The 57,671-nt window shown below is 32.6% G+C and carries 50 protein-coding genes (1 of these 50 running past the window's edge); 35 read left to right on the top strand and 15 right to left on the bottom strand.

Annotated elements, in window-relative coordinates; all coding sequences use genetic code 11:
• The 8 genes from BFJ87_RS10005 to BFJ87_RS16885 all read left to right on the top strand — a co-directional run.
• Positions 1-671 carry the 3' portion of a T9SS type B sorting domain-containing protein gene (locus BFJ87_RS10005; RefSeq protein ID WP_077403627.1) on the top strand. It extends 487 nt beyond the left edge of the window, so the window shows 671 of its 1,158 coding nt (coding positions 488-1,158); its start codon lies beyond the left edge, outside the window; it ends in the stop codon at positions 669-671.
• 367 nt (positions 672-1,038) lie between these two features.
• Positions 1,039-8,001 (top strand): hypothetical protein, encoded by a 6,963-nt coding sequence (locus BFJ87_RS10000; protein ID WP_077403624.1) that lies wholly within the window; start codon positions 1,039-1,041, stop codon positions 7,999-8,001.
• Positions 8,002-8,205: 204 nt separating this feature from the next.
• The gene (locus BFJ87_RS09995; protein WP_139344230.1) at positions 8,206-9,126 is read left to right on the top strand and encodes a hypothetical protein; all 921 of its coding nucleotides are present in this window, start codon (positions 8,206-8,208) and stop codon (positions 9,124-9,126) included.
• Positions 9,127-9,128: 2 nt separating this feature from the next.
• On the top strand, positions 9,129-10,277 hold the full coding sequence (locus tag BFJ87_RS09990) for a T9SS type B sorting domain-containing protein (RefSeq protein WP_077403618.1): 1,149 nt from the start codon (positions 9,129-9,131) through the stop codon (positions 10,275-10,277).
• 36 nt (positions 10,278-10,313) lie between these two features.
• Positions 10,314-10,769, top strand: coding sequence for a GNAT family N-acetyltransferase (locus BFJ87_RS09985; protein WP_077403615.1), 456 nt, complete (start codon positions 10,314-10,316; stop codon positions 10,767-10,769).
• A 5-nt stretch (positions 10,770-10,774) separates the two neighbouring features.
• Positions 10,775-11,521: a M15 family metallopeptidase gene (locus BFJ87_RS09980; protein WP_077403612.1), complete on the top strand. Its 747-nt coding sequence runs from the start codon at positions 10,775-10,777 to the stop codon at positions 11,519-11,521.
• Positions 11,522-11,567: 46 nt separating this feature from the next.
• On the top strand, positions 11,568-12,335 hold the full coding sequence (locus BFJ87_RS09975) for a M48 family metalloprotease (RefSeq protein ID WP_077403609.1): 768 nt from the start codon (positions 11,568-11,570) through the stop codon (positions 12,333-12,335).
• Between the two features lie 120 nt (positions 12,336-12,455).
• Positions 12,456-12,623 (top strand): DUF6747 family protein, encoded by a 168-nt coding sequence (locus tag BFJ87_RS16885; RefSeq protein ID WP_171974500.1) that lies wholly within the window; start codon positions 12,456-12,458, stop codon positions 12,621-12,623.
• Positions 12,624-12,724: 101 nt separating this feature from the next.
• Here the strand turns inward: BFJ87_RS16885 and BFJ87_RS09970 are convergent, their stop codons facing one another.
• Positions 12,725-13,153, bottom strand: a complete 429-nt coding sequence (locus BFJ87_RS09970; protein ID WP_077403606.1) for an ankyrin repeat domain-containing protein — start codon at positions 13,151-13,153, stop codon at positions 12,725-12,727.
• 238 nt (positions 13,154-13,391) lie between these two features.
• Between BFJ87_RS09970 and gpmI the strand changes: the two genes are divergently transcribed.
• The 4 genes from gpmI (at position 13,392) to BFJ87_RS09950 (ending at position 17,428) form a co-directional block, all read left to right on the top strand.
• The gene (gene gpmI, locus BFJ87_RS09965) at positions 13,392-14,909 is read left to right on the top strand and encodes a 2,3-bisphosphoglycerate-independent phosphoglycerate mutase (protein WP_077403603.1); all 1,518 of its coding nucleotides are present in this window, start codon (positions 13,392-13,394) and stop codon (positions 14,907-14,909) included.
• Between the two features lie 53 nt (positions 14,910-14,962).
• Entirely contained in the window at positions 14,963-15,769 is an 807-nt protein-coding gene (gene map / locus BFJ87_RS09960) for a type I methionyl aminopeptidase (RefSeq protein WP_077403600.1), read from the top strand.
• Positions 15,770-15,792: 23 nt separating this feature from the next.
• Positions 15,793-16,584, top strand: a complete 792-nt coding sequence (locus BFJ87_RS09955) for a DUF3667 domain-containing protein (protein ID WP_077403597.1) — start codon at positions 15,793-15,795, stop codon at positions 16,582-16,584.
• 79 nt (positions 16,585-16,663) lie between these two features.
• A complete protein-coding gene (locus tag BFJ87_RS09950; protein ID WP_077403594.1) occupies positions 16,664-17,428 on the top strand; it encodes a class I SAM-dependent methyltransferase in 765 nt (254 codons plus the stop codon).
• A gap of 2 nt (positions 17,429-17,430) precedes the next feature.
• Here the strand turns inward: BFJ87_RS09950 and BFJ87_RS09945 are convergent, their stop codons facing one another.
• The 10 genes from BFJ87_RS09945 to BFJ87_RS09900 all read right to left on the bottom strand — a co-directional run bounded on the left by BFJ87_RS09945 (position 17,431) and on the right by BFJ87_RS09900 (position 26,147).
• Positions 17,431-18,465, bottom strand: a complete 1,035-nt coding sequence (locus BFJ87_RS09945; RefSeq protein ID WP_077403591.1) for an FAD:protein FMN transferase — start codon at positions 18,463-18,465, stop codon at positions 17,431-17,433.
• Complete coding sequence (locus BFJ87_RS09940) at positions 18,443-18,802, bottom strand: Na(+)-translocating NADH-quinone reductase subunit F (protein WP_077403588.1); 360 nt, start codon at positions 18,800-18,802, stop codon at positions 18,443-18,445. The genes BFJ87_RS09945 and BFJ87_RS09940 overlap by 23 nt, the downstream gene beginning before the upstream one ends.
• An 87-nt stretch (positions 18,803-18,889) precedes the next feature.
• Complete coding sequence (locus tag BFJ87_RS09935; protein WP_077403585.1) at positions 18,890-19,288, bottom strand: ankyrin repeat domain-containing protein; 399 nt, start codon at positions 19,286-19,288, stop codon at positions 18,890-18,892.
• 190 nt (positions 19,289-19,478) lie between these two features.
• Positions 19,479-19,862, bottom strand: coding sequence for an ankyrin repeat domain-containing protein (locus tag BFJ87_RS09930; RefSeq protein WP_077403582.1), 384 nt, complete (start codon positions 19,860-19,862; stop codon positions 19,479-19,481).
• Between the two features lie 221 nt (positions 19,863-20,083).
• Positions 20,084-21,391 (bottom strand): NADH:ubiquinone reductase (Na(+)-transporting) subunit F, encoded by a 1,308-nt coding sequence (gene nqrF, locus BFJ87_RS09925; protein WP_077403579.1) that lies wholly within the window; start codon positions 21,389-21,391, stop codon positions 20,084-20,086.
• 2 nt (positions 21,392-21,393) lie between these two features.
• A complete protein-coding gene (gene nqrE, locus BFJ87_RS09920; protein WP_077403576.1) occupies positions 21,394-22,128 on the bottom strand; it encodes an NADH:ubiquinone reductase (Na(+)-transporting) subunit E in 735 nt (244 codons plus the stop codon).
• Positions 22,129-22,155: 27 nt separating this feature from the next.
• Entirely contained in the window at positions 22,156-22,818 is a 663-nt protein-coding gene (locus tag BFJ87_RS09915) for an NADH:ubiquinone reductase (Na(+)-transporting) subunit D (RefSeq protein ID WP_077403573.1), read from the bottom strand.
• Between the two features lie 3 nt (positions 22,819-22,821).
• Entirely contained in the window at positions 22,822-23,571 is a 750-nt protein-coding gene (locus BFJ87_RS09910) for a Na(+)-translocating NADH-quinone reductase subunit C (RefSeq protein WP_077403569.1), read from the bottom strand.
• Positions 23,572-23,591: 20 nt separating this feature from the next.
• Positions 23,592-24,794, bottom strand: coding sequence for an NADH:ubiquinone reductase (Na(+)-transporting) subunit B (locus BFJ87_RS09905; protein ID WP_077403566.1), 1,203 nt, complete (start codon positions 24,792-24,794; stop codon positions 23,592-23,594).
• A gap of 3 nt (positions 24,795-24,797) precedes the next feature.
• On the bottom strand, positions 24,798-26,147 hold the full coding sequence (locus BFJ87_RS09900; RefSeq protein WP_077403564.1) for a Na(+)-translocating NADH-quinone reductase subunit A: 1,350 nt from the start codon (positions 26,145-26,147) through the stop codon (positions 24,798-24,800).
• Between the two features lie 183 nt (positions 26,148-26,330).
• Here BFJ87_RS09900 and BFJ87_RS09895 point away from each other — a divergent pair, with 183 nt between their 5' ends.
• From BFJ87_RS09895 to pruA, 3 genes are all read left to right on the top strand, one after another.
• Positions 26,331-27,575 (top strand): type IX secretion system plug protein, encoded by a 1,245-nt coding sequence (locus tag BFJ87_RS09895; protein ID WP_077403561.1) that lies wholly within the window; start codon positions 26,331-26,333, stop codon positions 27,573-27,575.
• Between the two features lie 253 nt (positions 27,576-27,828).
• Positions 27,829-28,215 (top strand): Co2+/Mg2+ efflux protein ApaG, encoded by a 387-nt coding sequence (apaG, locus tag BFJ87_RS09890; protein WP_077403558.1) that lies wholly within the window; start codon positions 27,829-27,831, stop codon positions 28,213-28,215.
• A gap of 92 nt (positions 28,216-28,307) precedes the next feature.
• The gene (gene pruA / locus BFJ87_RS09885) at positions 28,308-29,936 is read left to right on the top strand and encodes an L-glutamate gamma-semialdehyde dehydrogenase (protein WP_077403555.1); all 1,629 of its coding nucleotides are present in this window, start codon (positions 28,308-28,310) and stop codon (positions 29,934-29,936) included.
• A gap of 319 nt (positions 29,937-30,255) precedes the next feature.
• On the opposite strand, the gene rsmG is transcribed toward pruA, so the two are convergent.
• The gene (gene rsmG, locus BFJ87_RS09880; protein WP_077403764.1) at positions 30,256-30,891 is read right to left on the bottom strand and encodes a 16S rRNA (guanine(527)-N(7))-methyltransferase RsmG; all 636 of its coding nucleotides are present in this window, start codon (positions 30,889-30,891) and stop codon (positions 30,256-30,258) included.
• Between the two features lie 233 nt (positions 30,892-31,124).
• Here rsmG and BFJ87_RS09875 point away from each other — a divergent pair, with 233 nt between their 5' ends.
• The 6 genes from BFJ87_RS09875 to BFJ87_RS09850 all read left to right on the top strand — a co-directional run bounded on the left by BFJ87_RS09875 (position 31,125) and on the right by BFJ87_RS09850 (position 36,951).
• Entirely contained in the window at positions 31,125-32,225 is a 1,101-nt protein-coding gene (locus tag BFJ87_RS09875; RefSeq protein WP_077403552.1) for a fatty acid desaturase family protein, read from the top strand.
• 15 nt (positions 32,226-32,240) lie between these two features.
• The gene (locus BFJ87_RS09870) at positions 32,241-33,425 is read left to right on the top strand and encodes a pyridoxal phosphate-dependent aminotransferase (protein WP_077403549.1); all 1,185 of its coding nucleotides are present in this window, start codon (positions 32,241-32,243) and stop codon (positions 33,423-33,425) included.
• A gap of 32 nt (positions 33,426-33,457) precedes the next feature.
• The gene (locus tag BFJ87_RS09865) at positions 33,458-34,396 is read left to right on the top strand and encodes an RluA family pseudouridine synthase (protein WP_338064794.1); all 939 of its coding nucleotides are present in this window, start codon (positions 33,458-33,460) and stop codon (positions 34,394-34,396) included.
• Between the two features lie 34 nt (positions 34,397-34,430).
• Positions 34,431-35,504, top strand: coding sequence for a DUF3667 domain-containing protein (locus BFJ87_RS09860; RefSeq protein ID WP_077403543.1), 1,074 nt, complete (start codon positions 34,431-34,433; stop codon positions 35,502-35,504).
• 101 nt (positions 35,505-35,605) lie between these two features.
• Positions 35,606-36,454: a ChaN family lipoprotein gene (locus BFJ87_RS09855; RefSeq protein ID WP_077403762.1), complete on the top strand. Its 849-nt coding sequence runs from the start codon at positions 35,606-35,608 to the stop codon at positions 36,452-36,454.
• Positions 36,455-36,465: 11 nt separating this feature from the next.
• Complete coding sequence (locus tag BFJ87_RS09850) at positions 36,466-36,951, top strand: nuclear transport factor 2 family protein (RefSeq protein ID WP_077403540.1); 486 nt, start codon at positions 36,466-36,468, stop codon at positions 36,949-36,951.
• On the opposite strand, the gene BFJ87_RS09845 is transcribed toward BFJ87_RS09850, so the two are convergent.
• Positions 36,917-38,407, bottom strand: a complete 1,491-nt coding sequence (locus BFJ87_RS09845; protein ID WP_077403537.1) for a TrkH family potassium uptake protein — start codon at positions 38,405-38,407, stop codon at positions 36,917-36,919. The two genes, BFJ87_RS09850 and BFJ87_RS09845, sit on opposite strands and share 35 nt — an antisense overlap.
• A gap of 1 nt (position 38,408) precedes the next feature.
• The gene (gene trkA / locus BFJ87_RS09840) at positions 38,409-39,758 is read right to left on the bottom strand and encodes a Trk system potassium transporter TrkA (protein WP_075694409.1); all 1,350 of its coding nucleotides are present in this window, start codon (positions 39,756-39,758) and stop codon (positions 38,409-38,411) included.
• A 287-nt stretch (positions 39,759-40,045) separates the two neighbouring features.
• Here trkA and ubiE point away from each other — a divergent pair, with 287 nt between their 5' ends.
• Together ubiE and porT are read left to right on the top strand one after the other, a co-directional pair.
• The gene (ubiE, locus tag BFJ87_RS09835) at positions 40,046-40,774 is read left to right on the top strand and encodes a bifunctional demethylmenaquinone methyltransferase/2-methoxy-6-polyprenyl-1,4-benzoquinol methylase UbiE (RefSeq protein ID WP_077403759.1); all 729 of its coding nucleotides are present in this window, start codon (positions 40,046-40,048) and stop codon (positions 40,772-40,774) included.
• A 14-nt stretch (positions 40,775-40,788) separates the two neighbouring features.
• Complete coding sequence (gene porT / locus BFJ87_RS09830; protein ID WP_077403534.1) at positions 40,789-41,484, top strand: type IX secretion/gliding motility protein PorT/SprT; 696 nt, start codon at positions 40,789-40,791, stop codon at positions 41,482-41,484.
• A 3-nt stretch (positions 41,485-41,487) separates the two neighbouring features.
• Here porT and BFJ87_RS09825 read toward each other — a convergent pair whose 3' ends face one another.
• The gene (locus BFJ87_RS09825) at positions 41,488-42,213 is read right to left on the bottom strand and encodes a TrmH family RNA methyltransferase (RefSeq protein ID WP_077403531.1); all 726 of its coding nucleotides are present in this window, start codon (positions 42,211-42,213) and stop codon (positions 41,488-41,490) included.
• A 24-nt stretch (positions 42,214-42,237) separates the two neighbouring features.
• Between BFJ87_RS09825 and tamL the strand changes: the two genes are divergently transcribed.
• From tamL to BFJ87_RS09765, 12 genes are all read left to right on the top strand, one after another.
• Positions 42,238-44,814: a translocation and assembly module lipoprotein TamL gene (gene tamL, locus BFJ87_RS09820; RefSeq protein ID WP_077403528.1), complete on the top strand. Its 2,577-nt coding sequence runs from the start codon at positions 42,238-42,240 to the stop codon at positions 44,812-44,814.
• Positions 44,815-44,872: 58 nt separating this feature from the next.
• A complete protein-coding gene (gene fbaA, locus BFJ87_RS09815; protein WP_077403525.1) occupies positions 44,873-45,940 on the top strand; it encodes a class II fructose-bisphosphate aldolase in 1,068 nt (355 codons plus the stop codon).
• 34 nt (positions 45,941-45,974) lie between these two features.
• Entirely contained in the window at positions 45,975-46,853 is an 879-nt protein-coding gene (accD, locus tag BFJ87_RS09810) for an acetyl-CoA carboxylase, carboxyltransferase subunit beta (protein ID WP_077403522.1), read from the top strand.
• A 201-nt stretch (positions 46,854-47,054) separates the two neighbouring features.
• A complete protein-coding gene (gene rpsO / locus BFJ87_RS09805; RefSeq protein WP_013620235.1) occupies positions 47,055-47,324 on the top strand; it encodes a 30S ribosomal protein S15 in 270 nt (89 codons plus the stop codon).
• A 219-nt stretch (positions 47,325-47,543) separates the two neighbouring features.
• The gene (locus BFJ87_RS09800) at positions 47,544-49,787 is read left to right on the top strand and encodes a polyribonucleotide nucleotidyltransferase (protein ID WP_077403519.1); all 2,244 of its coding nucleotides are present in this window, start codon (positions 47,544-47,546) and stop codon (positions 49,785-49,787) included.
• Between the two features lie 147 nt (positions 49,788-49,934).
• Positions 49,935-50,642, top strand: coding sequence for a VWA domain-containing protein (locus tag BFJ87_RS09795; protein WP_171974498.1), 708 nt, complete (start codon positions 49,935-49,937; stop codon positions 50,640-50,642).
• A 325-nt stretch (positions 50,643-50,967) separates the two neighbouring features.
• Positions 50,968-51,774: a pyrroline-5-carboxylate reductase gene (gene proC, locus BFJ87_RS09790; RefSeq protein ID WP_077403513.1), complete on the top strand. Its 807-nt coding sequence runs from the start codon at positions 50,968-50,970 to the stop codon at positions 51,772-51,774.
• An 11-nt stretch (positions 51,775-51,785) separates the two neighbouring features.
• On the top strand, positions 51,786-52,556 hold the full coding sequence (gene proB / locus BFJ87_RS09785; RefSeq protein WP_077403510.1) for a glutamate 5-kinase: 771 nt from the start codon (positions 51,786-51,788) through the stop codon (positions 52,554-52,556).
• A gap of 11 nt (positions 52,557-52,567) precedes the next feature.
• Positions 52,568-53,767, top strand: coding sequence for a glutamate-5-semialdehyde dehydrogenase (locus BFJ87_RS09780; RefSeq protein ID WP_077403507.1), 1,200 nt, complete (start codon positions 52,568-52,570; stop codon positions 53,765-53,767).
• Positions 53,768-53,999: 232 nt separating this feature from the next.
• Positions 54,000-55,433 (top strand): glycosyltransferase family 2 protein, encoded by a 1,434-nt coding sequence (locus BFJ87_RS09775; protein WP_077403504.1) that lies wholly within the window; start codon positions 54,000-54,002, stop codon positions 55,431-55,433.
• A gap of 234 nt (positions 55,434-55,667) precedes the next feature.
• Complete coding sequence (locus BFJ87_RS09770; protein ID WP_013620242.1) at positions 55,668-56,531, top strand: sigma-70 family RNA polymerase sigma factor; 864 nt, start codon at positions 55,668-55,670, stop codon at positions 56,529-56,531.
• 273 nt (positions 56,532-56,804) lie between these two features.
• Complete coding sequence (locus BFJ87_RS09765) at positions 56,805-57,518, top strand: hypothetical protein (RefSeq protein WP_077403501.1); 714 nt, start codon at positions 56,805-56,807, stop codon at positions 57,516-57,518.
• Positions 57,519-57,671: the final 153 nt, after the last annotated feature.

Here is a 57,671-nt window from a genome sequence, read left to right as displayed (position 1 = left end):
AAAATGTATCAGCCAAATGTGCTTATTTTTTTGAGGATCCCAACCTGCCATCAACATTTAGCACAAGTTTTAATACCAATAGTAAAGAAAAAGAAGTTAGAGCTGTGAGCACTACAGAGTTTTGGGATATAGATAGTAGCCTACCATCTACCGTTAGTATCTCGTGGAACAACCGTAGCAATATTGCAAACCTAGTAGATGAGTATTACCAAGTAGGTATTGCGGGTTGGCACAGAATACAAAGAAGATGGGTTAGTTTAGGTAGTGTAGACCCTATTGGAGATCTAAACCAGGGTGCAGTAACTTCAGAAACCTTTGTTCCAAACGACTACGAAGTTATTACATTAGCTAAAATGGCAATTGCAACAGAGCTATTAGACCTAGATAATTATTATGTTAGCCCAAATGGTGATGGCATAAATGACAATCTTATAATACCTGAGCTAGAAGAATCCCCTAACAATCGTCTTCGTATTTTTGATAGAAACGGACTTAAAGTTTTTGAAAAAGACAATTATACAAATGAGTTTAACGGCTACTCTAACACTAGCAATAACGTATACCAAAGAAATGAAGGCTTACCAAGTGGTATCTATTTTTATTTGGTTTTTCTAGACGATCTTCAACTAGAATACCAAGGCTTTTTATATCTCACAGACACAGGCAATTAAAAAAAAATAAGTTAATAAATCATTATCATTTATAAGTAAAAACAGACCAAGCGGGTCTGTTTTTTTGTTTATAAACACAGCTTACCTTAAGATAATCAACAGGTTATAAAAAACACCAATCATAAGTAATACAAAATAGTAAGAAAATAAGTCAAATTAAATACATAAAAACAACTCATTTTATTGTATTTTTATGATAACAACTAGCCAAACTCTACTAAAAACCAGGTCTGTATATAGTAGTTGATATAGTAAAGTTATATCAACAAATAACTATCACGCATACAATAAAGGTTGTTTTACAACAAACTTTATTAACCAAACTGTTATTTTTTTAATTTACAATTGTTAACCATTACACATATTTATGAAAATCAACAAATTATTATTAATCAGTTTTTTTGCTTTTGCTCATTACTCTTATGGGCAGGTAAAAATAGGTAATGATATAAATACGATACATCCTTCCTCTATTTTAGAGTTAGAAAGTACGGACAAAGTATTAATATTAACCAGAGTTACCAATGCACAAATGCTAGCCATTACTCCCCTAACTGGCGCTATGGTGTATAATACAGATGAAAATTGTATGTTTCAGTACAACGGTATACTATGGCAATCTTTGTGCAACACAAATTCTTTTAATGAAACAAAGACAGTTATTTTTGATAATAACGACGGTACGTTTTCCTACACAAACGAAAATAACGTTACGGTAACCATCACAAAATCACAATTAACAGCTAACGGAGACGGAACTTTTAGCTACACTAATGGCAATGGAACTCCAGTAAATTTTACGGGAACTGACAACCAAGCTATAAGTACAAATGGAACAGCTGGAAACCTAACTTTAGAAAATGGTGGCTCTGTAGTTTTAAATGTTGATGATGCGGATGCGGATGCTACCAACGAAGTAAACACAGGATTTACTTTAAACGGTACAGCTTTAGAAATTACAGATGCAGATGGTACGTTATCGCAAGACTTAGACGGTACATTTGTTACAGAAACTGAATTAACAGCTAACAATACAGCAACTACAAACGCTATTAATACAGTACAAACGGATGTTGATAATAATGAAGCGGCTGCAAATACAGCTATCGCTTTAAAAGAAGATGCTGCTAATAAATCTACCAACGTAGCTCTAGGAACTTCAGATGATGCTTTTCCTACTCAAAATGCTGTTAAAACTTATGTAGACGCACAAGTTGCTGCTTCTAATTCTGCTGATGGCGATACGGATGCTACAAACGAGGTAAACACAGGATTTACTTTAAACGGTACTGATTTAGAAATTACAGATGCAGATGGTACTTTGTCTCAAGATTTAGACGGCACATTTGTTACAGAAACTGAATTAACAGCTAACAATACAGCAACTACAAACGCTATTAATGCGGTACAAACGGATGTCAATAATAACGAGGCTGATGCTGATGCTGCTATAACTGCTGCAAACACAGCAATCACAAATTTACAGAATGATAAAGAAGACACTGCTAATAAATCGGACGATGTAAATTTAGCGGATGCAACAAATACAAAATTTCCAACCGAACTAGCAGTTAAAACTTATGTAGACGCACAAATTACAGCTTCTAATTCTGCTGATGGCGATACGGATGCTACCAACGAGGTAAACACAGGATTTACTTTAAACGGTACTGCTTTAGAAATTACAGATGCTGATGGTACTTTGTCTCAAGACTTAGACGGAACTTTTGTTACAGAAACTGAATTAACCACTAACAATACAGCAACTACAAACGCTATTAATGCGGTACAAACCGATGTGGATAATAATGAAACCGCTGCAAATACAGCTATCGCTTTAAAAGAAGACGCTGCTAATAAGTCTACCAACGTAGCTTTAGGAACTTCAGATGATGCTTTCCCTACTCAAAATGCTGTTAAAACTTATGTGGATGCACAAATTACAGCTTCTAATTCTGCTGATGGTGATACTGATGCTACCAACGAGGTAAACACAGGATTTACTTTAAACGGCACAGCTTTAGAAATTACAGATGCAGACGGTACTTTGTCTCAAGACTTAGACGGAACTTTTGTTACAGAAACTGAATTAACAGCTAACAATACCGCAACTACAAACGCTATTAATGCGGTACAAACGGATGTCAATAATAACGAGGCTGATGCTGATGCTGCTATAACTGCTGCAAACACAGCAATCACAAATTTACAGAATGATAAAGAAGATGCTGCTAATAAATCTACCAACGTAGCTTTAGGAACTTCAGATGATGCTTTTCCTACTCAAAATGCTGTTAAAACTTATGTAGATGCACAAGTTGCTGCTTCTAATTCTGCTGATGGCGATACGGATGCTACAAACGAGGTAAACACAGGATTTACTTTAAACGGAACAGCTTTAGAAATTACAGATGCAGATGGTACTTTGTCTCAAGATTTAGACGGCACATTTGTTACAGAAACTGAATTAACAGCTAACAATACTGCAACTACAAACGCTATTAATGCGGTACAAACGGATGTGGATAATAATGAAGCGGCTGCAAACACAGCAATCACAAATTTACAAAATGATAAAGAAGACGCTGCTAATAAATCGGACGATGTAAATTTAGCGGATGCAACAAATACAAAATTTCCAACCGAACTAGCAGTTAAAACTTATGTAGATGCACAAATTACAGCTTCTAATTCTGCTGATGGCGATACGGATGCTACCAACGAGGTAAACACAGGATTTACTTTAAACGGTACTGCTTTGGAAATTACAGATGCAGATGGTACTTTGTCTCAAGACTTAGACGGAACTTTTGTTACAGAAACTGAATTAACCACTAACAATACAGCAACTACAAACGCTATTAATGCGGTACAAACGGATGTTGATAATAACGAAGCCGCTGCAAACACAGCAATCACAAATTTACAGAATGATAAAGAAGACGCTGCTAATAAATCGGACGATGTAAATTTAGCAGATGCCACAAATACAAAATTCCCAACCGAACTAGCAGTTAAAACTTATGTAGATGCACAAATTACAGCTTCTAATTCTGCTGATGGCGATACGGATGCTACCAACGAGGTAAACACAGGATTTACTTTAAACGGTACTGCTTTAGAAATTACAGATGCAGATGGTACTTTGTCTCAAGACTTAGACGGCACATTTGTTACAGAAACTGAATTAACAGCTAACAATACTGCAACTACAAACGCTATTAATGCGGTACAAACGGATGTTGATAATAACGAAGCCGCTGCAAATACAGCTATCGCTTTAAAAGAAGATGCTGCTAACAAATCTACCAACGTAGCTCTAGGAACTTCTGACGATGCTTTTCCTACTCAAAATGCTGTTAAAACTTATGTAGATGCACAAGTTGCTGCTTCTAACCAAGTTATTGTAAGTACAGATGCCAACAATAATATTACAGCTGGGGTTGATGGTGGTGCTTTTTATGACGATGCTGCTTTGCAAACTAATATTGCCAATAATGCTACTGCAATCACTACAGAAACCACAAGAGCTACAAATGCAGAAAATGCTATTCAGGCTGATGTTGATGCCAACGAATCTGCGGCAACTAACGCAATTGCTGCGGTACAAGCAGATGTTGACGCTAATGAAACTGCAACTAATGACGCTATCGACCTTAAAGAAGATACTGCCAATAAATCTGATGCAACTGATTTAGGCAACACATCTCCTTCTTCTACTTTATTCCCTACTCAAAATGCAGTTAAAACATATGTAGATGCACAAGCTGATGGCAATATAACCTCAACAGATATTGATGTTACAGGTGGTACTAATGCTGCATTTGAAAATGTAAGCCTTAGTATTGCAGATAATGCCATAATAGCAAGTAAAATTGCTAATGATAATGTTACTTTAGATAAGTTAGCTAACGGAACTAGCAATGGTCAAATAATGAGATGGAACGGAACTAATTGGATATTAGATAACGAAACGGTATCCAAATTAGAGAGTCCAGCTGGCTCTGAAAACAGCTTAGTTTTTACAGATGAAATTAATGGAGTAACAACAATACCTAATATTGTAAGAAGTGTAAATGGTGTAAATCCTACTGCAAATGGAAATGTAGCTGTTGTACTATCTAGTGTTTCAACTGGACTTGAATCTGATAGACCTGCAACTGGAGTAGACTCTGACATTTACATTGTATCTGGTGAAGTAGCCCCTAATACAGATAGAAATGGTGTTGCTTTTATATATGATGATCCAACCGGATGGCAAGAGGTAGCCACAGACTTATCTACTAATGATGCTCGTTATGTTAATATTATTGGTGATGCTATGACAGGTCCTTTAACAATGGGCGGTAATGCTGTAACCTCAATAGCAAACCCTGTAAACCCACAAGATGCTACCTCTAAAAGTTATGTAGATGCTCAAATAATTGCTTCTACTCAAGTTATTGTAAGTACAGATGCCAACAATGATATTACCACTGGGGCTGATGGTGGTGCTTTTTATGATGATGCTACTTTACAAACTAATATTTCTAATAACGCTACCGCAATAACTACAGAAACCACAAGAGCTACAAATGCAGAAAATGCTATTCAGGCTGATGTTGATGCTAATGAAATTGCTGCCACCAATGCTATAAACCTTAAAGAAGATGCAGCTAACAAGTCTACCAACGTGGCTTTAGGAACTTCTGACGATGCTTTCCCTACTCAAAATGCTGTTAAAACTTATGTAGATGCACAAGTTGCTGCTTCTAACCAAGTTATTATAAGTACAGATGCCAACAATAATATTACAGCTGGGGCTGATGGCGGCGCTTTTTATGACGATGCTACTTTACAAACTAATATTTCTAATAACGCTACCGCAATAACTACAGAAACCACAAGAGCTACAAATGCAGAAAATGCTATTCAGGCTGATATTGACGCTAACGAAACAGCGGCAACTAATGCTATTGCTGCCGTGCAAACTGATGTGGATAATAATGAAGCGGCTGCAAATACAGCTATCGCTTTAAAAGAAGATGCTGCTAACAAGTCTACCAACGTAGCTTTAGGAACTTCAGATGATGCCTTTCCTACTCAAAATGCTGTTAAAACTTACGTAGATGCACAAATTACAGCTTCTAATTCTGCTGATGGTGATACTGATGCTACCAACGAGGTAAACACAGGATTTACTTTAAATGGTACTGCTTTAGAAATTACAGATGCAGATGGAACATTATCTCAAGATTTAGACGGCACATTTGTTACAGAAACCGAATTAACCACTAACAATACAGCAACTACAAACGCTATTAATGCTGTACAAACGGATGTAGACAATAATGAAGCGGCTGCAAATACAGCTATCGCTTTAAAAGAAGATGCTGCTAACAAGTCTACCAACGTAGCTTTAGGAACTTCAGATGATGCCTTTCCTACTCAAAATGCTGTTAAAACTTATGTAGACGCACAAGTTGCTGCTTCTAATTCTGCTGATGGCGATACGGATGCTACCAACGAGGTAAACACAGGATTTACTTTAAACGGTACTGCTTTAGAAATTACAGATGCAGACGGTACATTATCGCAAGACTTAGACGGAACTTTTGTTACAGAAACTGAATTAACAGCTAACAATACAGCAACTACAAACGCTATTAATGCGGTACAAACGGATGTAGACAATAATGAAGCGGCTGCAAATACAGCTATCGCTTTAAAAGAAGATGCTGCTAACAAATCTACCAACGTAGCTTTAGGAACTTCTGATGATGCTTTTCCTACTCAAAATGCAGTTAAAACTTATGTAGACGCACAAGTTGCTGCTTCTAATTCTGCTGATGGTGATACGGATGCTACCAACGAGGTAAACACAGGATTTACTTTAAACGGTACTGCTTTAGAAATTACAGATGCAGATGGAACATTATCTCAAGATTTAGACGGTACGTTTGTTACAGAAACTGAATTAACAGCTAACAATACAGCAACTACAAACGCTATTAATGCAGTACAAACTGATGTTGATGCCAACGAAACTGCTGCAAATACAGCTATCGCTTTAAAAGAAGATGCTGCTAATAAATCTACCAACGTAGCTTTAGGAACTTCTGATGTTGCTTTCCCTACTCAAAATGCTGTTAAAACTTATGTAGATGCACAAGTTGCTGCTTCTAATTCTGCTGATGGTGATACTGATGCTACCAACGAGGTAAACACAGGATTTACTTTAAACGGCACAGCTTTAGAAATTACAGATGCAGATGGAACATTATCTCAAGACTTAGACGGTACGTTTGTTACAGAAACTGAATTAACAGCTAACAATACTGCAACTACAAACGCTATTAATGCAGTACAAACTGATGTTGATGCCAACGAAACTGCTGCAAATACAGCTATCGCTTTAAAAGAAGATGCTGCCAACAAGTCTACCAACGTAGCTTTAGGAACTTCTGATGATGCTTTTCCTACTCAAAATGCTGTTAAAACTTATGTAGACACACAAGTTGCTGCTTCTAATTCTGCTGATGGTGATACTGATGCTACCAACGAGGTAAACACAGGATTTACTTTAAATGGTACTGCTTTAGAAATTACAGATGCAGATGGAACATTATCTCAAGACTTAGACGGAACTTTTGTTACAGAAACCGAATTAACCACTAACAATACAGCAACTACAAACGCTATTAATGCTGTACAAACGGATGTCAATAATAACGAGGCTGATGCTGATGCTGCTATTGCTTTAAAAGAAGATTTAACAAACAAATCTGATGCTACAGATTTAGGAGACACATCGCCATCTTCAACTTTATATCCTACCCAAAATGCAGTTAAAACTTATGTAGACACTCAAATTAGTGGTATAATAGGCGGAAGTGTCACAAATTTAAGTCAAGATGATACTTCTGGTGTTATTAGTTATGTAAACGAATCTGCAATAACACAAACTGCAGAAGTTATTTCTGCTGACACCAATAATGATATTACTCCAGGAACTGATGGTGGTGCATTTTACAATAGTATGGTAAAAGCAATAGGAAAAGTAAATGCTCTTGGTGTAATATTAAAAGGTACAACAGGTGTTACTGTTGTTAAACAAGTTGGAGCTGGACATTACAGAGTTAATTTACCAGCAGGAACTGTTTCTGATGCTAACTACATTATCCAATTAAGTCAGCCTGGAAGAGCTGGTGCTGGCAACGATGACCCAGGAATTTCTTATAGCAACCAAACAACTGCTGGATTTGATGTTATTGTTGGAGATAATGATAACGGAGGATCAGACAGAGCAAGGTTTGACTCCGAATTTATGTTTGTAATTCTAGACTTATAAAAATAACTAAAAGGTAAAATATAAAGACAATCAAAATAAAGTTTAACCCTTAAAATTCAAATCTATAATCAAAAAACCGAGTTACTTTTAGTTCCCCAAGTAATTCATCAAATTAAACAAACTTCTACTTCTTAATACTAGTTACAAATCAACAACCAATAGCAGACTAGTATGCTTTAAGAAATAGACAAAACCAATAATTTAATGATGATGAAAAAAATAATATTCAAACTAATGTTGCTATCACCAATAGTAATGTGTTACGGCCAAATAGACCCTAATTTATTATTAGGACTTACTAGTGCAACTTCTGCAGAAATAAGCGGAATAACAGGCTCTTTAGAAGGTTCAATTTTGTATAATACAGATGAAAAACGCATCTATTTATACAACGCCACTGTATGGCAAAAAATTCCAGATATCACAGATTTACTACCCGCAACCTATACCCCCGGTTCAATTTTATATACCAATTCATTTGGAGAACCTGAAGAGGATAACAATCAAATTTATTGGAACAATACAAATAACAGGCTAGGAATTGGAACTAACACCCCTACAAACAAATTACAAGTTAGTGGCGCAATACGAAGCGCTGGCTTATTAAACAGTGATGGAAACCAAGGTGAACCATCATATAGATTTAATGGAGATACAGATACAGGTATGTATAGAACAGCTACTAACGAACTTAATTTTACTGTAGGTAATAAGGAAGCTATTCGTATAGACAAATACAATTCTACCAACTCCCAAGTTTTAATTAGCGACCGTTTGGGTATTGGTTTTAACTTACCAGAAGATTTAGCATATTCAGGCGATAATGTCCATTCAACCCTAGAAGTTAAAGGTTCTGTTTCTACGGCTATAGATGTTACCACTGGAGATTTAACTTTAAACGAAACTCACCATACTATAATTTTAGGCGGGGCACATAACATAACATTACCGGATGCTTCTACGTGCAAAGGAAGAATTTATGTAATTAAAAACCCAAACACTCTAACATTAACAGCAACAATTAGTACTTACAAAGATTTAGTAGGTGCTAATATAAACGTTATATTAAGTTTAAAAACAATTTGGCTACAGAGTGATGGCACAGATTGGCAACAAATACAATAATAATGAAACAAATACTTTTCTATATCTGTTTAAGTTTTTCCTGCTTACTATCATCACAAAACATAGTACATAATACAGGAAACATAAAAATTTTTAATGATGGGCAAATTGGTTTTCATATTGATTTGGCAAACGATGGAAATTTTGACCAAAACGAAGGTTTAGCTGGTTTTTATAGTGACAATACCAGAACCATTTCTGGAGCTTTTAAACCTGTCTTTAAAGATATGGAAATTGTTGTAACAAACGATTTATTTTTAAATGTAGCTGTAGGCATTACAAACAATAGTAACTTTATTTTAGGAGACATTGTTACCCCTAGAAATACAACCGATATTAATTTAGATTTTATAAATTACGCATTTTATAATGGCGATGCTAACCTTACAAAGGTTGATGGATATGCTGCAATTACAGAAAAGCATAATTTTAGTTTCCCAATTGGATATCAAAATAAAATTAGACCTCTTTATATAGATTCTGAAACAAGCAACAACACCGCAAAAAGTGCTTACTTTTACGAAGATCCCAACGCTCCTTCTACATTTACAAAAAGCTTTAATACCAACAATTTTGCTGATATTTTAACCGCTGTCAGCACCTATGAATTTTGGCACCTAGAAGCAGATACCAACTCTAAAATTACATTAACTTGGGATATTGATAGTAATATAAACAGTTTTACTGATACTATTGAAGATTTACGTATTGTAGGATGGAACAAAACATTAAATATTTGGGAAAATCTAGGCAATACAGAAATAAGCGGAAACTTTAGTTCTGGTTCTATAACATCAGACACTTTTGTGCCAAATAATTATGATATAGTTACCTTTGGGAGTAGTTTAAGTGCTATTTCTACTAATTTTGAAAACTATTTTGTATCTCCAAATAATGATGGTGTAAATGATTTTCTACACTTTAAAGAGGTTTCTTTATCTCCAAAAAATAACAATCTAAAAATTTATAGTAGATGGGGAAGAATTGTTTATGATAGAGATAGTTATGATAATACTTTTGGAGGTACCTCTAATGTGCGTGGGGTTGTAAAAGCTGGCAGTGCTTTACCAGACGGTGTATACTTTTATATATTAAATTTACAAGATGTTAATATTATACACCAAGGATACATCTATTTAGGAAATCAATAATACGTACTTTTGCCATACACCTTTTTTTTAGATTGTATGATGAACCATAACCAACTTGTTTTTAAATTAATTTCTGCAAAAGAAACATATACTGTAAGACACCCTGTTTTAAGGAATGGAAAGCCTTTATCATCCTGTGAATTTAATGGAGATAATAGAGATACAACTTTTCATATAGGAGTTTACACAAACAACACTTTAGTTGGCGTAGCAAGTCTACTAAAAGCAAACAACACAACTATTTTAGATGTTTTTGCTTACCAACTTAGAGGTATGGCCATTGCTAACAAGTACCAAGGCAAAGGACTTGGCAAAAAAATTATTCACTACGCAGAAACAATTTTAAAAGAAAAAGGCGTTTTATTATTATGGATGAATGCCAGAGAAAGCGCTATTCCTTTTTACCAAAAATGCGGTTATAAAAAAAGTGGCAACATTTTTGACATACAAAATGTAGGACCTCATATGGTTATGTTTAAAAAATTAAATTAAAAGTTATGCAAAGAAGATCATTTATTCTTAAAACCGGAATTTTAGGTGCTGCCGCATTAACGGCTCCACATCTTATTTTTGCCAAAGAGCAAGAAGAAGAAGTTACCTATTCTATTGAAGAGTTAATGGGTAAAGCAGATATTGATTTGTATGGCAAAGGAATTAACCTTAGAAAGGAAGCTCATGATGCATTTAAAAAAATGAAAGTTGCTGCTTACAGTGCTGGTATAGATTTAAAAATAGTATCTAGCTACAGAGATTACTACAGGCAAGAGGGTATTTGGGAACGTAAGTATTTAAAATATACAGACGATCAAAAAATGAAACCACTTAATGCAATTGACAAAATTATTGAATACTCTACAATACCTGGCACAAGCAGACACCATTGGGGCACTGACATTGATATTATAGATGGATATCAAAAAACAAGTGGAGACGTTTTAGTTCCTAAAAAGTTTGAAGAAGGTGGACCTTTTGAAGATTTAAAAAAGTGGATGGACCAAAATGCTAATGATTTTGGCTTTTATTTGGTGTATACAAATGATAAAAAAAGAAGAGGTTTTAAGTACGAGCCTTGGCACTACAGCTATGCACCAATTTCTAAACCCATGCTAGAACAGTTTAGAGGTAAAAACATTATGAGACTGGTAAAAGACCAAGGTCTTTTAGGTGGTGAACACTTTACAGCTGGCTTTCTAAAATCATACATTGTAAACAATATTTTAGATATTAATCCAGAGCTTTTATAACTCTTTTTGTATCTTGGTTTTTAAAACTAACCAAGATTAAACTATAATGAGAAGAGGAAATTGGAAAATTAGAATACTTATAGGACTTGCTATTGTTGCTTTTGCTTACATTCAACGTTGCAGTAACAAGGAAGAAAATCCATACACAGGTAGGGTACAAAATATTAATATGGATGCAAATCAAGAAATTGCTATTGGTTTGCAAAGTGCTCCGCAAATGGCACAACAGCACGGTGGTTTGTATCCAGATCAAAAACTACAAAGTTTTGTAGATGCTGTGGGTAATAAGTTAGTACAAAATAGTATTGCAAAAGATACACCCTACAGGTATGAATTTCATTTACTGGCAGATGAAAATACAATAAATGCATTTGCCCTCCCAGGCGGACAAATATTTATTACCTATGCCCTATTCTCTAAGCTTAACGAAGCACAATTAGCTGGAGTATTAGGCCATGAAATAGGACACGTAATTGGCAGGCACTCTGCAGAGCGTATAGCAGATAGCAATTTTTGGCAAACATTATCTACAGGGGCATCTGTTGGTGCAGATATGGGAGGCTTAGTTAATGGAATTGGTCAAAAAACACTACTTACAAATGGTCGTGGTGATGAATTAGAGAGTGATGAACTTGGCGTATTATTTATGATACAGTCTGGTTACAACCCTGAAGAAATGATAACTGTAATGAAAATTTTAAAAGCAGCTGCAGGGCCAAACAGACAGCCAGAATTTCAAAGCACACACCCAGATCCAGAAAATAGAATAGAGAAAATAAAGGAGGCAATAAAAAAATATAAAAACAAAAAATAACTATTCGATGAAATGCATTTTAATCTCGTTATTTTTATTTAATTTTGTAGCACCCCAAGCCTAACTCATTGTTTTTAACCATTATAGCTTTGAGAATATTAATTCTAAAAAAGAGACTATATGGGAAGGCTACTAGAATACAAAAGACTTTATTTAAGTGCATTTGACAATTGCAGACCAATACTTGCTGTTGTTTTATTAAAAGCATATTCATTTTTTTGCTTTGCATTAATATCTATTACTGTTTATGCTTTTTTATACAGAGCATTTACAGGGTTTAGATTTTAGGAAAAATACTTTTTACGAGAACATTTATAAAGTATCAGCATTAAAAAATCCCTTTAATTTTAATTAAAGGGATTTTTTGGTTGATGATTGTTGGATGAACTCTACTTTCTTTTTCTTTTATTTTTTCTTGCCAACTTTTTTTCTTTAGCTACTTGCCCTAAAAAAGCTATAGTTTCTTTTGCGTTAGATAATTCTGCGTGCTTCATTATTGTACGCCCTTTATCACACTTAATTCTTAAATCTGCACCATTGGCTACAAGTATTTCTAAAATTTCTACTTTATTGTAACGCGCAGCAAATATAGCAGGTGTCATTCCGTTAGACTTTTCATTTACATCTACTCCAAACTCTATTAACTTACGCACTGTTTCTACATCGCCCTTTAAAATAGCTAAACAAAAAGGACTTACTACCTCAATTTTAACCTCCTCTACCCTGTAGTTTGGTTGTATACTATTAATAACATTTGCTTTTACTACTGTTGTTGCTGCAACTAAAACTGCTGCAAAAACTAAAATTGTTGTTTTCATGATGATTGTTGTTTTCTGATTTATTTGATGAATTATATACACAAATAAAGACGACCTTTAATAGCTTATGTTTCAGTAAAAAATGATTATAACATAATTTTAACAAGCGTTTACAGATACGATATCGTTTTAGTTAAACCAATACGTTAACACTTTCTAAAAAATAAAAAAAAGACAAGCCAGTTAGCTGTAAAACTTAATAATTGGTGCTATTTTTGAGTAGCAAAAAAATAAGAAGATGAACAAAAAAGTTATTTTAATGATTTTAGATGGATGGGGTAAATCTCCAGACCCTAAAATCTCGGCCATAGAAAACGCAAATACTCCTTTTATAGATAGTTTGTATAGCAAATATGCAAATGCTAATTTATTAACCGATGGAATGAATGTTGGTTTACCAGAAGGACAAATGGGTAACAGTGAAGTTGGACACATGAACCTTGGTGCTGGCCGCATTGTTTATCAAGATTTAGCTAAAATTAATTTAGCTGTTAAAGAAAATACTCTTAAGGATGAAGAAGTAGTTAAAAATGCCTTTAAATACGCCAAAGAAAATAATAAAGCTGTACATTTTTTAGGACTTTTAAGTAATGGTGGTGTGCACTCACACACATCACATTTAAAAGGACTAATTAGCGCGGCACAAAGTTATGGTATAGAAAAATCTTTTATACATGCTTTTACAGACGGAAGAGATGTTGATCCTAAAAGTGGTAAAAGCTACGTAAATGATATTATTACCTTTTGCAAAGATAAAAACACCAAATTAGCAAGTGTTATTGGTCGTTACTACGCTATGGACAGAGATAAACGTTGGGAGCGTGTTAAATTGGCATATGACTTATTAGTTAATAATGCCGGTACAAAAACCAACAATATAGAGCAAGCTATACAAGATAGCTATGATAACGATGTTACAGATGAGTTTGTTAAGCCAATTGTTGTAACAGATGAAAATGGTACTCCTGCAGCTAAAATACAAGAAGATGACGTTGTTATTTTCTTTAATTTTAGAACAGACCGCGGTAGAGAACTTACAGAAATGTTAAGCCAAGATATGTTTCATGAATACAATACACATCCTTTAAAATTGTATTATGTTACAATGACAAATTATAACGAAGCCTATAAAAATGTGCACGTTATTTACGATAAAGCAAATATTGATGAAACTTTAGGTGAAGTTTTATCTAAAGCAGGAAAAAAGCAAATTCGTATTGCAGAAACAGAAAAATATCCTCACGTTACTTTTTTCTTCAACGGAGGTAGAGAGGTTCCTTTTGATGGAGAACAACGCATTTTATGTCCGTCTCCAAAAGTTGCAACGTATGATTTACAACCAGAAATGAGTGCTTTTGATATTAGAGATGCCATAATACCCGAGTTAGAAAAAGGAGAAGCAGATTTTGTTTGCTTAAACTTTGCTAATCCAGATATGGTAGGCCATACAGGAGATATGCAAGCTGCAATAAAAGCCTGCGAAACTGTAGATAGTTGCGCGGAATCAGTTATTACAACTGGTTTAAAAAATGATTACACCACTATTGTGATTGCAGATCACGGTAATTGCGAGACTATGATAAACCCAGATGGCAGCCCCAACACTGCACATACAACCAATCCTGTACCACTAATTTTGGTAGACAAAGAATTAAAACAAATTAATGACGGTGTTTTAGGAGATATAGCACCTACAATTTTAAAATTAATTGGTGTAGAGCAACCAAAATTAATGACTCAAAAATCTTTAGTTTAAGATTTGTAGTCTTATAATACGGATTTTATAAGATTGTTTTACCTTTGCACACTATGGTAAAAATTAAAACACCTGAAGAAATAGAAATAATGCGCGAAAGTGCATTAATGGTTTCTAAAACACTAGGCATAATTGCTAAAGAAATTAAGCCTGGTGTTACCACATTGCAATTAGATAAAATTGCAGAAGAGTTTATAAGAGATAATGGAGGTATACCCGGTTTTTTAGGATTATATGATTTTCCTAATACGCTATGTATGAGCCCTAATGAACAAGTAGTACACGGCATCCCAAACAATAAGCCATTAGAAAATGGTGAAATTATATCTGTAGATTGCGGCGTTTTAAAAAACGGTTATTACGGAGATCACGCATACACTTTTGAAGTTGGAGAAGTAGATCCGGAAACTAAAAAGTTGCTTGATATTACCAAGCAATCATTATATGTAGGCATAAAAGAATTTAAAGCAGGTAATAGAGTTGGTGATGTTGGTTTTGCAATACAACAATTTTGTGAAGCAGAGGGGTATGGAGTAGTTCGTGAACTGGTTGGCCATGGCTTAGGTAAAAAAATGCACGAAGGACCAGAAATGCCAAACTACGGTAAGCGTGGTAGAGGTAAAAAGTTTGTAGAAGGTATGGTTGTTGCAATAGAGCCAATGATTAACCAAGGCACAAGAAAAATTGTACAACATAAAGATGGTTGGACAATTACAACATTAGACAACAAACCAAGCGCACATTTTGAGCACGATGTGGCAATTGTAAATGGTAAACCACAATTATTATCTACTTTTGACTATATTTATGAAGCCCTAGGAATAGAGAGTAATGAAGAGGATGAGTTTAGGGTAAAATAACAACCTAACCATATCTTTAATTTATGAATTGCAAAACTTGCAATACAGGCATTGCAGACACACATAAATATTGCTCTAATTGTGGAGCAAAAATAGTTTTAGACAGAATATCATTAAAAGGCGCATGGCAAGAGTTCATTGGGCCTTTTTTTAGTTGGGACAATAACTTCTGGAAAACCTTTTTTAACTTATTTACAAAACCTAAAGAGGTTTTAGAGGCTTATATTGATGGTGCTCGCAAAAAATATTTTCAGCCATTTTCATATTTGGTCGTTTACGCAACTATTGCCTTAATTATTAATAAAATTTTCCCTAGTACAGAAGTAGCAGATTTTACTAACGGTATTAAATACGGTATAGGAGATGCTAACCCCAAAGCTCCAAAAGAGGCATTAGAAAGCCTAAATATAATATATCAATTTTACTCTAATTATTATAATCTAATTATAATATCTAGCATTCCTGCGTATAGCTTACTAACATATTTAACTTTTAAAAAAAGAGACCACAACTATTCAGAGCATTTAGTTTTTAATGCATATTTACAAGCCAATTTAGGCTATATACTTATTGCTTCACAACTTATCTTTTATAACCTTATAGGGCTTTCAAAAGGAATAGTTTCAAGTGCATTTCTTGTTATATCTACTATTTATGCAATATATGTTTTTATAAAATTGTATAAACTTACATTTAAACAAACACTATATGCCTTTTTTAGATATATGGGCTTTATTATACTAGCCTTTATTATTTTTATAATTTTAAGTATTGGTATTGGTATTTTGTATGCAATGACAATAAAAACTAGCTAAAACATACTTTTAAAGTATATTTACGTTTTAATAATTGCTACCCAAAAATGCAGCAAACATTTAGTACCTGAATACATTTATGAAAAAGCTTTTTAAAACCATTTTAAACACAATACCCAGGCCTTTATTAATAAAATTAAGTTATGTATTGCGTCCTGTACTAACTTTTTTTATGCGTGGTAAAACCTATGTAGACCCAATAGATGGTAAAGGCTTTAAAAAGTTTTTACCGTACGGATATGAAAAGCAACGAGACAATGTATTATCTCCTTCTACACTATCATTAGAGCGCCACAGATTGCTTTGGCTTTATTTACAGAGTGAAACAGACTTTTTTACAGCAGATCTTAAGGTGCTACATTTTGCGCCTGAACAAGCGTTTTATAAGCGTTTTAGAAAAATGAAGAATTTAGAATACACTACCACAGATTTAGAATCTCCTTTAGCAGATGTAAAAGCAGATATTTGCAACTTACCATTTAAAGACAATACTTATGATGTTATACTATGCAACCATGTTTTAGAACATATACCAGATGACACCAAAGCTATGCAAGAAATGTACAGAGTTTTAAAACCTGGCGGATGGGGTGTTTTTCAAATACCACAAGATTTGAGCAGAGAAAATACTTTTGAAGATAATAGTATAACCGACCGAAAAGAGCGCGCCCGTATTTTTGGACAGTATGACCACGTACGTATTTACGGCAAAGATTACTTTACCAAATTAAGAAAAATTGGTTTTATGGTTGAAGAGGTAGATTATACAAAAAAAATATCTCCTCAAGATGTAGCAAAATATTGCTTAGCAAAAGGAGAAATACTACCTGTTGTAAAAAAATAACACTACTCTACTATTAAATCCTTAAATCCCTTAGTTATATATTCTTTAACATTGCCTGCATTATCTAAATAAATAATATAAGCCTGTAAAGTAGTATCTTTTTCAATTATTTTTTTAGAATCTTCTAAATCCATTGCCATAAAAGATGTTGCATAACCATCTGCTTTAGCACAATTTCCAGTAATAATGGTAGCTCCTAAAACTTTTGCATTTTTAGTATACCCGGTTTTAGGGTCTAACGTATGTACATATTTTTCTTTAGTAATTGGATCCACTCTAAAATGCCTATAATTACCAGATGATGCCATAGCAACATTTTTAAGTTTTACTGCTGCCTTGTAATTATTTCTATCTTCTACCTCAGGATCATTTATGCCCACAACCCACTTTTTTTGTTTCTTTAAATTTTCACCTTTAGCAAAAATTTCACCTCCAACTTCAATTAAAAAATTTGTAATACCTTTTTTCTCTAGCATTACTGCTAGCCTATCTATAGAATACCCTTTTGCAATAGCATTAAAATCAAACAAAATATTAGAACTAGCTTTTTTAATAGTGCCCTTATTAGTTAATTGTACCTTATTAAAACCAACATATTCTAGTAAGCTATCAACTTTAGAACTATCTAATTTTATTTGCTCACCAGGGCCAAAACCCCAAGCATTTACCAAGGTCCCAACAGTAGGATCAAAATATCCATTTGTTTTGTTATTAATGTCCTTTGATAAATTAAAAACCTCTTTAAACATATGATCTACCTGTAATGTTGAGTCTCCTTCATTAATTTTAGAAATATCAGACGACGGCATATATGTAGACATAGATTTGTTTATCACTTTAAAAACAGAGTCTATTTCTTTTTGGTAGTTAACCTTTTTGTTTGAAAAGTAAATAATACTGTATGATGTACCCAAGGCAGAACCATTATTACGGTTTTCTACAATTTTAGGTTGAGCATCATTTTTACAAGAACTAAATGTCAAAACAACTGTAATTATCGTAATAAGTTGTAATTTATACTTTAATAAGTCCATCATAATCTACTATATATTCTTCATTTAAATAAACTGGCAAGTTAGGATCAGAAGCATTTGTTAACCTTACACCTGCATAATAAGCCGTGGCATCCATTTTTTCTGCATGCTCTTTCATTTTTCCCATAAAAGCAATGTCATACGCATTAGGATTATTAGGATAAGCAATAGCTCTAACAACAATAAAATGTAATACTTTATCTTTTAAACATACAAACTGTGGGTTGCGTTTGGGTTTGCTATTAACCCCCATAAACTCATAGCCATTTGCTTCTAAATGCTTGCCAACAATATTCATTGCCAAGTTATGAAGTTCTTGTTCTGTTAAAGGTTTTCCCATAGTGCAAAATTAAAATAAAAAAAAGAGACTGCCCCACTAAAGAAGCAATCTCTTTCTAACTAAATTAAATAAGAAACCTTTTAAAGCTTATAAGCTTTTTAAATATTTTACTGCAGCGTGTGCATTAGCAGCTTTAGCATATTTTAATGCTGTAGCACCTATTTTAGATTTTGCTTTAACGTCTGCACCGTTAGAAACCAATAGTTTCATTAATTCCACGTTGTTATACCTTGCTGCATACATTAATGGTGTCATTCCCATTACTCCAGATTTCTGATTAATATCTGAACCAAATTCTAAGAATTTTTTAGTTGTGTCAAAATTCCCCTTTACAACAGCTATGCTTAAAGGTGTTAAATCCTTAATAGTTGTTTTTACAATTTTTAAATCTTTTTTAAGTATTGGTCTATCTGGACCATTACTTGCAGATAAACTTGTTGCTACTAAACTAAATACGATTCCGAATGCGATAACTGATTTTTTCATGATAATTGCTTTTTGATGTGATGATTGTTTTTTTGTTTTCGTTTAATGTTTGTTGTTTTTGTACTACACTTATATAGACGACGAATAATTAATTTTGTTTCAGAAATTTTTCATTATAACTTTTATTTAACACTGATTAGGAGTTAGTTAAAAGCTTGTTAACGTTCTAAAAACAAGTTGTTAGCATTACCTAAATAGATTGTAAAAACGCAACGGCTTCTGGTGCATTAGATAATTTTGCATACCCTAACGCCGTGTATCCTATTTTAGATTTTAATGTTACATCTGCACCATTACTAATTAACAATTTTAACAATTTTACATTGTTATACCTTGCCGCGTACATTAATGGCGTCATACCAGAAATAACAGATTTTTGATTACTATCTGCACCGTATTCTAAAAAACTTGCAGTTGTTTTATAATCTCCTTTTGCAACAGCAATACTTAAAGGAGACACATTTTTAATGGTAGTAACATTCATTTTTTTAAGCGGTAATGGCTTTTTTTCTGATGCTACAGAAGTTGCTACAACACTTAATAAAAGACTACATACGATGATTGATTTTTTCATGATTGATGATTTAAATGATTATTATTTTTTGATTACACTGTAAAAGTATAACAGCTTTGTAGTATAATAAATAGTTTTATGATGAGCGGTAATAACCAAGAAGCGAACGGTTACAGGCAAGAAAATTTTGAAAACAAAACACAAAAGAGCACCAACTTTTTTATACAAAAAAAGCCGATACTTTATGTATCGGCTTTTAATATATAGTTTTTATAATTGGACTATCCTCCAAAGTCATCAAATCTGATGTGCTCATCTGGAATACCAAAATCTTCACCCATTTTCTGAACAGCTTTGTTCATTAAAGGAGGTCCACAGAAATACAATTCAATATCTTCTGGTGATTCATGGTGATTTAAATAGTTATCTATAACACAATTGTGAATAAAGCCTACAAAACCATCCCCTGGTGCATCTATATTTTCTTTTACTTTCCAGTTATCTTCAGGTAAAGGCTCAGAAAGTGCTAAGTAAAACTTAAAGTTAGGGAATTCTTTTTCTAACTCGTAGAAATGATCCAAGTAGAATAACTCTCTCTTAGAACGGCCACCATACCAGTAAGTAACTTTTCTTCCTGTTTTTAATGTTTTAAATAAGTGGTATAAGTGAGAACGCATTGGCGCCATACCAGCTCCACCACCCACGTAAAGCATTTCAGATTCAGATTCATTTATAAAGAACTCACCGTAAGGTCCAGAAATAACAACTTTATCTCCTGGTTTTTGCGCAAATATGTATGATGATGCTACACCTGGGTTAACATCCATCCATCCGTTTTTAGCTCTATCCCAAGGCGGAGTAGCAATACGTACGTTTAACATAATTTCACGACCTTCTGCAGGGAAAGAAGCCATAGAGTAAGCTCTCTCTACAGTTTCTTCGTTTTTCATTACTAAAGGCCACAAATTAAATTTGTCCCATTCTGCCTGAAACTTATCTGGAGTTTCATGTTCTTCAGGGTGAGCTGTGATATCTATATCAGAATACTTAATTTCACATTCAGGAATTTCTATCTGAATATAACCTCCAGCTTTGTAGCCCATATCCTCTGGAATTTCAACTACAAATTCTTTTATAAATGATGCAACATTGTAGTTACGTACAACTGTAGCATCCCATTTTTTAATACCAAATACTTCTTCAGGAATGGTAATTTCCATATCCTGCTTAACTTTAACCTGGCAAGCTAAACGCGCCCCGTGGTTTAATTCCTTTTTAGAGAAGTGAGGTGTTTCTGTAGGTAAAGCATCTCCACCTCCAGATAATACGTGACACTCGCACTGTATACAAGTACCACCACCACCACATGCAGATGGTAAAAATATTTTTTGATTACCTAATGTTGTAAGCAAAGAACTTCCTGAACCTACTTCAACTTTCTTTTCTCCGTTAATGGTTATAGTAACAGGACCAGAAGGAGATAATTTTTCTTTTGTAAAAAGTAAAAGAGCAACTAATAATAACAATAACGCCATAAAAGCAATTACTGTAATTACAATTGTACCTATTGTGCTTGTAGCTAAAATCATTCTTATTTATTTAAAGCGTTATTGTAAGAAACTGAATTTTCATCAATTTCATTTTTAACTTCCTTGTCTTGTACTTTCTGTGCAGTTTCTGTTGCTTCTTTTTTAGGAGCATCATCACCACCAGTTAACATACCACCAAAGCTCATAAAACCAATAGCCATAAGACCTGTAATTATAAACGTAATACCTAAACCTCTTAAAGGAGCAGGAACGTTAGAGTATCTAATTTTTTCGCGAATGGCAGCTATTGCTAAAATTGCTAAAAACCAACCAATACCAGAACTTATTCCGTAATTAAAAGCTAAACCTAAGGTTTGTATATCTCTAGATTGCATAAATAATGAACCACCTAAAATGGCACAGTTTACAGCAATTAAAGGTAAAAATATACCCAAAGAGTTATATAATGATGGCGAAAACTTTTCTACTACTATCTCTACCAATTGTACCATTGTTGCAATAGTTGCAATAAATAATATAAATGATAAAAAGCTTAAGTTATAATCTGCATACTCTGGCCCTAACCAAGCTAAAGCTCCATCTCTTAATAAGTACTGATCTAACAACCAGTTCATAGGTACAGTTACTGCAAGTACAAATATTACTGCAGCACCAAGACCAACGGCTGTGGATACTTTTTTAGATACTGCCAAATAGGAACACATTCCTAAAAAGGTAGCAAATACCATATTATCTATAAATATGGATTTAAAAAATAATTCTACATGTTCTAACATAACATTGTATTTTTTATATAACTAATTCTAGTTTTCTTCTATTAATGCCTTATTTCTTGAACGTTGTACCCAGATAATGATACCAACTACTATTAGTGCCATTGGAGACAGTAACATAAATCCGTTGTTTTCATACCCAAGCGCATATAAACCTGTAGGACCTGTTTCTGGACTACCAATAGGATCTCCTAATACTTTAAATCCTAATAAAGTACCAGAACCCAAAAGCTCTCTAAAGAAACCAACAATAATTAAGATTAAACCGTAACCAAAAGAGTTTCCAATACCATCTAAGAAAGATCTCCAAGGTCCGTTTGCCAAAGCAAAAGCCTCAAAACGTCCCATAATGATACAGTTTGTAATAATTAACCCAACAAATACAGAAAGGGTTTTACTAAGTTCATACGCAAATGCTTTTAGCACTTGATCTACAATAATTACCAAGGCAGCTACTACTACCAATTGTACAATAATTCTAATTTTAGAAGGTATAATATTTCTCATTAAAGAGATAACAACGTTACCAATTCCTAATACAAACATTACCGAAACCGCCATTACTATTGACGCCTTTAACTCTGCTGTAATTGCCAATGCAGAACATATACCTAATACCTGTATAGTAATTGGGTTGTTGTCTGCTAATGGATCTAATATTAGATTTGCATCTTTTTTAGAAAGTAATCCCATTTCTTATTTTTTAGCTATAGTTTCTAAATAATCTTGATAAAGTTTAACGCTTTCTTTAATCATAGCCGTTACACCATTACCTGTAATGGTTGCACCTGCCAAAGCATCAACTTTGTTATCGTCTTTTCTTTCGTTAATTGGATCATTGTTACCTTTAGCAACACTAATTCCAACAAACGCGCCATTATTTAATATAGACTCTCCTTTAAAATCATCCATAAAATAACGTTGCTTTATGTTTGCTCCTAGACCAGGCGTTTCTCCTTTGTGATCAAAAAAAACACCTTGTACTTTTAAGTCTTCGCCTACTGCAACAAAGCCCCAAATAGCATCCCAAAGACCTTTACCTCTCATTGGTATAATGTAAGACTTTACTCCGTCTTTTTCACCAATAAATAAAGGCAACTTTCTAGTTTCTCCATTTTTAGCAGCTGTTTCTTGCTTTTTTAAATCTATTAAATAAGCTTCGTCATTTGGCGTAATTTTACCATTTTCAATAACTAGTTGCTCTTTAATATATTTTTTAAACTCAGCTTCTACTTTATCTGTAGGTATAAAATTTATACTTCCTTCGTCTACATTATCATTAACACCCATTGCATAAAGGATGTTTTGTTGCTTCTCAAACTTTTCATTCATCTTAATTTTACCACTTAAACTAGATGCAGTAAATGCTAAGATAGAACCCACAACTACAACCATTACGGCTGCAAAAATGACGGTGTAACTATTTTTATCTGTATTAATTGCCATATCTATTCTTTTAACGCTAATTAAGCTGTAGCTTTATTTGATCTTTTTAAACGTTTTTTAACATTGCTTTGTACTACATAATGATCTATAGTTGGAGCAAAAACGTTCATTAATAATATTGCTAAGAATACGCCTTCTGGATAAGCAGGGTTAAACACTCTAATTAAAACAGAGATAAACCCAATAAAGAAACCGTAATACCATTTTCCTTTATTTGTTTGTGAACCAGTTACAGGATCTGTGGCCATGTATACAATACCAAAAGCTAAACCACCAACAAGTAAATGCTGCCAAAACTCAAAGCTCATTAATCCGTAAAACTTACTTCCTTCACTAATCCAGTCCGCACTAACAACCCCGTTAAAAATTAACCCCATTGTTAAAGCTCCAATTACAGCACTTAACATAATTCTCCAGCTTGCTATTTTTGTAAAAATCAAAAACAAACCTCCTAAAAGAATTAAGAACGTAGACGTTTCACCTACAGAACCTGGTATAAAACCAAAGAACATATCTGAAATTGAGTATGACGCATCTGTATTTTGTGCTAACTGTCCTAAGATAGTTTCACCAGAAATAGCGTCTGCAGTACCTGCTCTTTCTACAGCCTCATGCACCCAAACTTTGTCACCACTCATCCAAGTAGGGTAAGCAAAAAATAAAAATGCTCTAATTGTTAATGCTGGGTTTAAGATATTCATACCTGTACCACCAAAAACTTCTTTCCCTATTACAACACCAAAAATAACAGCTATAGCTAACATCCATAATGGTGTATCTATTGGTACAATAAGAGGCACTAACATTCCAGTAACCAAGTAACCTTCTTCTACCTCATGACCTTTAATAACAGCAAAAATAAATTCTACTGCTAAACCAATAACATAAGATACTATTACCAGTGGTAATACTGTTGTTAAACCTACTAAAAAGTTATCCCACGTTAAAAAATCATTTAGTAACGAAAAATCTGCAGGAAAACCATTAATTGCAGAATAATGTTGGTAACCAGCATTAAACATCCCGAAAATTAAAACCGGAATTAACGCCATTATTACCGTATTCATTGTACGCTTTAAATCGTCTGCTGCTCTTACGTGAGACCCAGAGTGCGTAGTTTCATTAGGCAAGTACAAAAACGTATGGATTGCATTAAATGCAGGTGCCATTTTTTTGCCTTTATACTTTTCCTTTAAATTGTGTAATGTATTTTTAAGACCCATCTTTTATCCTATTTCTTTTTGTAATAAGTCCAACCCTTCTCTAATTATTTGCTGGTGTGGCTGTTTAGATATACAAATAAACTCTGTTAAAGCAAAGTCCTCTGGAGCAACTTCATACAAGCCTAATTGTTCCATTTCATCTAAATCTTTTATCATACAAGCCTTTAGCAATTGCATTGGATAAATATCTAACGGAAATACTTTTTCATAAGCTCCTGTTACTACAAATGCTCTATGTTCACCATTTGTATTGGTGTTTAAATCGTATTTTTTCTTAGGATTTAACCAAGAGAACGTCATTGCTCTTGTTGAAGATATTTTGTTAAAAATTGGCTTATTCCAACCAAAAAATTCATAATCATCTCCTTCAGGAATAACAGTTACAGTATTGTTATAAAATCCTAAATAACCCTCTGGACTAGTTTTAGAACCTGTAAGAACATCACCGTTAATTACTCTAAAGTTTTCTATAGAAACTCCGCTACCATATAAAAATGTAGAAATTTCTGACCCAATAGTAGTGGTATAGTATTTTGGAGATTTAACTGCAGAACCAGCTAATGCAATAGTTCTCTGAGGGTTAAATTTACCTGTTAACAACAACTCTCCTATAATTACTAGGTCTTGCGCATTAACAGTCCAAACTACTTCTCCTTTATTTACAGGATCTATCTTATTTATTTGTGTACCCACTAAACCTGCCGGATGCGGACCAGCAACTTTATGTTCTGTTACACCAGACAAACCAGACAATGGAGAGTTGCTACTACCCACAGAAACGTGTATTTGGCCAGATGTTAAAGTTGCTAGTGCTGTTATAGCTGCTTGCAATTCTTTTTCTTTGCCTTGTAACACATAATCTAAATTGGCTGCTAATGGAGCTGTTGTGTATCCTGAAACAAATATAGCCTTTGGAGCCACGTTAGGATTTGCAACAACATCATACGGTCTTTGTTTTATAAAAGGCCAACAACCAGACATAAGCAACTGCGACTTAACGTCTTCTGCAGATGCGCTTGCCAAGTTTAGCGTACTGTGTTCTACTACTTCACCACTTTTATTAGCGCGTATTTTCAGCGTTAATATTCTTCTCCTTGCTCCTCTTACAATTTCCACAAGCTCACCAGACACAGGAGAAACAAACTTCATTTCTTCTACATCTTTGTTGTAAAAAATAGGCTCACCTGCTTTTACAGTAGCTCCCTCTTTTACCAACATTTTTGGCATTATTCCGTGAAAATCGTTAAGATTTATTGCATAAACATTGCTTAAAACCGCTTTAGAAGTAGTTTGCTCAGCGGCACCGACTAGGTTTATATTTAAGCCTTTTTTTATTCGAATGTCTTTAGACATATTATTGCAGACCTTAGGTTAACAAAATTTCGTGCAAATTTAAAGTTTTAAGCGCAAACTTCCTTGTTAAATCAACTAAGATGTTTTTATTTATATTAATTCTAAATAAAATTTTAACACTTTTTATTCACTTAAATTTTAGGCACAACTTTTGCTTATCTTTGTGATACAATTTTTAAATAAATGAAACATTACTCTTTTTTACTTTTTATAATTTTAGTTGGTTTTTCTGCTTACGCACAAAACGCTGTAGAAAAAGATGCTCCTAACCATATAAAATCTATTGTATTTAAAGGTCCTACAGAAGATCAATTTCCTGTTGTACAATTAGGAGATAATATTTATTTAGAGTTTGATGATTTAACTGCTTCTGAGGAAGATTATTATTATAAAATATCATACTATAATTATGATTGGTCTCAATCAACACTCTCTAAATCTCAGTATTTAAGTGGTTTTGACAATCTTAGAATTACAAATTACGAAAATAGCTACAATACATTGCAAGCCTACTCTAACTACCGTTTACAAATACCTAACAACAGTATTAGCTTAAAAATTAGCGGTAATTATATGTTAGAAATTTACAACAGCTATGACGAGCTTCAGTTCTCTAGACGCTTTATTGTTTACAAAGATGCTGTTTCCGTAGGTGTAACAACTAAAAGAACAAGAGACTTTGAGTTTTTAAATGAAAAACAAGCCATACAAATTGCCATAAATTCTGGAAATTTTCAACTTATCAACCCAAAAAAAGAGGTTAAAGTTACAATTCTAAAAAACTACTATTGGCCTACTGCAATTACCAACTTAAAACCACAATATACTATTGGCAAGGAGTTACTATACAAATACGACAAAGAAAGTAGTTTTTTTGGCGGTAATGAGTTTTTAAATTTTACTACAAAAGATTTACGCGCAACTAGCACTGCAATTGCACGTGTAGAGATGAAAGAATTGTACAACCATTATATGTATGCAGATCTAATTAGAGCCAACGAGCCTTATACCTATTACCCAGATATTAACGGAGATTTTGTTATTACCACCCAGCAAGGAGAAGACGCCTCTAGAGAATCTGAATACACTAAGGTACATTTTAAATTACCTTATTCTGATATTATTGGACTAAATGACGTTTACGTATTTGGAAAGTTTAATAATTACGCAATTACAGATGAAAATAAAATGGTTTATAATGAAAAAACAGGTTATTTAGAAGCCTGCCTAACACTTAAACAAGGCTTCTACAATTACAAATATGTAATAAAAACAGATAAAGGAGAATTAAAACCTAATGCAATTGGCGGCAATTTTCATTTTACAGAAAATAATTATTTAGTATTGGTTTACTACAGAAATTTTGGAGACCAGTATGATAGTGTTATTGGTATTGGAAGTGGAAACTCAAGAAATATAACCAACTAAAAAAAACAATTACGGTTCATTGAACAGGTGTAATTGTTTGTTTACCGAAAAAAAGTTCGTTCAGCGAATATATGAAAGCCGAACAAGCTACTTTAAATTTTCCTTTTTATATTTGTATGTAGCGAATGTGTCACGTTTATAACAACTTACACATTTCTACTTTAAAATAAAAGGGCGTATTACACAGTAATAAAACATTCTTTTTTTTAAACATAATACACAAATTGAGTATTATATTTTAAAGTTAAAACGTATGACTACACAAGTTACTAAAGGCATAAAAATATCGGTTAGCACCAATTTTGAAGGTACATTTTTTAAGAACTACAAAATGCATTACGCATTTGGCTATACAGTAACCATAGAAAATCTAAGTAAAGAATCTGTACAATTAACATCTAGACACTGGGAAATTTACGACTCTTTAAACGACTTAGAAATTATGGATGGCGAAGGCGTAGTTGGCAAAAAACCAGTTTTAAATCCAGGGCAATCTCATACCTACAACTCTGGCTGTTTACTTACATCTCCTATTGGAGCTATGCGCGGACACTATAATATGATAAGCTTTACAGACGGCAAAAAATTTAGAGTTTACATACCTAGTTTTAAATTTAGCGCTCCTTTTGCTTTAAATTAAAATATCTAAATTTCTAACTTTCTAATTGTTTTAATAACGAATAGGATTTTACTACATTTGTTACAATTATTTAATTTATAAAACGTAGCACAATGGGTAAAGGATTTTTTGAAGTTCCAACCGCTTTTAACGAACCAATAAAAAGCTATGCTCCGGGCACACCAGAGCGCCAAGCTGTATTAGAGCAATACAAGGCTTATTACAACGGTAATGTAGATGTTCCTTTATATATTGGAGCAGAAGAGATAAAAACAGGCAATACTAAGCCAATGTCTCCTCCGCATGATCATAAACATATTGTAGGCCAGTACCATTTAGCAGAAAAAGAACACGTAACTAAAGCTATAGAAAATGCTTTAGAATCTAGAGAAGCCTGGGCAAACCTTGCTTGGGAACAACGTGCAGCTATCTTTTTAAAGGCAGCAGAGTTAATTGCTGGTCCTTACAGAGCAAAAATAAACGCTGCCACAATGATGGCACAATCTAAAACAATACACCAAGCAGAGATTGATGCTGCCTGTGAACTAATAGACTTTTTACGTTTTAATGTGGAATATATGTCTCAAATATACGCAGAGCAACCAGATTCTGCTGAAGGTATTTGGAACCGCGTAGAATACCGTCCGCTAGAAGGGTTTGTTTACGCTATTACACCATTTAACTTTACTGCTATTGCTGGTAATTTACCTGCAAGTGCAGCTATGATGGGGAATGTGGTTTTATGGAAGCCAAGTGATAGTCAAATTTTTTCTGCAAAAGTAATTGTAGACATATTTAAAGAGGCTGGTGTACCAGATGGCGTTATTAATGTTGTTTACGGAGACCCAGTAATGGTTACAGAAACTGCTTTAGCTAGTCCAGATTTTGCTGGTTTACATTTTACAGGATCTACTTATGTTTTTAAAGAACTTTGGAAGCAAATTGGCAATAACATACACAATTACAAAACCTACCCTAGAATAGTTGGCGAAACAGGAGGTAAAGATTTTATTTTAGCTCACAAAACTGCTAATCCTGCACAAGTAGCTACTGCAATTGTACGTGGCGCTTTTGAATTTCAAGGGCAAAAATGTAGTGCTGCATCTAGAGTTTACCTACCTAAATCTACTGCAAATGAAGTATTAGATTTGGTAAAAAGAGACCTAGACTCTATTAACAAACCAGGTTCTCCGGAAGATATGAGCAACTTTGTTACTGCTGTTATTCATGAAGGTTCTTTTGATAAACTTGCTAAATACATAGATGGTGCTAAGGCTGATGATAATGCAGAAATTGTAGCTGGTGGTACTTATGATAAATCTAAAGGTTACTTTATAGAACCTACTGTAATTGTAACTACAGACCCTAAATATACTACAATGGAAACTGAACTTTTTGGTCCTGTTGTAACTATTTACGTGTATGATGATAAAGATTGGAAAGAAACACTTAAGCTAGTTGATGGTACATCTGAGTATGCATTAACAGGTGCTGTATTATCTACAGACCGTTACGCTATAGAAGAAGCTACAAAAGCACTACAAAACTGTGCTGGCAACTTTTACATTAATGATAAACCAACAGGTGCTGTAGTTGGCCAACAACCATTTGGTGGTGCAAGAGCATCTGGCACAAATGATAAAGCTGGCTCAGCACAAAACTTACTACGTTGGGTTTCTCCAAGATTAATTAAGGAAACATTTGTTACTCCAACAGATTACAGATATCCATTTTTAGGATAAACCTTTTTTAAATATATATCTAAAGCCAAAACAGCAGATAATTAGCTGCTTGTTTTGGCTTTTTTATGCATAAAAATTAAGCTATTGCGCTATTAAATTGCTTTGTAAACAATTTTAATGTAAATTTAACGTTAAGCTAATGTAAACATATAGTTTACTTATTGTAAATTTGTATAATTAAACAGAAAGACTATGAAAGAGAGCGTTACACACACAGAAAAAAAGAGAAAAAAAATTAGCATAACCAACATATACAGCTATATGAAGAGTTATGCTAAAAATTGCAAGTATTCTTTTAACAGAATGCTTAGTATTTAATTTACCCTTTGTACTTTAAAGGTAAATAAACCACTTTTTTGGTTTCAAAAAAGTCTTCCGTAAAATGGTCTGCCAGGTTGTATATTTCCGTAGTTTTATAATCTTTTAACTCCTCAGACAAATCACCACCTTTAAGGTACAAAATACCATTGCGGCGTTCATGAACAGATTCCTTTTTAATACGTCCTTTTATCCAACGAACAAATGTGGGCATAGCGGCTACCGCTCTACTAACTATAAAATCAAACTTAGTATCTAAGTCCTCTACCCTCATATGTTTAGCGGTAACATTAGTTAATCCTAAACCGTCTACAACGTGTTGCACTACTTTTATTTTTTTACCAATTGCATCAACTAAAGTAAATTGGGTTTCAGGAAAAAGAATTGCCAAAGGTATGCCTGGAAAACCACCACCAGTACCAACATCTAAAACAGTTGTTCCTGGTAAAAACTGCTGAAATTTTGCAATACCAGTTGAATGCAGTACGTGGCGCAGATATATTTCATCTATATCTTTCCTAGATACCACATTAATTTTTTGGTTCCAATCTGCATACAAAGCTTCAAGCTTTATAAAATACTGCTTTTGCTCTTCTGTTAAGTCTGGAAAATACTTAAAAATAATATCTGCCTTCATAAATTTTATCAAAGTTTTGGCAAAAGTAAGCATTTCCATAATCATAAAAATTTCTTATTTTAAGATAATTATCATATTATAAAAAGTACTTTTGCATTATCTTTACTTAGTTTTTGTGACTATTAAAAACTTATAGATCATAATTATCAAAATAAAATAAAACATCTACATATAAAATACAATCCTCAAAAAAGTAACTATAGAGGAAATCAGAATTAAGAATTTAGAAAAATATGGAAAATAAATCAATTAGGTTTTCACGTAAAGACTCTGCTCAATTTTTTAAAACATTGAACAAACGTGTAAATACTTATTTTAAAGAAAACGATATTAAAAAAACTGGTAACTGGAAACTACACGTTAAAACAGTTATTATGTTTACACTATTTTTAGCGCCTTACTTTTTAATACTAACCCTTGGCTTACCAATTTGGGCTAATTTACTACTTACAATTGTTATGGGTGTTGGTATGGCTGGTGTTGGTATGAATGTTATGCATGACGGTAACCACGGTGCATACTCTAACAACAAATGGGTAAATAAAATAATGGGTGGTAGTATTTACATACTAGCTGGTAATGTTTACAACTGGCAAGTACAACACAATGTTTTACACCATACATACACAAACATTCATGAACATGACGAAGATTTAGAAGCCGGTAGAATTTTACGTTTTTCTAAGCATGCAGAATGGCGCAAGCATCACAAATTTCAGCATTTTTACTCAGTTTTTTTATACGGTTTACTAACGTTTAACTGGGCTATTACTACAGATTTCCAGCAAATGTACCGTTACATGAAACGCAATTTATCGTACGGTAAGAAACCAAGTAAAATTGGCAACTGGAGTACTTTAGTAATTACAAAATTATTATACATTACTATTTGGATTGTTTTACCATTACTTTTTGCTAATGTAGCTTGGTGGCAAGTTCTCCTAGGTTTCTTTATTATGCATTATGTCGCTGGTGTAATTTTGAGTGTCGTATTTCAATTAGCACATGTTGTACATGATGCAGAAACACCTTTACCAGATGAAACAGGCACAATGAAAAACACTTGGGCTATACACCAATTATTTACAACTGTAAATTTTGGCACTAAAAACAAGATTGTAAATTGGTTTACTGGCGGATTAAATCATCAGGTTGAACATCATATTTTTCCGAATATTAGTCATATTCATTACACAAATATCTCTAAAATTGTGAAACAAACGGCAAATGAGTTTAATTTGCCATATAATGAATACAAAACTACTAGAAAAGCTATAATTTCGCACTTTAAACATTTAAAGGAGCTGGGGAAAAAACCTGCTTTACAGTACTAGTAAAAACAAAAAAGTATGAGCAATCACTTATCTAACAGAATTACAAACATGTCTACCTCTGCCACTTTAGCAATGGCAGCAAAAGCAAGAGAATTACGCAACGCTGGTAAAGACATTATTGGTTTAAGTTTAGGAGAACCAGATTTTAACATTCCAGATTTTATTAAAGATGCAGCCAAACAAGCTATAGATGATAACTACAGCAGTTACTCTCCTGTAGACGGTTATGCAGATTTAAAACAAGCTATTGCTAATAAGTTTAAAAGAGATAATAACTTAACGTACGGACTAAACCAAATTGTGGTTAGTACCGGTGCTAAACAATCTTTAGCTAACATAGCAATGTGTATGCTTAATAAAGGAGACGAAGTAATTTTACCTGCTCCTTACTGGGTTAGTTATAGCGATATTGTTAAACTTGCAGAAGGAACTCCTGTAGAAGTAGCTACTAGTATAGATACAGATTTTAAAATGACTCCTGCACAACTAGAAGCAGCTATTACCCCTAATACTAAAATGATGTGGTTTAGCTCTCCTTGTAACCCTAGCGGATCTGTATACAGCAAAGAAGAGTTAGAAGGCTTAGCAGAAGTATTAAAAAAGCACCCTAATATTTATGTGGTTTCTGATGAAATTTATGAACACATAAACTTTAGAGGCGGACACGTTAGTATTGCTGGTATAGATGGTATGTATGACCGTACTATAACAGTAAACGGTGTATCTAAAGCTTTTGCTATGACCGGTTGGCGTATTGGTTTTATTGGCGCACCAGAATTTATTGCTAAGGCTTGCACTAAGTTTCAAGGGCAAAACACAAGCGGTGCTAATGCTATTGCACAACGTGCAACTATCGCTGCTTTGGAAGCTCCTGTAAGTAAAATACAATTTATGATTGATGAGTTTCACAAAAGAAGAGATCTTGTTTTAGAGCTGTTAGGAGAAATTGAAGGGTTTAAATTAAATGTACCTGAAGGTGCTTTTTATGTTTTTCCAGACATCTCTGCATTTTTTGGTAAAACTTTAAACGGTACTACTATTAACAACGCGTCAGACTTATCTATGTACTTATTAGAAAATGCAAACGTTGCTACAGTAACCGGAGAAGCTTTTGGCAACCCTAATTGCATACGTATTTCTTATGCGGCATCAGAAAAAGAATTAAGAGAAGCTATAAGCAGAATTAAAGCTGTTTTATAATTTAAGCATCTTAAAACCATACAAAAGGTCTTATTAGCATTTGCAGTAAGACCTTTTTTTATACATTTACTTTTCTTAAAAACTTTATTATTTCTACAGAAACACACATAGCAACTATACAAAAAGAGCCTATTAGGTTTCAAGACTATGGAGCTGGTATTTTTGTTGGCATAGCCACAAAATCTGCTTTAAAAAAAGCCATAAAAAAGGGGTTAATTTATATTGATGAAAAAAAAGCATCTACCGCCACATTTATAAAAGGAGCAGAAAAAATTACCTATTATAAGCCTGAAGAAAATAGAAATAAAAAAAAGTTAGAATTAAAACTAGACGTAGTATACCAAGATAACTTTTTAGCAATTATTAACAAACCCGCAGGAATATTAGTTAGTGGAAATTCCTTTAAAACGATAGATAACGCACTAGAACAAAATATTAAAAAAAGTAACTTGCCAGACGCAACTAAGCCTAGACCAGTACACAGGTTAGATTACCCTACAACAGGCTTGCTAATTATAGGAAAAACATCTACCAGCATATTGGCTCTTAATAAGCTTTTTGAAAATAAAGAAATAACCAAGACGTATTTAGCTGTTACCATTGGCAAAATGCCTGTAAAAGGAATTATAAATACTATGGTGGACAACAAAAAGGCTCTTTCTAAATACACCGTAATAAAAAGTATTACCTCTACAAAGTATGCCCATTTAAACCTTGTAAAATTAAATCCAGAAACTGGAAGAAAGCATCAACTAAGAGTACATTTATCCTCCATAGGAAATCCAATTTTAGGCGACCATGAATATGGTATTCCCGAAAAAATTTTAAAAGGAAAAGGTTTATATCTACACGCCTATTCCATAAGTTTTATTCATCCATTTACAAATGAAAAAATGAGCTTTAAAATAGAGCCTCATAAAAAATTCAACAAGCTATTTCCATCACATATTTATTCCGATTTTCAGCTTTAAATAAAATAATTATCTTAGCTACAAAACCATATAAATGTCCCACCAAAATACTACTTGTAAAAACTGCGAAAACAAATTTGATGCAACTTATGAATTTTGCCCACATTGCGGACAAAAAGTAAACGACAAGCTTACAGTTGGTGTATTATTTAGTAACACAATTAAAAATTACTTTTCTGTAGATGCTAGGTTTTTTAAAAGTTTTTTTCCTTTACTTTTAAAACCAGGGTATTTACCAACCAAGTTTATAGAGGGCAAACGTTTATTATATCTTCACCCTGCTCAATTATACTTATTTTCATCTATTGTATTTTTCTTTTTCTTCTCATTTAAGGTGAGTAAGCAAGAACAAGAAATTAGGGAAACTGTAAAATCAGAAAAGACACTTAAACAAACTATAGATTCTATAAAAAAGTACAACACAAATGATTCTTTAGCCGCTGCCACTGTTATAGAGAAACTAAAGCAGAACCAAGATAAAACAGGTCTAAAAGATGAGGAATTAGCCAAATTAGATTCTATTATTAAAGGACAAAATTATAAAGGTGATGACTTTATAGCTTTTGGTTTTAACGAATCTAAAGTAGACTCTTTAATAGCTATTAACGCTCCAGACTCTTTAATAACTAAAGAAATGGGCAGAAAAGAAGATGCTGGTTATTTTACTAAAAAAGCATACACTCAAGTTTTAAAACTTTATAAAGATAATGGTAGTTTAGCAAGCATACTACACTCGTTTTATGACACTATCCCAATTGCTTTATTTTTTCTGTTACCAATATTCGCATTTATTCTAAAATTACTTTTTTACAACAAAGGGCCATTTGCATACCACTTGGTGTTTGCTTTTTACTATTTTTCATATCTATTTAGCACATTTATAATTTTATTACTAATTAGTTTTGTGTGGCCTAGTTTCCCTGGTTATATTCAATTTTTAATTATACTCTCAACCTTTATATATTTGTGTATTGCTCTACAAAAATTTTATAGACAAGGTTGGCTTTTAAGTTTTTTTAAAGGCTCTTTAGCTACTTTTATTTATTTTGTAATTGTAATACCCATAACAATTACAATACTAAGTGCTTTTGCATTTTTAATGTATTAAATAGTAGCACATAGTTACTTTAAAAAAAACATAGCGTTTATAAATACTACAATTCTCTACTAATAATGTTAACTTTAGTAAAATTCAAAAAAAATACAACTGTGAAAATATTTCAAATTGCTATAGCCTTACTTTTTTCCTTATCAATTTATAGTCAAAAACCAGCATATGTTATTTACAATGCTAAAGGTAAAAAAGTAGTATACAAGAAAATGCTAAAAGACCTAAGCAAAAAAAACATTGTTCTTTTTGGAGAATTACACAATAATGCCATTGCTCACTGGTTAGAACTTGAGGTTACCAAAGACCTAAACAAAAACAAAAAAATTGTATTAGGTGCAGAAATGTTAGAGGCAGACAACCAAACACAAGTTAACAATTATTTAAATGGCCTTATAGATGCAAAAACGCTAGATACAGTTGCTAGATTATGGCCTAATTACAAAACAGACTATGCCCCTTTGGTAAACTATGCAAAAGAAAACAAACTACCATTTATTGCTACTAATATACCAAGAAGATATGCTAGTTTGGTTTATAAAAAAGGGTTTACAGGATTAGATTCTTTATCTAGCTTAGAAAAAAGTTGGATAGCTCCTTTGCCTATTATTTTTGATAGCGAGTTGCCTACTTATAAAAACATTTTAAAAATGATGGGAGATCATGGCACACCAGAACTTGTTATGGCACAAGCAATAAAAGATGCTACTATGGCACATTTTATATTAAAAAACTACAAATTAAATACCACTTTTATACACTACAATGGTGCGTACCACTCTAACAACTACGAAGGTATTTTATGGTATTTAAAAAACAAAAACAGTAATTTAAAGTATGCAACAATTAGCACCGTAAACCAAGAAAACCTGTCTAAGCTAAAAGAAGAATATTTAAATATTGCAGATTATATTATTTGTGTTGATGCTGACATGACAACTACCTACTAAAACAAACAACTATGAGCAACTATGAATTAATTGAAAAATTTTACACCTCTTTCTCTAATGCGGATGTAAATGGTATGCTTAGTTGTTACCACGACAACATTGTGTTTACAGACCCTGCCTTTGGCACTTTAAAAGGAGACAGAGCAAAAGCAATGTGGCAAATGCTATTAAGTAGAAGTAACGGAGGAACACAAATAACATTTAGTTCCATTACAACTAATGAAAACAAAGGAAGTGTAAATTGGAAAGCGGTGTACACTTATGGACCAAAAAAAAGAAATGTTGTTAACAACGTAACTGCAAGTTTTACTTTTTTAGATGGAAAAATAATAAAACACACAGACTCTTTTAACTTATGGAACTGGTCTAAACAAGCGTTAGGTACAAGTGGCTATTTATTAGGATGGTCTCCTTTTTTTAAGTCTAAAATACAGGCCAAAACAAACAATTTATTAGATAAATTTATATCTTCTTCCAGAAATACGGAGTTAAAATAATAAGCACCGTAAACAACTCTAACCTACCAGCTAACATTAAAAAGGCTGTCCACCATTTTCCTAAAGCAGGTAAGCCATCAAAATTAGCTAACGGATTTAAACTACCTAAACCTGGACCAACATTACCCAATGAAGTTGCTGCACCACCAATAGCTGTAATAAAATCTAAGCCTAAAAAACTAAGTACTAAAGCTCCAATAATAAAGAGTAACATATACAAAACTAAAAAAGCAATAATGTTGTATACAATTTTTTCTGGCACCATTTTATTATTATAACGAACAGGTATAATTGCATTTACGTGGAGTGTACGTTTAAACTCTAACAAGCCGTTTTTTATAATTAATAAATGGCGCATAACCTTTATACCACCAGATGTAGAACCTGCACAACCACCTAAAAACATTAAGCCAAAGAAAAAGACAGTTAAAAATGGAGTCCAACTTGTAAAATCTGCCGTAACAAAGCCAGTTGTGGTAATTACCGATATAATTTGAAATAACGTGTGCCTAAAAGCACTTTCTGCCTCACCTAAAACCATTGGGTGATAATCTGATACAGGAACATTTGCCTTTAAATAAACAGTAACAGCAGCAATTAAAGTAAAAACTACAACAAAGCCAGTATAAAACTTAAACTCCTCATCCTTTAACATTCTTTGTATTTTACCTTTAAAAGCAAAGTAGCTTAATACAAAGTTACTACCGGCCAAAAACATAAATAAAATAACAATATACTGTATTAATGGATCATTATTCCAATATGCTAAACTTGCATTTTTAGTAGAAAACCCACCTGTTGATAATGTGGCCAAAGAATGGTTTATAGCATCAAAGAAAGACATTCCTGCCAGTTGCAACAATATTGTTTCTGCTATAGTATAACCTACATAAATATACCATAATCTTTTTGCTGTATCTGTAATACGTGGGTGTAATTTATCTGCACTTGGGCCAGGAGATTCGGCAGAAAATAACTGCATACCACCAATACCTAAAATTGGCAAAATTGCAATGGCCAAAACAATAATACCCATACCACCAATCCAATGCGTTAAACTTCTCCAAAAAAGAACGCCTTCTGGTAAAATTTCAATATCATTTAAAATGGTTGCCCCTGTTGTTGTGTAACCAGAAACAGTCTCAAAAAAGGCATTAGTAAAACTAGGTATAGAATCTGTAAATAAATACGGTAACACACCAGAGATAGACATAACAATCCACCCAAATGTTACAATTAAATACCCCTCTTTTCTCTTTACTTCTTTTTTGTGCCCTTTTGTACTTAACATTGCCATAGCACCAGCTGCTAATGTTACTAATGCTGCCATACCAATTTCTAAAGTGGCACCATCTTTATAAATGGCACTAATACCAGCAGACAAACCCATAAAACCGCCATTGCAAAGAAGCAATAAGCCCATTATGTGAACAATAATTTTATAATTAAGCGTCATTTTACAAGAAAAGCTTTTCTATTTTAGGAATAGACCTAGGTAAACAGCATACCACTACTCTATCTCCTTCTAAAATTTTAAAATCACCAAGAGCTATAATTCCTTCTCCGTCCCTAACTACACCACCAATGGTTGCAGACCTAGGAAAATCTAACTCTTTAATAATTTTTCCATTAACAGCAGAACAATCTTTTACAACAAACTCTAAAATTTCTGCGTTAAGGTTATTTAAACGTGTCATTGCAACAACTTCTCCACGCCTAATATGTTTAAAAATATTATTGGCTGCTAATAATTTTTTATTAATTAATGTATCTATACCAATTGTATGCGATAGCTGAAAATAATCCATATTTTCTACTAATGCAATGGTTTTCTTTATGTTTCTAGACTTAGCAACTAAACAAGACATAATGTTTGTTTCTGAGTTAGAAGTTACAGAAATAAATGCATCCATAGCATCTAGATTTTCTTCTTCTAAAACCTCAACAATTCTACCATCTGCATTAATTACCAAAGCATTTGGCAAATCATCTGCAAGTTGCATTGCTCTATCTTTATCTTTTTCTATAAGTTTAACATTAAACCTTTTTCCACATAAATCACGAGCAGTTTTGTAACCCAATTTGCTACCTCCGTGAATCATTACATTTTTAATTTGCCTTTTTTCTTTACCGGTAAGTTTTAAAAGATCATCTAACCCTTCTTTAGAAGTAATAAAATATACCTGATCTCCTTTCATAAACTCAGTATCACCTCTAGGAATAATAGTATACTGCGTACCTACACGCTGTATTGCTATTGGCATAAAATTTAGTTCAGGAAAAATACGAGCTGCTTCTTTTACCATTTTACCCACAAAAGGTGCAGATTTAGGTAAGCAAACACCAATCATAATTAGCGCTCCATCTTCAAACTCATAACTTTCATTAAAAGCAGACTGGTTAAGTAGTAATTGAATTTCGGTGGCAGCTAACTCTTCTGGAGAAATTAATTCATCTACACCTAATTTTTCAAAATTAAGTGCTTCCTTATTTCTTATAAATTCTGTATTAGAAATACGGGCAATTGTACGCTTACAACCCAATTGCTTTGCCATAATACAAAGCGTTAAGTTGGTTGTTTCTGATGAAGTAACACCAATTACAAGATCAGATTTTTCAACCTGTGCATCTTTTAAAACTGCAATAGATGTAGCATCGCCTTTTAAAACACGAATGTCTAGATGACTATCTGCGTATGCTAAACTTTCTTTGTAGGTATCTATTAAGGTAATGTCTTGCGACTCAAAAGACAATAATTTTGCCAAATGAAAACCAACCTCTCCTGCTCCTGCTATTATTATTTTCATAAATATTTTTAACTAAGCCAAAACCTACCTTAGTAAACTTTGGAGGGCAAAATTACTCAATTTTATGCAATTGACTGGTATATAGTAGTAAAAACAGAAAACATCTTACATCATATACTTTGCTCCATATATATTTAGCTGCTAACCAGTTAACTTTTAGCTTATAATCATTAAATTTTAAAACGTATAATACCTACATATATTACATAATGGCAGGTTTTAGCTCTTTTAAGTCTCTAAAATGCATAAAATGTAACCTTTATACTATCTTTGCAAAAAAAATAATAATGGCAGAAAAAGTTACTCCCTATAAAGATTCTAAACTTGGAAAAAAAGAACAGGTTACACAAATGTTTGATACCATTTCTAAGAATTATGATGGCTTAAACAGAGTAATTTCTTTTGGCATAGATGTTAAATGGCGTAAAAGAGTTGTAAATCTTATAAAAAGTAAAAAGCCAGAAACCATTTTAGATATTGCTACTGGTACAGGTGACCTTGCTATTAACTTAACAAAAACAGGTGCTACAAAAATTACTGGCTTAGATATTTCTCCTGGAATGTTAGAAGTAGGCAAACAAAAAGTAGCTGCAAAAAATTTAAGTAACACTATAGATATGATTATTGGTGATAGTGAAAACTTACCTTTTAATGACAACACTTTTGATGCTATTACTGTTGCTTTTGGTGTGCGTAATTTTGAAAACTTAGACAAAGGGTTAACAGAAATTTTACGAGTATTAAAACCCAAAGGAACTTTTGTAGTTTTAGAAACATCTGTACCTACAAAAACTCCTTTTAAACAAGGCTATAAATTTTACACCAAATATATACTACCTACTATAGGTAAACTATTTTCTAAAGACCGTACTGCATACTCTTATTTGTCTGAATCTGCATCTATTTTTCCTCACGGAGAAGAGTTCAACAATATTTTACAAAAAAATGGGTTTATATCTATAGAGAATAAGCCGCAAACTTTTGGAGTTGCATCCATTTACGTTGCATCTAAATAAGATATGAAAATCTAATGAAAAAAATTCTGTTTCTTTTTTTGTGCCTTTTTATTGCTGGCAACACTGCAAATGCTCAGTTTAATGAAGATCCTATTATAAATTTAGAGTCGGAAGATTTACGTCCTTTAAACTGGGGATATTTTTTAGGTTTTAACCAATATGATTTTAAATTTGATTACAAAGATGACTTAGGTGATGTTTTAGTTGACAAATCTCTTGGGTTTAATGTAGGTTTAATTGGTGAACTACGCTTAAACGAATTTTTAGATTTACGTTTTGAACCTGGACTGCACTACACAAAAAGAACATTAGGGTTTAGGGGTTTTACAGATGCTAATGATGCAATTAGAGAAATAAAAAGTACCTACATTAATTTTCCGCTTTTACTTAAAGTAAGCACAAGAAGAATTGGAAACTGGAAACCTTATATTATTGGAGGCGCATCTACATCTATGAACCTAAGTAGTAATGAAGATAGTGTAGAAGATAATAGCAGTGCTACATTTAGAATGAAAAAAAATACCTATTACTATGAAATGGGGTTTGGTATAGACTTTTATTTAGAGTATTTTAAATTTTCACCGTCTATAAGAGGTGTTTTCGCTATTAATAACGAGTTAGTACCAGATGCGGACCCTAATAGCCCTTGGACAGGTAATATTAATTCTATGAAAACAAGAGGAATTTTTATAAACTTTACGTTTGAATAGTTTTTATCCTCGTCTTATTTCATTTAGCAAAATTGCAGTTGCTGTAGCTACATTTAAACTTTCTGTTGTTTTATTACCAAATTGAGGAATACTTATTTTTTTAGTAATTAATTTTTCTACTGTTTTAGATACACCGTTGGCTTCATTACCCATTACCAATATGCCGTTTTCTTCTACAAAGTTCTCTTTATAGACATTTTTACCATCCATAAAAGCACCATAAACTGGCATTTTTGTTAATTTTAAAAACGTTTCTAAATCACCATAAACTATATTAACCCTTGCCAATGATCCCATTGTAGCCTGTATTGTTTTAGGATTATAACAATCTACAGTTTGGCCAGAACAAAAAAGGTCTGTAATGCCAAACCAATCACACAACCTAATTATTGTACCTAAATTACCTGGATCACGCACATCATCTAAGGCAACAATCCAATTATTTGTTTTTACCTTTTTGGCTAAAGGCTTGTAAAAAACAGCTAAAATATTATTAGGCGTTTTTAAGGCGCTAATTTTTTTTAAATCCGCTTCAGAAATTAACTCACTTTTAAAGGTGTTATTTTCTAAAATAGTTTTACTTGTTGTGTAAATTGCATATGGTTTTACGTTAGCATTTACCAACTCTTTTACAGTTTTTATACCTTCTACTACAAACAGTTTATGTTCTGCTCGGTATTTTTTTTGCTGTAGATTTTTTATAAATTTTATTTGGCTTTTACTAACCATACAAATAATGTATTTTTGAACTCTATGAAAATGTGCTTACGTAACACAAAACATTTTGCTAAAATAAGTTTATTATTGCTAGTTATAGCAATAACATCTTGTAATGCGTTAAAAAAAGTAGAAGAAGATGAACTTTTACTTACTAAAAATACCATTACGGCAGATGGTAAAAAAGTGAAAAACGAAGAAGCCTACACCTTAATTTCTCAAAAACCAAATAGCAACTTATTAGGGTATCCTTTACGCTTAAACCTTTATAATTTAGCTAAAGATAATCCAGATTCATTATACCAAGTTTGGCTCCATAAAAAGCCAAAGCGTTTAGAGCGCTTAAATAAATTACTCTCTAAAAAACAGGTAAACGGTTTAGGAGAATCTTTTATTGTAAAAGGAGCTAGCCAATGGCTAAAAAATATTGGAGAATCACCAGCAATTATAGACACAACTAAAACATCTAAATCTGCCAAGCTTTTAAAATCTTATTACGACAGCAAGGGGTATTTTGATACAAAATCATTTTATCAAATAGATTCTAGCAACCGCAAACAACGTGCACAAATAAACTATAAATTAGAGCTTGGAGACCCTTACATTATAGATAGTATCACAAAAAACATTACATCAAAAACATTAGACTCTATTTACAAGTTAAACGCAGAAAATTCATTTTTAAAAGAAAAAGAGCAATACAATTCTTCTAATTTTTATAAAGAACGAGAACGATTAACTAATTTATTTAGAAACTCTGGCATATTTAATTTTCAAGAAAGCTCTATAGAATATTTTATTCCAAGTGATAGTACTAAAAAACCTATTTCTAAAAAAATGGAGGTTGAACTACAAATTAGCAACCTAAAACAAAGAGGACAAAATAAACTAACTGAATACAAAATTTACAAGTTTGATACCATAAATATTTACACTGATTATTTTTTTGGAGATGATGTTTCCAAAATGAAATCTATTACCTATGACAACTACACTCTTTTTTATAAAGACAAACTAAAGTACAAACCTAAAGCTATTACAAATGCAATTTTTATAAAAAAAGATAGTGTTTATAAAGAAATAAACAAGTCTAGAACTTATAAGCAAATAAATAACTTAAATACTTTTAAGTACCCTAACATTACTTTTGACACTTTAAGTAATAGACTTAATACTAATATTTATTTATCTCCTTTAAAAAAATATACTTTAGAAACTAATATAGAAGGTACCCACTCTAACATACAAAGGTTAGGCGCTGCATTAAGCACATCTTTAAACATAAAAAACGTTTTTGGCGGAGCAGAAACGCTTAGCATATCTGCACGTGGTTCTGTAGGCGTTTTAAGTGAAGTTAACAACCCTACAGAGAATTCGGTATCTGAAATTGGCGCAGACGTTAATTTAACTGTACCAAGAATTTGGATGCCATTTAAAACAAAAAAAATTATACCGCCATATATGTTACCACAAACTAGGATGGTAATTGGTACAAATTTTCAGAAAAACATTGGCCTAGACAAACAAAACTTTAATACTATTTTAGGCTATAACTGGTCTCCTACACAATTTAAAAAGAACTCTTTAGAGTTAATTAATATACAATTTATTAGAAACCTTAACCCAAATAGGTTTTACAATGTATACCAAAGTACTTACAAAAGGTTAGATGATGTTGCTGATGATTACCAAGATGATCCCGCATTAAGTGAGCTTTTTGAAACATCTGAGAACGATTCTGACCCAAAACTAATAATTCCTACTGGAACAAGTGGCTTTATAGACCAAGTTTTAAACCAAGGTTTAATTCCTACTTCATCAGACAATTACAAAGAGGTTAGAAGTATAGATGAAAGAGAAAAAAGATTAACAGAAAATAACCTTATTTTCTCTACAAGCTTCTCATATACAAAAGACAGCAGAAAAGGTGTTAACGACAATGATTTTCATCAATTCAAAATAAAGGTAGAAAGTGCAGGTAACTTACTATCCTTACTATCCGGAGTTACAGATTTTAAGGAAAATGAAGATGGGCATAAAGAAATTTTTGGCGTTCCTTTTTCTCAATATATAAAAACAGATTTTGACTATATTAAGCACTGGAGTTTTCCGTCTCAAAATGTTTTAGCGTTTAGAGGATTTTTAGGCATAGCAGTACCTTACGGAAACAGTAATAGCATACCATTTGCAAAAAGCTACTTTGCTGGTGGCTCTAACGACAACCGTGCCTGGAACGCCTATTCATTAGGTCCAGGTAGCACACAATCTCTTAACGACTTTAATGAAGCAAACTTAAAAATTGCAGCAAACTTAGAATTTAGATTTCCAATTGCTGGCAGTATAAAAGGGGCAATATTTGCAGATGCAGGTAATATTTGGAACGTTTTTGACAATGAAGAAAACGAAGATGCCATCTTTAAAGACTTTAACTCTTTAGAAGAAATTGCATTAGGTACAGGTTTTGGTTTAAGGTATGATTTCTCTTACTTTGTACTTCGTTTAGACACAGGTTTTAAAACCTACAATCCAGAGTTAGAAGCGTCAAAAAGATGGTTTAATGACTACAATTTTAGGAACGCAACAATTAACATTGGTGTTAATTATCCTTTTTAACCCTAAATATTTTATTACTTTTGCTACGTTAATCTAATAAAATACCAACACATAAAGTATGGCTCACAACATTAAACCGGGAGTTGCCACAGGCGACGAAGTACAAGAAATTTTTAACTACGCAAAAGAAAAAGGCTTTGCCTTACCTGCTGTTAACGTAATTGGATCTGACACTATAAACAGTGTTTTAGAAACTGCAGCCAGCTTAAATGCTCCTGTAATTATACAATTCTCTAACGGAGGTGCACAATTTAACGCTGGTAAAGGCTTATCTAATGAAGACCAAAAAGCTGCTATTGCTGGTGCAGTTGCAGGCGCAAAACACGTTCATGAATTAGCAAAAGCTTACGGTGCCACTGTTATTTTACATACAGACCACTGCGCTAAAAAATTATTGCCTTGGATAGATGGTTTACTTGATGCTAGTGAAAAACACTATAAAGAAACTGGTAAATCTTTATTTAGCTCACATATGATAGATTTATCTGAGGAGCCAATTGAAGAAAATATAGAAATTTGTAAAGAATATCTTGCTAGAATGGCAAAAATGGATATGACTTTAGAAATAGAATTAGGTATAACTGGAGGTGAAGAAGATGGTGTAGATAATACAGATGTAGATGATTCTAAACTTTATACTCAACCAGAAGAAGTAGCATATGCTTATGAAGAATTATCTAAAATAAGCCCTAAATTTACAATAGCAGCAGCATTTGGTAATGTACACGGTGTTTACAAACCAGGTAATGTAAAATTAACTCCAAAAATTTTATTAAATTCACAAGAGTATATTTCTAAAAAATACAATGTAGAAAAAAACCATATTGACTTTGTTTTTCACGGAGGATCTGGTTCTACTTTAGAAGAAATTAGAGAAGCTATTGGTTACGGAGTAATAAAAATGAATATTGACACAGATTTACAATATGCATTTTTAGAAGGTGTAAGAGATTATATAATGGGTAAAAAAGAATATTTGCAATCACAAATAGGTAACCCAGATGGTGCAGATGTACCAAATAAAAAGTTTTACGATCCAAGAGTTTGGCTTCGTGAAGGAGAAAAAACGTTTAGTACACGTTTAAAGAAAGCATTTGAGGATCTTAATAATGTAAACACATTATAATACAAGAGATCCCCACTTAACTTAATATTATTTTATGTCGGCTTGGTTTAAAAGAAAAGAAAAAGGAATACAGACAGCTACAGAAGAGAAAAAAGACACTCCTAAAGGATTGTGGTATAAATCTCCAACAGGTAAAATTGTTGAGTCTGAAGTTTTAGCGAAGAATTTTTACGTAAGTCCAGAAGATGACTATCACGTGAGAATAGGAAGTAAGGAATACTTTGAAATACTTTTTGACGATAATAAGTTTAAAGAATTAGACGAAAAATTATCATCTAAAGATCCTTTAAAGTTTGAAGACACTAAAAAGTACGTAGACCGTTTAAAGGCTGCTGAGAAAAAAACAGGACTACATGATGCTGTTAGAACCGCAATAGGAAAATCTAACGGTAGTGATATAGTTATTGCCTGTATGGATTTTAGTTTTATAGGTGGCTCTATGGGTAGTGTTGTTGGCGAAAAAATAGCAAGAGCTATAGATTTTGCCATTAAAAAGAAAGTTCCTTTTATGATGATTTCAAAATCTGGAGGAGCACGTATGATGGAGGCTGCATTGTCTCTTATGCAATTAGCAAAAACATCTGTTAAGTTAGCACAACTAGCAGAAGCTGGTTTACCATACATATCTTTATGTACAGACCCAACTACGGGTGGTACAACTGCATCTTACGCAATGCTAGGAGATATTAACATATCTGAACCTGGAGCTTTAATTGGTTTTGCAGGGCCTAGAATTGTAAAAGATACTACAGGTAAGGATCTTCCTGAAGGTTTTCAGTCTGCAGAATTTTTAAAAGAACACGGGTTTTTAGATTTTATTACACACAGAAGAGATTTAAAACAGAAAATAAATCTTTATTTAGATCTTATTCAGAACAACCCTGTTCGCAAACATAAACCTATGTCTGCGTAAGCAACATTATTTTATAATTTTACAACCCTTGATTTATTTTTATCAAGGGTTGTTTTATTAGCAACGTATCCAATTAATGCAAAAAAAGTATTGACACAAAAAAATCTATAAGGTTAAGTTAAAGTGTAATAAATAAATTGTATATTTGCCGCTTGATTGAAAACCAATCACATACATAAAAATCATTAAATAAATATTGGAATGTATTTAACAAAAGAAGTAAAAGCCGAGATTTTTAAAAAATACGGTAAAAACGAAAACGATTCTGGTACAGCAGAAGCACAAATTGCTTTATTTACTCACAGAATTAACCACTTAACAGGTCACTTAAGAAATAATCATAAAGATTACAACACAGAGCGTTCTCTAGTTAAATTGGTAGGTAAAAGAAGAAGTCTTTTAGATTACTTAATCAAAAAAGATATTGTACGTTACCGTGCTATTATTAAAGAATTAGGTATTAGAAAATAATACATCAAGGGAAAGCGCTGCTTTCCCTTTTTTTATACTAGTTAATTTATAATAAATATCTTAGCTAAAATTACAAAGACCTTGTTTTAGTACAAGGCAAAATTAAAAGCTTATTTATAGTTTTTCATTGGTCAACACAACAACACAACACCTCGCCAAATAAGGCGTAAGACCATTGTTTAACAAGCCTTAAAAATTATAAGGCTTTAAAAAAAATTTATGATTCCAAAAGTATTTAAAGAGGTCATAGACCTTGGGGACGGTAGAGAAATCTCTATTGAAACCGGAAAATTAGCAAAACAGGCTCACGGTTCTGTTGTTGTTCAATCTGGAAATTGTATGTTACTGTGTACGTTAGTTTCTAACTACAAACAAAGTGATGTAGATTTTCTTCCATTAACGGTAGATTACCGTGAAAAATTTGCTTCGGCAGGTCGTTATCCTGGTGGATTCTTTAAAAGAGAAGCAAGACCAAGTCATGGTGAAGTATTAACTATGCGTTTAGTAGACCGTGTTTTACGTCCACTTTTCCCAAAAGATTACCACGCCGAAACTCAAGTTATGATTCAGTTAATGTCTCATGATGAAAATGTAATGCCAGATGCTATGGCTGGTTTAGCAGCATCTGCAGCAATACAATTATCTGATGTACCTTTTGAAACTCCTATCTCTGAAGCTAGAGTTGGACGTATAAATGGTGAATTCATAATTAACCCTACCAGAGCTCAATTAGAAGAATCTGACATTGATATGATGATTGGTGCTTCTGCAGACTCTGTAATGATGGTTGAGGGTGAAATGCTTGAAATTTCTGAAGAAGAAATGGCTGAGGCAATAAAATTTGCTCATGAAGCTATTAAAGTACAATGTGCTGCTCAAGTAAAATTAGCAGAAGCTTTTGGTAAAAAAGAAACACGTGAGTACGAGCCAGAAAGAGAAGATGAAGACTTAGCTAAGAAAATTTATGATATGGCATATGATAAAGTATATGCTGTAGCTAAAGCAGGTTCTTCTAAACATGAAAGAAGCACTGCTTTTTCTGAAATAAAAGAAGAAATAAAAGCTACTTTTTCTGAAGAAGAATTAGCAGATTACGGAGATTTAATTTCTAAATATTACGCAAAAGCAGAAAAAACTGCAATACGTAACTTAACTTTAGATGAAGGTTTACGTTTAGATGGTCGTAAGACTGATGAAATTAGACCAATTTGGTGTGAAGTAGATTACCTACCATCTACACACGGTTCTTCTATTTTTACACGTGGAGAAACTCAAGCATTAGCAACAGTTACTTTGGGTACTTCTAGAGAGGCTAACCAAATTGATATGCCATCTTATGAAGGTGAAGAACGTTTTTATTTACACTACAACTTCCCTCCTTTCTCAACTGGTGAAGCACGTCCTTTAAGAGGTACTTCTCGTCGTGAGGTTGGTCATGGTAACTTAGCACAACGTGCTTTAAAAAATATGGTTCCTGCAGATTGTCCTTACACTGTACGTGTAGTATCTGAAGTTTTAGAATCTAACGGCTCTTCTTCTATGGCAACTGTTTGTGCTGGTACAATGGCATTAATGGATGCTGGTGTACAACTTAAAAAACCAGTTTCTGGTATTGCAATGGGATTAATTTCTGATGCAGAAACAGGTAAATACGCTGTATTATCAGATATTTTAGGTGATGAAGATCATTTAGGAGATATGGACTTTAAAGTTACTGGTACTGCAGACGGTATTACTGCTTGCCAAATGGATATTAAAGTAAAAGGTCTTTCTTATGAAATTCTTGTAAATGCTTTAAAACAAGCACGTGAAGGACGTTTACACATTTTAGGTAAATTAACAGACACAATTTCTGAGCCAGCTAGTGATGTTAAAGCTCACTCACCAAAAATGATTACCAGAAGAATTCCTAACGAATTTATTGGTGCATTAATTGGTCCAGGTGGTAAAGTTATTCAAGAACTTCAAAAAGAGACAGGAACTACTATTGTTATAAATGAAGATCCTGAAACTGAAGAAGGTATTGTAGAAATTTTAGGCACAGGACAAGACGGCATAAATGCTGTATTAGCTAAAATAGATTCTCTTTTATTTAAACCAGAAAAAGGTAGTGTTTACGAGGTAAAAGTAATTAAAATGTTAGATTTTGGTGCTGTTGTAGAATATACAGAGGCTCCAGGAAATGAAGTTTTATTACACGTATCTGAATTAGCATGGGAACGTACAGAAAATGTAACCGATGTTGTAAATATGGGAGACGTTTTTGATGTTAAATATTTTGGAGTAGACCCAAGAACACGTAAAGAAAAAGTTTCTAGAAAAGCTTTATTACCTAAACCAGAAGGTTATGTAGAAAGAGCTCCTAGAGAAAATAAAGGACGTGATAATAAAGGCAGAGATAATCGTGGGCGTGACAATCGTCGTGATGATCGTAAACCAAGAGAAAACAAAAAAGAAGATTAATTTTTAGTTTTCTCGAAAATAAAAAAGCCCAACAATTTAAATTTGTTGGGCTTTTTTTTATACCAAATAACATATAAAACCCCTTACTTTTAAATCGCAAACATAAAATAATAGTACATTAGCTTTTTAAATAAAATGATACACAAAATGAAAACAAAAAGAACACTAGCCATACTAACACTTATTGTTACCTGTACAGCCTTACAGTCTTGTTACGTGGCAAAAAAATCTAATGACTTTTTTGGAATTGAAACATCTACCAAAAACACTTTATATCTAATAGACGTTTCTGGTAGTATGGAAGGTATAGATGAGGGATCTATAAAAGACCAGGTAATGAGAGAAGCTGGCAACACCGCAGGCAATCAAGTAAGTAAAGTAATTGGAGGTAAAATTGGTAGTATCTTGGGCAAACAAGTGACCAAAGAAGCTACCAAGCTCGGCGCTGTTAAACGCAAACTAATACCTGCTCTTAAAGGGCTTCCTGACGGAAAAAAATTCTTAGTATATTCATTTAATAACGATGTTACCAAACAAGCTACAGAATTTAGCGTTGCAAATAATACAACAAGAACATCAGCAAACATTTTTGTCCAAAATTTAAAAGCAAGTGGCGGAACTAATACATTAGAGGCATTGCTAGAAGCATTAGCTACAACAGATGTGCAAGAAATTGTATTAATGAGTGACGGCTTACCTAATAGCGGACCGGAAGCTGTGTTAGAAGAAATTAGAAAAACAAATACTAACAATATTATTATACACACTATTGCTTTTGGCGAAGATGCAGATTTAGATTTTATGAGAACATTAGCTCAAGAAAATAATGGTACATCTATTACTTCAAAAATGTAAGCATAAGTAAAAACAAATCACTTGTCATACTAGACAAAAAAACTTAAAAAAAGTTCAAAAATTAATATTTTTGGGCTTTTTTTATCTAAAAACGTATTTTTTTCATCAAAACCGTCATTTTTACGCGACAGTCTGTCACCTGCAAAACATTAAAATTAATCTTCAAATTTATAATATTTTAAGCATTTTGCATATCAATTAACAACATCACAATCTAAGAGTATATCATTAACAGATTAATGATTCCTTAAAATTAGATTTTAATATCCGCACTCTTGCATAGTCCTTGTGCCACTAAGTGTATATAAAACAATATATATACAAAATGAAAGTATTAGTAATTGGTGCAGGTAATATGGGACTAACATACTCAGAAGGTATGTCTAAATCTCCACTTTTAAACAAACACAAACTTAGAATTTACGACACCGATCCAAAAAAAATTGAAACATTAAGAGAAAACCAAGCATTTAACGTTTTTGATAATTTAGAAGATTGCCTTCCACAATCTGATTTAGTTTTTATTGCTGTTAAACCTTACCATAGTGATGATTTATTTGCTAAAATGAAAACTATGCTTAACAACCAGCAAATAATTGTGTCCTTAATGGCTGGCGTTACAATACAATCTATACAGCAGAGACTAAGTGTAATTAAAATAATACGCACAATGCCAAATTTACCAGCACAGGTTGGTAAGGGCGTTACATCTTATACAGAATCTAAAGATGTATCTAAAATAGAACTTCTTATGGTTCGCAATTTACTAGATACTACAGGAACATCCATACACGTTAAAACGGAAAATTTTATTGACGCATCTACAGGTATTTCTGGTAGCGGACCCGCTTATGTATTTTACTTTATGCAATCTATGCTAGAGGCAGCCCTAAAAATGGGCTTTTCAGACTATGATTCTAAGGTTCTTGTGAGTAGTACTTTTGAAGGTGCCATAGAACTTTTTAACCAAAATGACATTTCTCCAAAAAAATGGATAGACCGTGTTGCATCTAAAGGTGGTACAACACAAGCTGCTATAGATTCTATGGAAGATAACAACGTAAAACAGCTTATACAAGATGCAGCATATGCTGCATTTAATAGAGCTATAGAAATGGGTAAAGAAAAATAAAAAACAATAAAATGGAAGTTAAAAGAGTGGTTGTAAAAGTAGGCACAAATGTACTTACCAATAAAGACAATAGAATTTTAGGTCCAATTTTAAAAGAACTTGTTAGGCAAATATCTGTTTTGTATGAAAGAGATATTATGGTTGTCTTAGTTTCATCTGGGTCTGCTATTGCAGGAAAAGAAATATTAGGAGAAACAAACATAACAGATAAATCTACTAGAAGACAAGTATACTCATCTGTGGGACAACCAAGATTAATGAGGCATTATTATAGTTTATTTAGCGATTATGGTATGCGTTGTGCCCAAGTTTTAGCAACTAAAAGAGATTTTGATTTGGGTGTACACAGAGATAATATGATTAATTGTTATGAAGGCCTATTGTCCGAAGGCATCATACCAATTGCCAATGAAGATGACGCCGTATCTGTAACGATGTCTATGTTTACAGATAATGATGAACTAGCAAGTTTGGTAGCAGAGTTAATAGATGCAGATAGATTAATTATTTTATCTGATACAGATGGTTTGTACACAGGGCACCCTGACGACAAAAACTCTAAAAAAATTAGTGAAGTTACACACGACCAAGATGTAGAACAATACGTAAAAGCTAGTGGTAAAAAAGAAGGTGAAGGCCGCGGCGGTATGGCATCTAAATTAAAAATAGCAAAAAGTACCGCTAAAAAAGAGATTCCTACTTACATAGCAAATGGAAAAAAACAAAATGTTATTGTAGATATTATTGATAATAAAAAGATAGGAACAAAATTTATTCATTAAAATAAAAATATATGAAATTATTAAGCTCCAAAATAAAAAATGACGTTCTAGAATCAATGATTAAAATTATTGATAATGACAGAGAAAAAATTCTAGAAGAAAATAAAAAAGACATACAAGCTTTTAACATAGAAGACCAAGCTCTATTAGACCGTTTAATTGTTAACAATAACAAAATAGACGGAATGATTAAGGCCATTACAGAAGTAAAAAATCAGGACGACCCTGTAAATCAAGAAATATCTAGTCTAACTTTAGATAGTGGATTGGTAGTTACCAACAAAACTGCTCCTTTTGGCACTATACTTATTATTTATGAGTCTAGACCAGATGTTACTATTGAAGCTGCTGTTTTAGCCTTTAAAGCTAACAACAAAATTTTACTAAAAGGTGGTAAAGAAGCACTGCATAGTAATACATTTTTAGAAAAATGTTGGCATAGAGCTTTAGAAGAAAATAATGTTTCTAAATACTGGATAAAACTATTGCATTTACAAAGAGAAGAAACGCAAGAGTTTTTAAAAAATCCACCAGAAAAGTTAGATTTAATTGTACCTAGAGGTGGTGAGCGTTTAATTAAATTTGTAAAAGATAATGCTAGTTGCGCTGTACTTGTAAGTGGTCGTGGAAACAATTTTTTGTACGTGGATCAGGATGCAGATTGGACCAAAACAATTAATGTTATTGTTAATGCAAAAACCCATAAAATATCAGGCTGTAATGCATTAGATAAAGTCCTAATAAACAAAAACATTACTAATTACGAAGCTAAAGTAAAAGAATTAGAAGTAGTTTTAAAACAACTAAACGTTAGTATATTTGTAGATAAAAACATAGCTAAATTAATTCCAAATAATAACACAATTAGTGATGATGATATTTGGTATCAAGAATTTTTATCTCTAAAAATTTTAATAGGAGAAGTTAATGGTATTGATGATGCTATAAAAATGATTAATACCTATTCTGGCGGACATTCTGCTTCAATTTTAACAGAAGACTCTACAAAAGCTTCAAAATTTATGCAACAAGTAGACAGTGCCGCAGTATACCATAATGCCTCTACAAGATTTACAGATGGCGGACAAATGGGAGTTGGTGCAGAATTAGCAATAAGTACAGATAAGCTTCACCATAGAGGCCCACTTGGTTTAAAACAATTGGTTACTAACAAATATTATGTATTTGGAGATGGACACATTAGATCCTAAATAAAAGATCTAAAACACTTACACATAAAAATTGCTTCTGTAAAAGGAAGCAATTTTTGTTTTACAACCTTTTATTTTTATATCATATTCTCAACTCCTTAACAAGCTTTTAACAATTTAAAGCTTAAGACTAGCTTTTTCTTAAGATATTCATAAATAAAAATATCTAAAAATCTAAAATAGCATTCCGTTCGTAAAACTAACAGAGAACAGAGTTAAAAACTATAAAATTATGAACACAATACCTATGCTATTAAAAACTTCATATAAAAAGACAGCAACAATTTTTCAAGATTTTAAAATGTCTGTAGACGAAAAAGTAAGTGCCTCTAAGGAAAATAATTCTTTAGCCATAGTAGTTTTAGCCACCACATTTTTATTATTATTAGGTTCTATCTACTATATGGTAACTTTTCAAAATGACTTTCTTCAATTTAACCAAAGCAGAACAGATTCTACTTTTGGTTTAATTTTTATGGCTATTGCCACTACTCTATTAATATTTAAGGTTATATTTTTCTTATTTATACTTTATAGATATTTTAAATACAAACCTATAGCATCGGTTTCTGATGATAAGTTACCTAGAATAACTGTTATTGTACCTGCTTATAATGAAGGAAAACAAGTACATGACACTTTAGTTAGTTTAATTAACAGCGATTTTCCTAAAGACAAATTACAATTAATATCTATAGATGATGGTAGTGCAGATGACACTTGGGAGTGGATGAAAAAAGCAAAGCAAAAATTGGGAGAAAGTGTAGAAATATACCAACAGCCAGAGAATAAAGGCAAAAGACACGCATTGTACCGTGGTTTTAATTTAGGAACTGGAGATGTTTTTGTAACTGTAGATAGTGACTCTATAGTAGACGCAGATACTCTTCGTAATTTAGTTAGTCCGTTTGTTGTTAATGAAAAAGTTGGTGCTGTAGCTGGTAATATTAGAGTTTTAAACAAGGCAAAAGCATTAATTCCTAAAATGTTAGACGTAAGTTTTGTTTTAAGTTTTGAGTTTGTTCGTTCTGCAGAAAGTACATTAAATTCAGTTTTATGTACACCTGGTGCTTTAGCAGCATACCGTAGTTCTGCAGTATTTAAAGTTTTACCAAAATGGATAAACCAAACCTTTATGGGTAAACCATCAGATATAGGCGAAGACAGAGCTATGACAAATATGATTTTAAAAGAAGGTAATCACGTACTTTTTCAGAGAAATGCAAATGCATATACTAATGTACCAGAAAAATACAAAGGTTTATATAAAATGTTTATCAGATGGGGAAGAAGTAATGTTCGTGAAAATATAGAAATGGCAAAATATGTATTTACAAACTTTAGAAAAGAATCTAAAGCTGGCTCTAGATTGTTATTTATAAATCAATCTATAAAAATTATAATGAGTTATCCATTTTTATTATTTATGCTATTTTTTGTAGCAACTCACCCACTATTATTTTTAACATCGACACTATTTAGTATTTTAATATTATCTACATTCTCGGTAATATTTTATTCTAACAAATACAAACCACAAGAATCTTTATGGGCATATACGTATAGTATTTTATATACGTTTGGTTTATTCTGGATTACTCCTTATGCTATTGCTACAGCAAGTAGAAGAGGATGGTTAACCCGTGGATTAGCAGAAAAAAAATAAAACAGACACAACATATTTTTATTAAAAAAAGCAGATATCTAATATATATCTGCTTTTTTTATACCTAATACCTAAGCAGTTAAATAAAAAATGAAGTTTTTATTAAGGTTATTTACTTTATTTCGACTAAATAATCAGAAAAAGATAAATTTAACATTAACAAAATGTAACATTTCTTGTTTTTCTACGTATAAGTATATGCAGCCCTTTAGTTGCGCGTAAATTATATATTAAATGAGACAGCTTAAAATTACAAAACAGGTTACCAACAGGGAAACCGCATCGCTAGATAAATATTTACAGGAAATTGGTAAAGTAGACTTAATTACTGCCGATGAAGAAGTAGAATTAGCACAGCGAATAAAAGCGGGAGACCAAGTAGCCTTAGAAAAATTAACTAAAGCCAACCTTAGGTTCGTAGTTTCTGTTGCTAAGCAATACCAAAATCAGGGTTTAACATTACCAGATTTAATTAATGAAGGTAACTTAGGTCTTATTAAAGCTGCGCAACGTTTTGATGAAACTCGTGGTTTTAAATTTATCTCTTATGCTGTTTGGTGGATTCGTCAATCTATATTACAAGCATTAGCAGAGCAATCTCGTATTGTACGTTTACCACTAAACAAAATTGGGTCTATAAATAAGATTAATAAAACATTTGCCTTTTTAGAGCAAGCACATGAGCGAAAGCCGTCTGCAGAGGAAATTGCAAAGGAATTAGATATGACCATTGAGGACGTAAAACAGTCTTTAAAAAACTCTGGTCGTCACGTATCTATGGATGCTCCATTAATTGATGGTGAAGATTCTAATTTGTATGATGTATTACGTAGTGGTGAGTCTCCAAATCCAGATAGAGAATTATTAATAGAGTCTCTACGCACTGAAATAGAAAGAGCTTTAGAAACATTAACTCCTAGAGAAGCAGATGTAATTCGCTTATACTTTGGATTAGCAGAACAACATTCTATGACTTTAGAGGAAATAGGAGAAACTTTTGACTTAACTCGAGAAAGAGTAAGACAAATTAAAGAAAAAGCTATTAGAAGACTTAAACACACTTCTAGAAGCAAAATTTTAAAAACCTATCTTGGATAAACCATAACGGTTTAGAAGCGCAAATCCTTTTTTTAACAACACATAACAACAGTAGTTGTCTTTTTGCTTTAAAAATTGTAATTTGTGAACTGTAACAACAGTTTATCATGACTGTTCGTTTTTTGATTGATGAATGAACTCCGGCTGATTACCGGAGTTTTTCAATTTATACACCTAATATAGAGTTAACTAACCAAAAGAACTCGTTTGCTCATTTTTACTTTTCTTGTTCTATAGTTTAATTTAAGTTTATTAAAATTTAAACCACAACTTATGAAAAAGATAATTACTTCAACATTAATCCTTACACTTTTAATATCCTCTTGTGACAAGAAGATCTTTAAAGCGCAAACAGAACTAAAAACAAATCACCAAACAATTATTAATTCTCACAATAAAAAAATAGCCGACTTACCATTTCAAATAGATTCAATAACCACTCAAATACTAATACATCCAATTATTTCTATTGATGAAGATTCAGAAAAATTAATAAATAGAAGCTCTTATAAGAACAATAATATAGTCAACCAAGGAATTAGTCAGTATGGAGATGTAATCAACGGAAACATCGTTAATTTAAAGTTTGAAGCCTTAAACACAAACAATTTAATTACCTTAACATCAAAAGAAATACAAATTAATAGTATAACATTTTTAAGAGATATTTATAAAGAAACAAATAAAGAAATTTTATTATACTCAGTAATAGACACAGATACAAATAATGACAATCAGATAAACTATAAAGATCAATCTACTCTATACATAAGCCATATAGATGGGAGTTATTTTAAACGAATATCAATAACCAAAAAAGATATTATACACCATTATAAATTTACACTAGACAATCAAAAGTTATATTTTAACACACTAGTAAACACTAATAAAGACAATATATTAAATACACAAGATAGTATTTACTATGGTTATATAGACTTGTTAAGCAATAATTTAAACATTATACCATACACACCCATATAAACACCAAAAGCCCTAGAATATAATTTCTAGGGCTTTTTGGTATCTTATAGTCATTAGCTTTTAAATAGTTTTAAATAGCTTAATTTTGAGCTAAAAGCAAGTATCTATGTTAACTATACTTAAGTATAAAGCAAAAAAAGCCCTTATCGTTAG

It is taken from the genome of Cellulophaga omnivescoria (genome assembly GCF_001999725.1).
Classification (GTDB): Bacteria; Bacteroidota; Bacteroidia; order Flavobacteriales; family Flavobacteriaceae; genus Cellulophaga; species Cellulophaga omnivescoria.
This window is presented reverse-complemented; position numbering and strand designations above follow the sequence as displayed.

Excerpts from the sequence above, each read along its gene's own strand:
- BFJ87_RS10000 (WP_077403624.1), top strand. The coding sequence starts at position 1,039 with ATGAAAATCAACAAATTATTATTAATCAGTTTTTTTGCTTTTGCTCAT.
- BFJ87_RS09995 (WP_139344230.1), top strand. The coding sequence starts at position 8,206 with ATGATGATGAAAAAAATAATATTCAAACTAATGTTGCTATCACCAATA.
- BFJ87_RS09990 (WP_077403618.1), top strand. The coding sequence starts at position 9,129 with ATGAAACAAATACTTTTCTATATCTGTTTAAGTTTTTCCTGCTTACTA.
- BFJ87_RS09985 (WP_077403615.1), top strand. The coding sequence starts at position 10,314 with ATGATGAACCATAACCAACTTGTTTTTAAATTAATTTCTGCAAAAGAA.
- BFJ87_RS09980 (WP_077403612.1), top strand. The coding sequence starts at position 10,775 with ATGCAAAGAAGATCATTTATTCTTAAAACCGGAATTTTAGGTGCTGCC.
- BFJ87_RS09975 (WP_077403609.1), top strand. The coding sequence starts at position 11,568 with ATGAGAAGAGGAAATTGGAAAATTAGAATACTTATAGGACTTGCTATT.
- BFJ87_RS16885 (WP_171974500.1), top strand. The coding sequence starts at position 12,456 with ATGGGAAGGCTACTAGAATACAAAAGACTTTATTTAAGTGCATTTGAC.
- BFJ87_RS09970 (WP_077403606.1), bottom strand. The coding sequence starts at position 13,153 with ATGAAAACAACAATTTTAGTTTTTGCAGCAGTTTTAGTTGCAGCAACA.
- gpmI (WP_077403603.1), top strand. The coding sequence starts at position 13,392 with ATGAACAAAAAAGTTATTTTAATGATTTTAGATGGATGGGGTAAATCT.
- map (WP_077403600.1), top strand. The coding sequence starts at position 14,963 with ATGGTAAAAATTAAAACACCTGAAGAAATAGAAATAATGCGCGAAAGT.
- BFJ87_RS09955 (WP_077403597.1), top strand. The coding sequence starts at position 15,793 with ATGAATTGCAAAACTTGCAATACAGGCATTGCAGACACACATAAATAT.
- BFJ87_RS09950 (WP_077403594.1), top strand. The coding sequence starts at position 16,664 with ATGAAAAAGCTTTTTAAAACCATTTTAAACACAATACCCAGGCCTTTA.
- BFJ87_RS09945 (WP_077403591.1), bottom strand. The coding sequence starts at position 18,465 with ATGATGGACTTATTAAAGTATAAATTACAACTTATTACGATAATTACA.
- BFJ87_RS09940 (WP_077403588.1), bottom strand. The coding sequence starts at position 18,802 with ATGGGAAAACCTTTAACAGAACAAGAACTTCATAACTTGGCAATGAAT.
- BFJ87_RS09935 (WP_077403585.1), bottom strand. The coding sequence starts at position 19,288 with ATGAAAAAATCAGTTATCGCATTCGGAATCGTATTTAGTTTAGTAGCA.
- BFJ87_RS09930 (WP_077403582.1), bottom strand. The coding sequence starts at position 19,862 with ATGAAAAAATCAATCATCGTATGTAGTCTTTTATTAAGTGTTGTAGCA.
- nqrF (WP_077403579.1), bottom strand. The coding sequence starts at position 21,391 with ATGATTTTAGCTACAAGCACAATAGGTACAATTGTAATTACAGTAATT.
- nqrE (WP_077403576.1), bottom strand. The coding sequence starts at position 22,128 with ATGTTAGAACATGTAGAATTATTTTTTAAATCCATATTTATAGATAAT.
- BFJ87_RS09915 (WP_077403573.1), bottom strand. The coding sequence starts at position 22,818 with ATGGGATTACTTTCTAAAAAAGATGCAAATCTAATATTAGATCCATTA.
- BFJ87_RS09910 (WP_077403569.1), bottom strand. The coding sequence starts at position 23,571 with ATGGCAATTAATACAGATAAAAATAGTTACACCGTCATTTTTGCAGCC.
- BFJ87_RS09905 (WP_077403566.1), bottom strand. The coding sequence starts at position 24,794 with ATGGGTCTTAAAAATACATTACACAATTTAAAGGAAAAGTATAAAGGC.
- BFJ87_RS09900 (WP_077403564.1), bottom strand. The coding sequence starts at position 26,147 with ATGTCTAAAGACATTCGAATAAAAAAAGGCTTAAATATAAACCTAGTC.
- BFJ87_RS09895 (WP_077403561.1), top strand. The coding sequence starts at position 26,331 with ATGAAACATTACTCTTTTTTACTTTTTATAATTTTAGTTGGTTTTTCT.
- apaG (WP_077403558.1), top strand. The coding sequence starts at position 27,829 with ATGACTACACAAGTTACTAAAGGCATAAAAATATCGGTTAGCACCAAT.
- pruA (WP_077403555.1), top strand. The coding sequence starts at position 28,308 with ATGGGTAAAGGATTTTTTGAAGTTCCAACCGCTTTTAACGAACCAATA.
- rsmG (WP_077403764.1), bottom strand. The coding sequence starts at position 30,891 with ATGAAGGCAGATATTATTTTTAAGTATTTTCCAGACTTAACAGAAGAG.
- BFJ87_RS09875 (WP_077403552.1), top strand. The coding sequence starts at position 31,125 with ATGGAAAATAAATCAATTAGGTTTTCACGTAAAGACTCTGCTCAATTT.
- BFJ87_RS09870 (WP_077403549.1), top strand. The coding sequence starts at position 32,241 with ATGAGCAATCACTTATCTAACAGAATTACAAACATGTCTACCTCTGCC.
- BFJ87_RS09860 (WP_077403543.1), top strand. The coding sequence starts at position 34,431 with ATGTCCCACCAAAATACTACTTGTAAAAACTGCGAAAACAAATTTGAT.
- BFJ87_RS09850 (WP_077403540.1), top strand. The coding sequence starts at position 36,466 with ATGAGCAACTATGAATTAATTGAAAAATTTTACACCTCTTTCTCTAAT.
- BFJ87_RS09845 (WP_077403537.1), bottom strand. The coding sequence starts at position 38,407 with ATGACGCTTAATTATAAAATTATTGTTCACATAATGGGCTTATTGCTT.
- trkA (WP_075694409.1), bottom strand. The coding sequence starts at position 39,758 with ATGAAAATAATAATAGCAGGAGCAGGAGAGGTTGGTTTTCATTTGGCA.
- ubiE (WP_077403759.1), top strand. The coding sequence starts at position 40,046 with ATGGCAGAAAAAGTTACTCCCTATAAAGATTCTAAACTTGGAAAAAAA.
- porT (WP_077403534.1), top strand. The coding sequence starts at position 40,789 with ATGAAAAAAATTCTGTTTCTTTTTTTGTGCCTTTTTATTGCTGGCAAC.
- BFJ87_RS09825 (WP_077403531.1), bottom strand. The coding sequence starts at position 42,213 with ATGGTTAGTAAAAGCCAAATAAAATTTATAAAAAATCTACAGCAAAAA.
- tamL (WP_077403528.1), top strand. The coding sequence starts at position 42,238 with ATGAAAATGTGCTTACGTAACACAAAACATTTTGCTAAAATAAGTTTA.
- fbaA (WP_077403525.1), top strand. The coding sequence starts at position 44,873 with ATGGCTCACAACATTAAACCGGGAGTTGCCACAGGCGACGAAGTACAA.
- accD (WP_077403522.1), top strand. The coding sequence starts at position 45,975 with ATGTCGGCTTGGTTTAAAAGAAAAGAAAAAGGAATACAGACAGCTACA.
- rpsO (WP_013620235.1), top strand. The coding sequence starts at position 47,055 with ATGTATTTAACAAAAGAAGTAAAAGCCGAGATTTTTAAAAAATACGGT.
- BFJ87_RS09800 (WP_077403519.1), top strand. The coding sequence starts at position 47,544 with ATGATTCCAAAAGTATTTAAAGAGGTCATAGACCTTGGGGACGGTAGA.
- BFJ87_RS09795 (WP_171974498.1), top strand. The coding sequence starts at position 49,935 with ATGAAAACAAAAAGAACACTAGCCATACTAACACTTATTGTTACCTGT.
- proC (WP_077403513.1), top strand. The coding sequence starts at position 50,968 with ATGAAAGTATTAGTAATTGGTGCAGGTAATATGGGACTAACATACTCA.
- proB (WP_077403510.1), top strand. The coding sequence starts at position 51,786 with ATGGAAGTTAAAAGAGTGGTTGTAAAAGTAGGCACAAATGTACTTACC.
- BFJ87_RS09780 (WP_077403507.1), top strand. The coding sequence starts at position 52,568 with ATGAAATTATTAAGCTCCAAAATAAAAAATGACGTTCTAGAATCAATG.
- BFJ87_RS09775 (WP_077403504.1), top strand. The coding sequence starts at position 54,000 with ATGAACACAATACCTATGCTATTAAAAACTTCATATAAAAAGACAGCA.
- BFJ87_RS09770 (WP_013620242.1), top strand. The coding sequence starts at position 55,668 with ATGAGACAGCTTAAAATTACAAAACAGGTTACCAACAGGGAAACCGCA.
- BFJ87_RS09765 (WP_077403501.1), top strand. The coding sequence starts at position 56,805 with ATGAAAAAGATAATTACTTCAACATTAATCCTTACACTTTTAATATCC.